Below are 57,671 nucleotides of genomic sequence, written 5' to 3'. Positions count from 1 at the left end.
CGGGGTGCCAGCCGCGCCGAACGCCGCCGGGTCCGGCAGCGTGCCGTTGAAGGCCGCGATCGTCTCCGCCCCGTACCGGTTATCCTCGTGATCGTAGCGGAAACCCGCGAGCAGCGAGAGGCGATCGGTCAACCGAAAGCGGCCGTCGCCGAACAGCGCAGCGTTGCGGATGAGCATCGGCTGGACGCCGGCATAGCGAACCGGAATCTGGGGTAGCGCGGCGGTATAGGCCGTCGCGATCTGGCTCGCCGCCGCGGCCGGGAAGCCGCCGCGCTGCAACAGTCCGGCGATGGTGCTGACGGGCGTGGCGATGTCCACCCGGCTTCTGGAGTCGAGCCCGCCCGAGCGCCGATAGGCCCAGGCCCCGAGCACGCCGCTGACCCGTTCGCCATCGTAATTGAGCCGGAGTTCCTGGGTCCAGGTCCGATAGCGGCTGTCATTGTTGATATATTGCGAATCGACCGGCGTGCCATCCGCATCGATCTGCGCCAGCGTCGTGACGCGGTTGAACGAGGTGACGCTCGACAGGCGCAGGCGCGAGCTGATGTCGTAGCCGATGTTCAGCGCCGCGATGTCGGAGCGGATATAGCCACGACTGAGCTGGCCGCCGGTGGCCTGGCGATGGTGGTAGAAATCCGGCGTGTCGAGATTGGTATATTCGTAGAGATAGCCCCCGTCGCGCCGGACGCGGTTATAGCTGGCCTTCACGTCAAGGCCGGGCAGCGCCGCCGGCGTCCAGTGGAGCTTGCCGCGAAGGTTGAGCGTGCGCAGGCTGTCGTCATAGCCGCCACGCGTGACGTTGCGGATGATGCCGCGATCGGCGCGCCGCTCCGCCGACAGGCGAATCCCCAGTTCGTCGCGGATCAGCGGGCCGCCCGCCGCGACCGAGAAGGTGCGGTCGTTGTGATCGGTCCACAGGATGCGGCCATCGGCGCTGTAGTCGGTGACCGACGCGTCGCGGGTCGTCAGCACGATCGCCCCGGCCAGCGCGTTCAGCCCCTGGATGGTCGATTGCGGCCCGCGCAGGACTTCGACCTGCTGGATGTCCCACAGGTCGGTGGGACCACCGAACAGCGCCTGACGCGGGATCGGCGCGCCATCGACATAGACCGTCGCGGTGTCCGCCGTGCCGCCGGTCCCCACCCCCTGGTTGTTGATGCCGCGAATGGTGAAGCCGGCGGACCCATAGGTCTCCGAGACATTGGCGGTACGGTTATAGACATCCTGGATCGTCAGGATGTTTTCCTGCCGGATGCGCTCGGGGGTCGTAACCGCGACGCTGGTCGGAGTCTCCTGCAGCGTGCGGTTCGATTTTTCCCCGGTGACGATGATATCGTCGGGTTGCGGTTCCTGCCCGGCGGCCGGCGATTGCTGGGCGAGACCCGGATTCGCGGCGACCAGCGCGCCGGTGCAGAGCAGATAAGCGATCAGTTTCATCATGGCCCCCTTTTTGCGCCCGGGCGCTAATCCATGATTTAATGATAATCAATAGCATATTGTCCTTGCACCGCCAACCTCCGCGCCATAACCGCTAATGCTATTGATTATCAGGACTCGGGGGTTTCACATGCTCATGACGCTTGCGGCGATCGCCGCGCTGGCCGCGGCAGCGGAGGGCGCAACTGCGGGAGCCGGGGCCGCCGCGGTCGACCAGCGGGACGTGGTGGTCACCGCCACGCGGACGCCGATCGCGGTGCAGGACGCGCCCGTCACCGTTTCGATCAAACGCGCCGACCAGATCGCCGACGAAATGGCGACCGACATCAAGGATCTGGTGCGTTTCGAACCCGGCATCAGTGTCCGCCGCGCGCCCACCCGGTTCGGCGCCGCGTTCGGATCGACCGGCCGCGCAGGGAATGAGGGCTTTGTCGTGCGCGGCATCGGCGGCAATCGCGTGCTGATCCAGGTCGATGGCGTGCGCGTCCCCTATGGCTTCAGCTTCGGCGCGCAGGATGTCGGGCGCGGCGATTATGTCGATATCGGCCTCATCAAGTCGGTCGAGTTCCTGCGCGGCCCCGCCTCGGCGCTGTATGGCAGCGACGGGCTGGCGGGCGCGGTCAGCTTCACGACCAGCGATCCGGTCGACATTCTGGGCGACCGGACCGTCGGCGGGTCGCTGCGCACCCAGTATAATTCGGCCGATGAGGAGTTCACCCAGTCGGGCGTAGTCGCGGGGAAGACCGGCGCGGTGTCGGCGATGCTGGCCTATACGCGGCGCGACTTTTCCGAATTGAAAAATCGCGGCGATGTCGGCGGCACGGGCGTCACCCGCTCGGCCCCCAATCCGCAGGACGGCCATGCCAATGCGCTGCTGGGCAAGCTGGTCTGGGACGTCGCGCCCGGGCAACGGCTGCGCGCGACGGGCGAGTATCTGGACAATCGCGTCGTCACCGATGTGCTGACCGGGATCAACACCAGCGTCGCCGGGCTGAACGCGCGCGATACGGGACAGCGCTGGCGCGCCGGGCTCGACTGGAGCCTGCAGGGCAGCGGGCTGGTCGAATTCGCGCGCGCGGCCATCTACATCCAGAATGCCGAGAACCGGCAGTTCAGCGCCGAGGATCGCCGCACCCTGCCCGACCGGACGCGGCTCAACACGCTGGAAAACCGGGTCTATGGCGCATCGGCCGAGGCCCGGCTGCGCTTTGCCACCGGCCCGGTCACCCATCGTCTGGTCACCGGCGCGGATGTCAGCGTGCTGCGCCAGCGCGGGCTGCGCGACGGCACCGTCCCGCCCTATGGCGAACGTTTCCCGACCCGCGCCTTCCCCCAGACCGATTTCACGCTCGCGGGCGCCTTTGTCGGCGATGAGATCGGCATCGGCCCGGTCACGCTGCATCCCGCGCTGCGCTATGACTGGTATCGCCTGTCGCCCGACCGCGATCCGCTGCTGCCGCAATTCAGCAGCGCGCGCCAATCGGCCGACCGGGTGAGCCCACGCATCGGCGCGGTCGTCACGCTCGCCCCCGCGCTTCGCGTCTTCGCCAGCTATGCGCGTGGTTTCCGCGCGCCCGAGCCGGGGCAGATCAACCAGTTCTTCTCCAACCTGGCCTCCGGCTACACCTCCGTCCCCAATCCCGGCCTGCGCCCCGAAACCAGCGAGGCGGTCGAGGCGGGGCTGCGGGTGAACAGCGACGCGATCGACCTGTCGGCCAGCGTCTTCCGCGCCGACTATCACGATTTCATCAGCCAGGAGGTGGTGAGCGGCGGCTTCACCCCCACCAACCCGGCCATCTATCAGTTCATCAACCTGGACCGCGCCAAGGTGAAGGGCGCCGAGGCCCGGTTCGAGGCGCGGGCGGGCCATGGGCTGACCGGCTCGCTCGCCATGTCCTATTCCGAGGGCGACCAGATCGCGCCGGACGGCACCCGCCATCCGCTGGCGACGGTCGATCCGTTCAAGCTGGTGATGGGACTGGGCTGGCGCGAACCGGGCGCGGGCCGCTTCGGCGGACAGGTCGTGATGACCCATAGCGCACGCAAGACGGCGTCGGACACGAACGGCGTGTGCAGCACCACCTGCTTTCGCCCCGCCGCCTTCACCATCCTCGACGCCACCGTCTTCGCCCGGCTGACCGACGCGCTGACGCTGCGCGCGGGCGTCTTCAACCTGACCAACGCCACCTATGCCTGGTGGTCCGACGTGCGCGGCCTGGGCGTGCCGCGCCCGCTGCCCGCCGGGGCCGCCGATGTGCCGCCCCTCGCCTTCACCCAGCCTGGCCGCAACGCCAGCGCCTCGCTCACGCTCCGTTTCTGACAGGGAGGACTCCGATGAAGACCCGCATGATGCACACCGTTGCGCTCGCGCTGCTCGCCCTGGCCCCCGCCCCCGCGCTGGCCGATGGTCCGCTCCGGCAGAGCCCAGCCGAGGCGCTGGCCGCCAAGGCCGCCGACCGGGCCGAGATCCTGGCGATGGCGGGCAATTACAAGGTGCGTTTCGACATGCAGGAAACCACCGCGTGGCAGAGCGGCTATGTCCCGCTCGACCGCAAGATCTCCGGCGGGCACGAGGTCGTCCGCGTGATCGAGGACCAGCCCGACCATATCGTCCTGCAACATCTGCTGGTGGTCGACGACCATGGCAAGACGATGGTCATCAAGCATTGGCGGCAGGACTGGGATTATCAGCCCAGCCGCGTGCTGGTCTATGCGGGCCAGGGCAAATGGGTGTGGGAGGCGGTGCCCGAGGCGATGCGCGCCGGGCGCTGGTCGCAGACCGTCTATCAGGTGGACGACAGCCCGCGCTATGCTGGATGGGGCCGGTTCGAGACGCAGGGCGGCGTGCGCCGCTGGCGCTCCAACTGGACCTGGCGGCCACTGGCGCGCCGCGATGCCGTGCGCCATCCGGTCTATGACCGCTATTACGCGATCAACCGGCACCAGCCGACGCCGACCGGCTGGATCCACTGGCAGGACAATATGAAGATGGCGCTGAAGGACGGCAAGCTCGTGCCGATCGTCCAGGAATCGGTGCTCAACACCTATGAACGCTTCGACCGCTATGACGTGAAGGCGGCCGACACCTATTGGGCCAGGACCAGGGACTATTGGGCGGCGGTGCGCGCCGCCTGGAGCCGGGTCGCCGACACCAAGGGCGGCATCGCGATCCCCGAAAAGGCCGATACCGGCACCGTCATCAGCGGCCGCCTGCTTTCCATCGCCGACGCGATCGCGGCGGGCAAGACGACCGAGGCGGCCGGGGTCGCCGAGGCGAGGACGCTGATCGACCGCAACACCGCGACGATCGGCTGAGGTCATCGACCGGCGGGGGCATTGGCGGGGGCGCGCCCCGCTAATGCTCGCCGAACAGCGCGCGCTGCGCCTTGTCGAGTTCCTCGGCATAGCGGCGTTGGACAAAGGGTTCGGACACCAGCCCCAGCACCTGCTGGTCCGGCCCGACCACCGCCAGCTCATCCGCGCCCGCCAAGTCGAGCGCGCTCATCACCGCCTTGACGTCGGCCTCGGGGGCCAGGACATGGTCGCGGTGCACGGCGAGCGTCCCGATCGGCTCGGCCGGATCGAGCCCGTCGGCATAGGCCCGCGCGGTCTGCACGATCCCGGCATAGCGGCCCTGCCCATCGGCCAGCACCACGCGACTGGTCGAGCCCAGCGGAAAGGCGCGGCGGAATTCGGCGATGCTCGTCTGCGCGGGCGTCGCGCGCTCGATCCGCCGCATCATCCGCCCGGCGGTCAGGCTGCGCATCCAGCCGACATCGCGCGCGCTCTTGATCGTCTCGCCGCGCAGATGAAGCCGCCAGGTCGAGAAGGAATAGCCGAACGTCTCGCGCACGATGGTGGTCGTGACCAGCGAGGCGGCGATGGTCGCTCCCGCCAGCGAGAAGTCGTGCGTCGCCTCCAGCACCAGCATCGCCATCGTCATCGGCCCGCCGACCACCGCCACGGCAAAGGCCGCCATGCCGACCAGCCCGGCATTTTGCGGATCGATGACCGCCGTGCCCGCGACCAGCGCGACCAGCCCGGCATAGATATGGCCCAGCAGGCTGCCCAGAAACAGCGAGGCGAAGAACAGGCCGCCGCGAAAGCCGAAGCCCAGCGACACCGCCGACGCCGCGCTCTTGACGATGAAGATCGCCGCCAGAAAGCCGAGCGGCAGGCCATATTCCAGGTCGAGATGCAGCGCGCCATGCCCCGCCGACAGCACCTGCGGGCTGAGCCAGGCCAGCGGGATCAGCAGCAGCCCGCCGATCACCGGCCGCCACGCCGCGCGCACCGGCAGGCGCCGCGCCAGCGCCTCGGTCTCGGCCACCCCGCGCATCAGCACGATGCCGAGGATCGCAGCCAGCGCGCCAAGCCCGGCATAGAGCAGATAATGATGGGTCAGCACCGGCTCGCCCGCGACCGCGTTGACCAGATAGGGCTGCGCGCCCAGCATCTGCGCGACCAGCACCCCGGTCAGCGCCGCGGCGGCCACCGGCGCGATCGCGGCGGGCGTATAGGCGCCGATCACGATCTCAAAGGCATAGAAGGCCCCGGCCAGCGGCGCGCCGAACGCCCCCGCGATCGCCGCCCCGGCCCCCGCCCCCACCAGCACGCGCAGATCGCCGCGCCGCAGCCGCAGCCAGCCGCCCGCGATCGAGGCCAGCACCGCGCCCATCTGCGCATAGGCGGCCTCCAGCCCGACGGACGCGCCGAAGCCGTTGGACAGGATCGTCTGACCCGAAATGACCAGGCTGTCGGACAGGGACATGCGCCCGCCATGCAGCGCATTGGCCTCCACCGCGTCGACCATGTGTCGCCCGCGCGCGCGCGTCGCCCAGGAAAACAGCGCCAGCATCGCCCCGCCCAGGGGCAACGCCAACAGCGCCCAGGGGGCGATCGCGGCCATCGCGCTCAGGCGCTGGTCCGCCCCCAGCGGGAACAGGACATGCTGGAGCGTCCGCGCGATCGCGCCCTGCACGACGCTGAGCAGCCCGGCCCCCGCCCCGATGGGAATCGCCAGCAGGACGAGCGCGACCTCGCTGGCGCGGACTTTGCGACGGACCCAGGCATAGGCAAGGCGAAGGATGGACACGGCACCATGCTATGTCCGCAAAAGCGGCGCTCGGCCAGCCTTTCCCCTGCCCCTGCCCCTGCCCCTGCCTGCACCCCCTTCAACATCCGTGCCCGCGCTGGCCGGTAAAGGCCTTTCTTAACCCCCCGCTGGTAATCCGGCGCGAACGCGCGGACCGGGCCGCGCCCGAACGGCGTATTCTGTTGGGAGTGAGCGATGAAGAATCTACGGATCAGTTCCAAGCTGATCGCGTGTTTCGCCACGTTGTTGATGGTCCTGCTGGTGGTCGGTGGCCTGTCGATCTATAATCAGAATGTCCTGAGCAACGGCACGAAGGACATCGCCGCGCGGCTGGCGCGGCTGCAGAAGCTGACCCATATCGTCGACACCCAGACCTCGCATCTGCGCGCCGAAGAGATGACGCATATCGTCACCACCGCGCCCGAGGCGATGGTGACGCATGAAAAGACGATGCGCGACGCCGCCGCCTCGATCGATCGGTCGCTGGCCACCATCGGTTCGATGGAGCAGGATCCCGCCGCGCGCACCGCGATGGCGGATTTCACCGCCGCCCGGCACCGCTATGCCGCGCACATCCCGCAGACCATCGCCTTTTCCGCGCGCAACGAGACCGAGGCGGCGCAGGCCAGCGCACTGCGCGAGGCCGGGGATTATGACGCGCAGCGCGCCGCGCTGGGTCGCGCCGAGGATGCCTATAGCGCCGCGATCGACGCGGCGCATGGCGAGTCGCAGGACCTGGCCACCGCCGGGCGCTGGATCACGGTGGCGATGATCCTCGGCACCTGCGCGCTGGCCGTCGCGCTGCTGGTCCTGTTGATCCGCCAGATCGCGAACCCGTTGACTACGATGACCGAGGCGATGGGCGAACTGGCGGCGGGCAACATGAATGTCGCGGTGCCCGATGCCGATCGCCGCGACGAAGTGGGGATGCTGGCGCAGGCCATGGCCCGGTTCCGCGACCAGCTCGCCTTTGCCGAGCGGGCCAAGACCGAGCAGACCGCGCTGATCGTCGACAGCATCGGGCGCGGCCTGTCCGAACTGGCCGAGGGCCGCCTGACCACGCGGGTCACGGACGAGCTGACCGGCCCCTTCGCCAAGCTGAAGGCCGATTTCAACAGCGCGGCCGAGGCGTTGCAGACCACGCTGGCGCAGGTTTCGGCCGCGGTCACCGGCATCAATGGCGGCGCGCGCGAAATCCGCATCGCCTCCGACGACCTGTCGCAGCGCACCGAGCAGCAGGCCGCCAGCCTGGAGGAAACCGCCTCCGCAATGGAGGAGATCACCGCGACGATGCGCGCCAACGCCGATCGCACGGCCAGCACCAATGCGGTGGTGCGCAGCGCGCGCGAACTGGCCGAGCAATCGGGCGGCATCGTGCGCGAGGCAGTGACCGCGATGGGCGGGATCGAGCGGCGCTCCAACGAAATCTCGGACATTATCGGCGTCATCGACGGCATCGCCTTCCAGACCAACCTGCTGGCGCTGAACGCGGGCGTCGAGGCGGCGCGGGCGGGCGATGCGGGCAAGGGCTTTGCCGTGGTGGCGAGCGAGGTGCGTGCGCTGGCCCAGCGTTCGGCCGATGCCGCCAAGGACGTGAAGGAACGGATCGGCGCCTCGACCGAACAGGTCGCGCAGGGCGTGCGGCTGGTCGGCGAGACCGGCACCGCGCTGACCGGCATCATCGAGCGTATCGTCGAGATCAGCGGGCTGGTCGGCGACATCGCCTCGGCCGCCGAACAACAGTCGGCGGGGTTGCAGCAGGTCAACATGGCGGTCAACGAGATGGACGGCGTGACCCAGCAGAACGCGGCGATGGTCGAGGAAGCCACCGCCGCCGCCCGCAGCCTGGCCTCGGAGGCCGACAGCCTGGCGCGCCAGATCACCCGGTTCGACATTGGCGAGGCGGTCACCGCCCCCGTCCTAACCTCCCCTGCCCCCGCCTCCCCCGTGCATGCGCTGCAGGATCGGGTCGCGGCCTCCGCCCCCCGCATCGCCGCGCATGCCCCCCGCCCGGCCGCACCCCGTCCGATCGCAACCCGGTCGACCGGCGGGGCCCAGAGCCATCGCGCACCGGCCGACGACGACTGGACCGAATTCTGAGCGTGCGGCACGGGCGCACGATCGCCGATCGCGATCTTTCCGTTGGTGCCGCGCGGATGGCGGGCGTAAAGATCGGCGATGGTCAGGACGGACGCGCTGAAACTCAAGGTCCAGCTCTTCTGCGGGGATGAGCCCGCGATCGGTCCGGGCAAGGCGCAATTGCTGGAAGCGATCGGCCGCGAAGGCTCGATCTCGGCGGCGGGCCGCGCGTTGGGAATGAGCTATCGCCGGACCTGGATGCTGGTCGACACCATGAACCGATCGTGGAAGGAAAAGCTGGTCGAGACGACCAGCGGCGGCGGACCGTCGAAAGGGGCGCGGCTGACCGCCTGCGGCCGGACGGTGCTCGAGGCGTACAGGTCGCTTGAGCGGCAGCTTGCAAAGGCGGCGGCCGAAGGCGGTCTCGACGCGCTCACCGCGCTGCTGCTGAACACGCCCAGAGAGACGGGGGAAGCACCGCGCGCGCCACGGGCGACGGCAGCGACCGACTGAACCTCAAAGCGTCTTGCCGCACGCCTTTGTCGGACGCGCGAAACGCCGGTCTGCGATAAAGCCGCGATCGGTCAGCGCCCCAAGAAACGCCTCCAGATCGGCCATGTCGGTGGTCGAGAGCGTTGCGACGGACGGGACGTTGCGATGGCGGCGAATGGCATCGGGCAAGGTCGGGCTTTCGCCATCATGCATATAGGGCGCGGTCAGGGCTATGGTCCGCAGGCTGGGCGTGCGGAACCTGCCATCGTCGGCGGCGAGCCCCGTCACGTCCGCCAGGCCCCGGTCGGTTCCGCGCGCCGGCGCTTCGATCGCGTGGAAGCGATGGTCGGACAGGGTCGCGCCGCCATGACAGCTCGCGCAATCGGCACGTCCGAAGAACAGCGCCGCCCCGCGTTTCGCCGCTGGCGTCATCGCGTCCGCCCGCCCCCGACGGACGCGATCAAAGGGGGTGTCGAACGCGATCATCGTGCGCTGAAAGGCCGCGAGCGCTTTCGACACCGTGGACAGGTCGATCGCCCCGCCCCTCTCGGGAAAGGCGGCGCGGAACATCTGGCCATAACAGGCATCCCGGCCGAGCCGCCGACCGATCTCGGCCTCCCGGCCCTTCATGCCCATCTCGATCGGATGCTCGCCGATGATCGGCACCATCGCCTGCGTCTCCAGGCGCGTCAGGCGCGGGTCGGCCCAGGTCAGGGGCGTCGCATAGCCGATATTCGCGAGGCCGGGAACGTTACGGCGACCGGGATCGCCATGGACGCCGGGCCGGGTGCGGTTGTCGTCGGCAAAGCCGTGCTTCTGCGTGTGACAGCTCCCGCAGGACATGGTGCCGTCGATCGAGAGGTCCGCGTCGTAGAATAGCCGCCGCCCGAGTTCGACCTTGGCGATGGTCATCGGGTTGTCGGGCGGCACCGGGGGTGGTGCGATCCCCGTCGGCAGATGCCAGCGCCATTGCGGCGGATGGGCGGCGGCCGCCATCAGCATGGCGGCCGCGACCGTCAGGGCTCCGCAGAGGGTCCGCCGCATCGCCTCAGGGCAGCCGGGCGACCATCAGCGCGATATCGGGCGTCGCGTTCGCCGCGATCTGGAGCGTGTACCGGCCCGGCGTGAGCGGGAAATCGACCATCTTGCGGATGCCCGAGCAATCGGGACCATGGCCATGAGCGGTCGATGCCACCATCGTCCTGCCCCGGAGGATGTCGATCCACGCCCCCGAGCCGAGCGCGACACGATAGGTCCCGGCGCGTTCGATCCTGAAGCTGAACAGCCCGCCATGGCTGACCGAGCCGCCCGGCTTTTCGGGCCGGATCACATAGGCGACCCGGCCGGTCGGCTGGAGCGTGGCATCCACCGCCGAACCGATGACAAGGGTCGCGGCCCCGAGACCCGAGGCGTTGCCAGCCGCCCGGACCGGGCGGCGCGCCGCCCATCCGCCCAGTTCGGGTGGCAAGGTCGTGGCACCGGCCGGGCAAGCCGGGCCCGGCTGCTGCGCGTGGATGGCGGACGCCGGCGCGATCGCCAGGATCCCGGCCCATGCTGCAACAAGAGCGTGACGCATCCCACTGTTCCTCCCGACCAACTGCTATATATCACCATATATAGCGAGTCGCCGAAGCACAATGCCGGCACTCGCCACGGGGGGACAGGAATGCGACTTTTGCCGATGCTTGCCGTCACGACCATGATCGTGGGCCATTCTCCGGCCCATGCGCAAACGGCCGACACCATGGCCAAAACCGATGACAACGCCTTCACGCTCGGCCAGATCATCGTCACCGCGCCGCGGACCGAGGGCGTCGCCATCGGGCAGACGACCTTGTCGTCCGACGCGATCTACACATTCAACCGCAACACGCTGGACGAGGCCGTCAACCTCATGCCCGGCGTATCGTCCTCGAACAGCGGCGGCTCGCGCAACGAGCGGCTGATCTTCGTGCGGGGATTCGATCGGTTTCAGGTGCCGCTCTCGCTCGATGGCATCCGCGTCTATCTGCCCGCAGACAATCGGCTCGATTATGGTCGCTTCCTCACCCCCGATGTCGCCGAGGTGCAGGTCGCCAAGGGCTATGCCTCGGTTCTGGACGGGCCCGGCGCGATGGGCGGCGCGGTCAACCTCGTCACCCGCAAGCCGACCCGGGCGATCGAGGGCGAGGCGCGCGCGACGCTGAACCTGGGTCGCGACGCGGACTATACGGGCTATAACGTCTTCACCCTGCTCGGAACGCGACAGGACCAGTGGTACGCGCAGGGCAGCTATACCCGGACCTTCCAGGATCATTGGGATCTGGCCGGCGGCTACACCCCGACCGCGACATCGCAGCAAAAGGGCGGCCGGCGCGATTTCAGCCGGACCGAGGACTGGCGCGTCAATGCCAAGGTCGGCTTCACCCCCAACGCCACCGACGAATATTCGGTCAGCTACACGCGGCAGGAAGGTTCGAAGAACGCGCCGCTCCACGTCACCGACACCAGCCTGCAACGCAACTGGTCCTGGCCCTATTGGAACCTGGAGAGCGTCTATTTCCTGTCGACCACCGCGCTGGGCGACCGGGCGACACTGAAGGCACGCGCCTATTACAACAGCTTCGACAATCTGCTGCGCGCGTTCGACGACAGGACCCAGACGACGCAGACGCGCGGCCGCGCCTTCAACAGCTATTATGCCGACAAGGCATGGGGCGGCTCGGCGCAGCTCGACGTCGACCTGACCAGCGCGGACCGGCTCAGCCTCGCCGCGCATTATCGACGCGACAAGCATGTCGAATGGCAGCAGATATTCCCCAGCGGCTTCACCGAGCCCCGGCAGACCAATATCGAGGACACCTACAGCCTCGCCGCCGAAAACCGGCTGGCCCTGTCCCCCGCCTTGTCGTTCGTCACCGGCGTCAGCTTCGACTGGCGCGACCTCAAAAAGGCGGAGGACTATGGCACGCCGCCCGGCGGTGGCGCTGCCCGGCTGTTCAGCTATCCGATCCGCAATGCCAGCGCGTTCAATGGTCAGGGCCAGCTCGTCTGGACCCCTGCCCCCGACACCAGCCTCCACGCCAGCGTCTCATCGCGCGCCCGCTTCCCGACCATCTTCGAGCGTTTCAGCTCGCGCTTCGGCGGCGCGACGTCCAGCCCGGACCTGAAGGCGGAGCGCGCCACCAATTACGAAATCGGCGGGTCGCGGCGGTTCGGCATCCTGTCGGTCGACGGCGCGGCCTTCTATTCGCACCTGAGCGATGTGATCGTCGCCTTCCCGATCCTCTTCAACGGGCAATCGGTGACGCAGAGCCGCAACCTGGGCAAGGGCGACTATTATGGCGCGGAAATCGCGCTCAACGCCCAGCTCGGCCGGACGCTCAACCTCGGCGCCAACTATAGCTGGACCCATCGCGACCTCGACGACCCGACCAATGCGGCGTTCCAGCCGACCGGCGTGCCGACGCACAAGGCCTTCGCCTGGGTCGACTGGTCGCCGCTCGCGCGGCTGAACGTCGTGCCCAATGTCGACATCGCCTCGGACCGCTGGACGGTGAACACCGCCGGTACCCGCTATTTCCGCACCGGCAGCTATGTGCAGGCGAATCTGCGCATCGACTACCGGCTGGTCGATGGTGTCGAGATCGGCGTCGGCGCGCGCAACCTGTTCGACGACAACTATATGCTGGCCGATGGCTTCCCCGAACCCGGCCGCAGCCTCTTCGCCAGTCTCCGCGCGAAATATTGAGAAGAAGCCTGGGATCGGAGGGCGGGGGCTCCCAACCGCCTCTGGGTGGCAAGGACCGGCGGAGCGATCCGGCTGGCCCCGCCCCGCCCCGCCCCGCCCAAACAGGTCGCGACGACAGAACGCAATGACAACGACGACACGCTCCGGGGCGACCTGCACGCGCTTGATCGCGGCAGGCGCCATGGCAAGCCGTCATGCCGGGCGCGGTATTCGTTCACAGGTTTAGTGAAACGTTTCACTAACTCGTCACATCCCTCTGCGATGACGCCCCCGAATCGGAAAAAGGGGTGGCAACATGTATTTGAGGAAACGATCGCGAGCAGCCGTGGTGGGTGTCGGCACGGCCGCTCTTCTGGCGGGGACGGCGATGCCGGCCATGGCGCAACAGGGCAGCAGCGACGATGCCACAGCGCGAGCGGCACCATCCCCCGGCGACACCGACATCGTCGTGACCGGGCGCCGTCTGGGCGCGGGCAAGGCGCGCGCGACATTCGCGCTCGACCGCCAGGATATCGAGGATCGGCCGTTCGGCGCGGACGTGACCCAGAGCCTCGCCAAGGTGCCGGGCGTCAAGGTTTCGACCGGCGATGCGCGCGGCGGCTCCTTCTCGTTCGAGTTGTTCCTGCGCGGGCTGAACAAGGAGCAGGTCGGCCTGACGCTGGACGGCGTGCCCACGGGCGATGCGCGGTTCAATGGCGGCTCGCCGCCGCAGCGCTTCATCGATTCCAGCAACATCGGCGGCATCGTCGTGTCGCAAAGCGCGGGCGACATCGGCGCGCCGTCGCGCTTCGCACTGGGCGGGTTCATCGATTTCCGCACCGACGACCCCGCCAGGAAAAGCGCGGTCACGGTGGAAGGCGGACTCGGCAACGACAATTTCACGCGGCAATATGTGCGGGTCGATACCGGCGACCTGCCGGGCGGCATCGCGATATATGGCAGCTACTCACACCAGTATAACGCGATCTGGGCTGGCCCGAAGGCGCGGCGCTCCTATCGCGATCATGGCGAGGTCAAGGCCGTGAAGACCTTCGCCAACGGCTCGTTCCTGAAGGCGCGGGTGTCGTACAACAGCCAGTTCGACAATGACTTCAACATCGTCACGCTGCCGCAATTCCTGGCCAATCCGAAAAGCGACAATCTGAACGACACGCTGACGGGCATTCCCCGGCAGGACCTCAATTATGGGGGTACGTTCGGCGGGGCACGACGCGACCTCCTGGCCTATCTCAACGCCCGGCTGGTGGCGGGCGAGCATGTGACGATCAGCGTCAATCCCTATTACCAGACGCTGGATGGCTATTCGACCAGCTATCAGAACCGCCATCGTCAGCTCGCGGGCAACGACCCGGCCGCCGTGCTGGGCTATAATGCGGCGGGCGGGGCCGTTCGACCGGCGCTTTCGACCCTGTCGAACCCCAATGTCTTCGGCGGTCCCGCCGACATGCGCGTGACCCCCCGCAAGCGAGAGCGGTACGGCACGACGGCGGAGGTCAGGGTGCAGGACCTCCTGCCCCGCAACACGATCCGCGCGGGCCTGTGGTATGATGGCGGCACGTCGAGCGAGACGCGCAACTTCTATCCCATCATCCCCTCGACGACCGACCTGGCCTGGCAGCGGGGGCGACCATCCTATGTGCTGTACGATCGCTCGACATCGATCACGACGCTGGAGCTGTACGGACAGGATTCGATCGAGATCATTCCCGACATGCTGCGGCTCGACGCGGGCCTGACATGGTACACGATCCGCTACAAGGCGCGGTCGCCGCTGGAATATGCGGCGCGGCTCGACTTCCGGCAGAATGCGCCGGTCCAGCCCAAGGTGGCGCTGAGCCTCAAGCCCGTCGATCATGTCGAGATCTTCGGCGGCTATGCGCGCAACTTCTCCGGCATCCCGGAGGACGCCTTTCTCGGGTCGACCGCCGTCATCCAGCCCGGCGACCTCAAGCCGCTCCAGTCGGTCAATTTCGATGCGGGCCTGCGCTACACCGCGGCCCATTATGCCTTTTCGGTCCAGGGCTTCCATGTGCATCTGAAGAACGGGGTCGGCATCGTCCCCAATGATCCGACCGTGACCGATCCCGTCGACATCCAGCGCGGGAACGTCGCCACCCGCGCGGCCACGATCCTGGGCCAGACCACCGATGGCCTGGAACTGACCGGCCTTGCGACCTATCCATGGGTCGACCTCTACGCCACCTATTCCTACCAGCGCGCCCGCTATGACGATGCGGTGGCGGGATCGCGGGACCGGCTCAACCTCGCCTCGGTCGGGATCATCGCGGGCAGCGATGTGCGCGATGATCCACGGCACAGCGTCTATGGCGAGATCGGGTTGAAGCCCTTTGCCGGTGTCCGCGTGCAGGGCAACGTCAAATATATCAGCAGCCGTGTCGGCGGCGACATCATCGCGCCGACCAGCTTGCGCGAGGTCGCGATCGAACGGATTCCCGGCTATACGCTCGTCGGGCTGTCGGCGCGCTACGCGTTGCCGCCGCTCGGCGCCCTGCGCGACGCGGTGATTCAGCTCAACGTCGATAACCTGTTCGACAAGGGCTATATCGCGGCGGTGAGCAGCGCGACGGCGACCGCGACGGAGCCGGGTTTGCCGGGCCGGTCGCTGGGGCGCTATTTCCTCGGCGCACCACGCACGGTCACGGCCTCGTTCCGCGTCCGGTTCTGATCGTGCGACGACACGGGATGATGGCCGTGGCGCTGGCGAGCCTGTCGCTCGTCGGCGCCTCCGCCGCGCCTTCGCAACAGGGCCGGATACTCGCTGCGATCGACCTGCCGACGCGCATGGCGGGGAGCGCCGTCGGCGGGATTTCGGGACTGGACCACGATCGACGCCGCGACGCGTGGCTGCTCATCAGCGACGACAAATCGGACCATGGCGCGGCCCGTCTCTACAGCTTGCGCCTTTCCTTCGATCCCCGGTCGGGCCTGACGCTGCGCGGCATGGCGCCGGTCATCCTGCGGGATAGCGCCGGTCGCCCCTTCCCTCCACCGGGCACGGGCAGGGAGGCCGTGGACGGCGAAGCGATCCGGTTCGCCCCCGATGGCCGGCACATCCTCTGGGCGAGTGAGGGCGATGCCCGCGACGGCTTCGGCCCGGCCTTGCGGATCGGCGATCGCCACGGCCGCACCCGCGCGATCATGCGGCTCCCCCCGCCGCTGCGCGACGATGGCCGCCCGAACAGGACGATCGAGGGGTTGAGCTACGCCCCGGATGGCCCCGTCTGGGCCGCAATGGAAGGGCCGCTGCTGCATGACGGTCCGCCGTCGACGGCAACGCGGTCGGCCGTCGTCCGCTTCGCCCGGTTCCAACGGGGCACGCCGCCACGGCAATATGGCTATCCGATCGATCCGATCATCCACCAGCGGCCGGGGCGACTGGCCGACAATGGCGTCAGCGACATCCTGGCGGTCGGCGACACCCGGCTGCTGGTTCTGGAGCGGTCGGGCGAACAGCAGGGCGATGGCCGGTTCGCCTTCCATTGCCGCCTTTACCTCGCGGATTTTCGCCATGCACGCGACGTCACCGCATCGGGATTGCCGGACGGGTCCGATGGCATCGCGACAAAGCGGCTGCTGATCGACTTCGACCGGTTGATGCCGGAAGGGTCGGGCAATCTGGAGGCGATGGGCTGGTGGCCGGGGCGACGTGGGCGCTGGCTGCTGCTCGCCAACGACAATAATTTTGCCGACGGCACCGCCAGCCGGCTCATGCTCGTCGCGCTGCCGGAGACGCTTTCCCCGCGCCGATAGATCTTGGCAGGTCCGGCTGGCGAACCTAACCCGGCGGCCGACCGTCAAGACGAGCGACATGTGAACGACACCAGCAGACCCAAGGCAGCGACGTTGAAGGATCTGGCCCGGGAAGCGGGGGTTTCGCTGACCAGCGCATCCTATGCGATCAACGGCACCGGCTCGGTCGGCCCCAAGACCCGCGCGCATATTCTGGACGTCGCCAAGCGGATCGGGTTTCGGCTCAACCTGAATGCCAGGGCGATGAAGGCGGGCCGTTCGGGGATGCTGGCGCTCATCATTCCCGATCTGGGGAATCCGTTCTTCGCCGCGCTCGTCCAGGCCGTGTTCCGCGAGGCACGCGGGGCGGGCTATCAGATCTATATGATGAACACCGAGGGCTCGGAGGCGCTGGAGGCCGAGGCGCTGGCGACGGCGGCGGGCCTGCGCGTGGATGGGGTCGTCTGGTTCTCGATCCGGGACAAGGACACATCGGCCGGCGTCCTCGCAAATATCCCGACCGTCGTGCTCGACCGGGCCATTCCCGGCTATGATACCGTCACGATCGACTATGTCGCCGCCGGCCGGATGGCGGGGCAGTATCTCTGGGACCATGGCCACCGGCGTATCGGCATCATCGCGGGGCCCCTCGACATCACGGCCATGCGCGACCGCTGCGCCGGGGTCGAAAGCATCTTTGCCGGGCGCGGCGAGATCGTCTTCAACCTCGAAAACGCTTTCTCCACGGACCTGGAACCGGGCGTCAAGGCGGCGTTGGCCGCGCGGCGGGCAACCGCCATTTTCGCGGCCGCCGATCTCATCGCGATCGGGGCGATGCGCCATGTCCAGGACCAGGGGATGGTCGTGCCGCGCGAACTTTCGATCATCGGCTTCGACGATATCGATCTTGCCGGTCTCACCCAGCCGCCGCTCACCACGATCGAACTGCCGATCGAGGAGATCGCCCGGAACGCCGTGTCCACCCTCGTCGCCCGGATCGGCGGCAAGGATCGTGACACGGTCAAAACGGTCCTTGGCACGACGGTGATCCGCCGGGCGTCCGTCACGGACCTGCGGGCATAGGCACAAGGCCGCGCCGCATTGCCATCCGGGTCATGGGCATCGCGCTGGCGCGGCGGGGACAGGGCTCGCGGCGAACGTGCCCTGCCCCGGATGGATCAGGCCGCCACGACACGCACCGGAATGGACTTGGCCGCCGGCGTGCCGCTGACGCGATCATAATAATCGAGCGGCAGCAGCGGGTTGAGTTCGGGATAATATCCGGCGATCGCCCCGCGCGGCATCGGATAGTCGATGATGGTGAGCGCATCGACACGCCGCTGGACACCATCGCCGCTGATCGTCTCGAGCGCGACCTTCGACCGCTCCTCAAGGCCGCGCGCGATCCGGTCCTCCCTGTTCATGAACAGGACCATGCGATCATTGTAAACGCCGCGATACCGATCGTTATAGCTGTAGATCGTGGTATTGAACTGATCGTGCGACCGCACCGTCGCCAGCCTCAGCATCGCGGGATCGTCGACCGGCGTGTTGACGTCGAGGCCGGGCAGCAGCAGGAAATTCGCCTTGCCATTGGGGGTCGGCCAGACGCGCCGCCGCGGCGCGATGTCCAGGTGGAAGCCCTTGGGGTCCTTGATCCGGTCCGCAAAGCCTTCATAGATATCGGGATAGACCTCCGCGATCTTGTCGCGGATCAGGTCGTAATCGTGGATATAGGATTCCCACGGGATCCGGCTTTCCGGCAGCGCGGCCATCGCCATGCGGCAGACGATCTCGACCTCGGGCTTCAGATGCTCGCTCGCGGGCGGCAGCACGCCGCGCGACGGCGTGACGTTCGACATCGAATCCTCGATCGTCACGAACTGCTCGCCCGCCGAGGTCTCGATCCGTTCGGAGCGCGCGACCACCGGCAGGATGAGCGCATCCCGGCCATGGACGAGATGGCCCCGATTCAATTTGGTGGCGATGCCCACGGTCAGCGCCAGCTTGCGCATCGCCGCATAGGCGATGTCGGTATCCGGCACGGCGCGCACGAAATTGCCGCCCATGCCGATGAACACCTTGGCCGTCCCGTCGAGCATCGCCTCCACCGATTCGACGGTGTGATGGCCGTGCGCGCGCGGCGGCTCGAAGCCGAAGACGTCGCGCACCCGATCGAGATAATGCTGGCTCGGCTTTTCATCGATGCCGACCGTCCGGTCGCCCTGCACGTTGGAATGGCCGCGAATGGGCGAGATCCCCGCGCCGGGCTTGCCGAAATTGCCCTTCAGGAGAAGCAGGTTCGCGACCTGCTGCAGCAATTGGGACCCCCGTTGATGCTGGGTCAGGCCCATGCCGTAGCAGATGATGCTGGCCCTTGAGCGGATGTAGATCTCCGCGCAGCGCCGGATCTGCGCTTCCTCGATCCCCGAATGCGCGACAAGGTCGGCCCAGTCGAGGGTCATCACCTCGTCGCGGACCGCCTCCATCCCCGCCGTATGCTCGGCGAGGAACGCGTGATCGAGGATCGTCTCGCCCTTCGCCTCGCGCTCGAACATCACCTTCATCATGCCCTTGATGAGCGCGAGGTCGCCACCGATCCGGATGTGCACGAATTCGCTGGCGATCGGCGTCGAGCCGAAGGTCGCCATCTGGACGATGTCCTGCGGCTCGGTGAACTTGATGAGCGCCCGCTCGGGCATCGGATTGACCGCGACGATCGGCACGCCGCGTTTGCGCGCCTCGACCAGGTTGGTCATCATGCGCGGCGAGTTGGTGCCGGTATTCTGGCCGATGACGAAGATCGCCTCGGCATGCTCGAAATCCTCGAGCACCACCGTGCCCTTCCCCACCCCGATCGCCGGCGGCAGGCCGCGGCTGGTCGGTTCGTGACACATGTTCGAACAGTCGGGGAAATTGTTGGTGCCGAACTGGCGGACCATGATGGAATAGAGGAACGCCGCCTCGTTCGGCGTGCGGCCCGAGGTGTAGAATTCCGCCTCATGCGGACTGTCGAGCGCCGACAGATGCTGGCCGATCAGCGCGAAGGCGTCGTCCCATGAACAGGGGACATATTTGTCGCTGGCGCTGTCATAGCGCATCGGCTCGGTCAGCCGGCCCTGCATTTCCAGCCAATAGTCGGATTTCTCCATCAGCGCGCCGACCGTATGCCGGGCGAAGAAATCGCGCGTCACCCGGAACCTGGTCGCTTCATGGGCCAGCGCCTTCGCGCCATTCTCACAGAATTCCAGCGTCTTCTTGCAACCGGAATCGGGAAAAGCGCAGCTCGGGCATTTGAAACCGCCGGGCTGGTTCATGGACAGCAGCGCGCGCGAGCCCTTGGTGACGACGCTTTGCTCAAGCAGGACTTTCGCGGTCGCCGCCGCGGCCCCCCAGCCGCCTGCAGGATGGTCATAGGGCTTGTAGCGAAGGGTCTCGTCGGCCATGATCCACCACTCCCCTGTGCCTCAAAACATCCCATCCATCGACCCGTCAGGCATTTGATTTCGACCGACATTGCGGTCTTCGCCCGTGGGACAAGCGTCTGAACGCCGGGGATCGGGAAATCGCCTCAAAATATCGGCCGCCGCGTCGATTCGGCCCATGTCGCGGCGAACGCGATGGGGATCAGTCCGGGGGGATCAGTCCGGGGCCGCGTCGGTTGCCGGCACGGAATCGCGCGCCAGATACCGGCTCGGCCGGGGGCGACCAAATAGATATCCCTGCCCCAGGTCGCAGCCCAGCGCGCGCAGCGCCTCGGCCTGCGCCTCCGTCTCGATCCCCTCGGCGACGACGACCTTGCCCAGGCCACCGCCCAGGCCGACAATGGCACGGACGATCGCGATCGACCCTTCGTCACCCTGGTCCAGCCCCGCGACGAAGGACCCGTCGATCTTGAGCCGGTCGACCGGCAGGCGGCGCAGATGCACCAGCGAGGCATAGCCCGTGCCGAAATCGTCGAGCGCGATGCACACCCCGGCGTCGTGCAGCGTGCGCAGATTGGCCAGGATGCTGTCGGCCGCGCGGTCCAGCATCACGCCCTCGGTCACCTCGACGCACAGCCGCCGGGGGTCCACGCCATGATGCGCCAGCCGGTCCAGCACCTGGCGCGCGGCGCGCGGCCCCACCAGTTGCGCGGCGGTGAAATTGACCGCCACCACGCCCAGCCGCTCGCCCTCGGAACATAATTCGCGCAGCGCCAGGTCCAGCACATGCTCCTGGATGCGCGGTCCGATCCGTTCGGCCACCAGCACCTCGGCAAAGCGGCCGGGCGCCATCAGCCCGTGGCGCGGATGATACCAGCGCAGCAGCGCTTCATGCCCGGTCACCGCCAGGGTCGCCAGCGAGACGATGGGTTGCAGATGAAGCAGGAACTCGCCGCGTTGCAACGCCTCCTCGGCATCGGCGGTGAGTTCGAGCTGAAGATCGCGCAGGCTGCGTTGCAGCGAATCATAACGGGTATAGCGCGCCCGGCCCAACCGCTTGGCGGTATAGAGCGCCAGATCGGCATTCTGGTACAGCAGGTCGGGCATCCCCGCATCTTCGGGAAAACGCGCGCAGCCGATGCTGAGCGACAGCGCGCCGTTCGGATCGGTCGGATGCCACGCCTCGCCCTGCAACGCGCTCATCGCCTCGGCCAGCCCCGCTTCGTCGGACGGCGCGCAGGGGCAGAGAATGGCGAATTCGTCGCCCCCGATCCGGGCGATGCGAACGTCCGGGAAAGAGTCCAGCGCGCCGGACAGCGCCGACCCGACCCGGCGCAACAGCATGTCGCCACCGGCATGGCCCAGCCGGTCGTTGACGTCCTTCAGATAATCGACATCGATCAGGAACAGGCTGAAGCTCGTATCCGCCTCGATCAGGTCATGCGTCCATTCCTGAAACGCCGCGCGATTGCCGAGCCCGGTCAGGAAATCGGTATGCGCCGCCTGCCGCAGCGCCTTTGCCTCGGCCTGATCGATCTCACGCCGCTGGCCCGCGCGGTACAATTCCTGGCGGATGCCGCGAAATCGGTCGGCGATGGCCAGCGACAGGATCAACGCCTCGAACGCCAGCGCGGCGAAGGTCGCCATGTCCACCACGTCATGCTGCCGCACGAACCCCAGGTTGCGCGCGACCCGTGCGAGGAAGACGATGATCGCCAGGCTCCATCCGGCCATGTAGAACCAGATCACCCGGCTGCCCCGCCGCACCGCGACGATACAGGTCATCGCCATCAGGATGGAGGTGATGGTGATGACATAGTTGAGCAGCCGGTCGGTCAGCACGGCGGGCAGCCACTGGTCCGCCGCCGCCACGAAGCCCAGTACCGCGCCCAGGACGGCCAGCACGCGCCCCGCCAGGATGAAGCCGCGCGGCAGCACGCCGTCCTCGATCACCGTGAACAGGAACATATTGCCCGCCGCGATCAACAGGCCGACCAGCACGAAGTCGAGCCGCACGGCGGTCGGCCCGACCAGTCCAGGCACGACGAAGGCGGCGGTGTTGGTCCACACCAGCCCATAGGCGAAGGACACCCCGACCCACAGGACATACCAGCGCTGGAACGCGTGGCGCCGCCCGGTATGGATGACCACATTGTAGAGCAGCGCGGACAGCAAGGTGCCCGCGAACACCCCCATCAGCAGCAACCACCGGACATCGTCCGACGCCATGTTCGTTCCCGGGACCGCCACCACCTTGCGCATCAGCGACAGGTCGTCGATCCGGCGAAAGCCCAGATACAGGCCGCGAATATCGCTGCCCGGCGGATCGACGGTGAATTTCAACAGGCCACCCGGCGCCCAATGCCCGTCCAGTTCGGACGCGGCACGGTCGAACCGGTGAAGCCCCGTGCGATCGGCGACGAGCAGGGCGATGCGATCGAACCGGGTCTGGTCGACCATCAGGCTCCAATGCGGGCCGAGCGGCGTCAGCCCGGACGGATCGAGCCGCAGCCAGAGCCAGTCCCGCCCCGCGGTCGGAGCCTGCGCATCGCACCGGTAGCGGGCGGCGGCCACCGCCGCATCGTCCGCATCATCGGCCAGCGTCGCGGTGCACAGGGCATGGCGCAGATCGACCCTTTGCCCCCGCACCGTGCCCGGCAGCAGGCCCATCGATACCAGGAAGAATGCGAACCAACATGATCTGAAATATGATGCCACTAGCGCGGCCCCCAACCGCCGCGCGGCCTCTATCGCGTGCGAACGGCTTTGTCCCCAGAAAGTGGCGATTTTCTACGATCGGGAACGGAGGATCGGCGCGCGGCGCGCGATGCCAAAGCCGCCCCGTCTTTCCTTGCGTGAAAGGCGGGGCAACCTTGCTGTCCGCCCGGCCGGATGGCCGGACGCCGCGCTCTTTAGCGCGGATAGATTGCCCGATGGTGAATGAAACCCGCCGCTTATCGCCCGCTAATATGTCGCCGCGCGACAATCCTTGTCGAATTGAATGAAATCTGCCATCCTCGCAAAACAATTGCTTCAAGGGGCGAAGGCGTGGCCGAAGATCATGCAGTGCTGAGTCAAATCGGCGATCTGGCGCAGGCGGGGGAGCGGATGATCGAGCGTCTTCGGCGCAAGGCGTTCCTGCCCGAAAGCCGCAAGGGACTCCATGTCCGATTCGGCATTGCCGAGGCGGCGCAGCTTTTGGGCTGTTCGACCAATCGCATCCGCATGGCCGAGGAGGATGGCCGCCTGCCCCCCGCCCCGGCGTCGGAAACCGGGCGGCGGCTGGGCTATACGGTCGAGGAGATGCTGCGGATGCGCGAGGTGCTGGGCGCCTCGCCCGTGCGTGCGCCGCTCGACATTCCAGCCGTCATCGCCGTGCAGAATTTCAAGGGCGGCGTCGGCAAGTCGACCGTCACCACCCATCTGGCGCATTATTTCGCGGTCCAGGGCTACCGCGTGCTGGTCGTCGATTGCGACAGCCAGGCGACGACGACGACGCTGTTCGGCTTCAACCCGCATTTCAACGTCACGCGCGAGGAAACGCTCTACCCCTATCTGTCGATCGACCCGACGCAGAGCGACCTGGCCTATGCGGTCAAGCCGACGCCCTGGCCCAATGTCGACCTGATCCCGTCCAACCTCGAACTGTTCGACGTGGAATATGAACTGGCCGCAGCGGGCAGCGATGGCGGGTCGGTACTGGCCGCGCGATTCCGCAAGCTGAAGCGCGGGCTGGCCGACCTTGCGCGCAATTACGATATCGTGCTGCTCGATCCGCCGCCCGCGCTGGGCACGATCAGCCTGGCGGTGATGCAGGCGGCCAACGCGCTGCTGGTGCCGCTGGCCGCGACCACGCCCGATTTCTGCTCGACGGTGCAGTTCCTGTCGATGATGGACCAGGTGCTGCACCAGCTGACCGGCGCGGGGATCGAGGTGGATTACCAGTTCGTCCGCCTGATCTGTTCCAAGTTCGACGGTAACGACCCCAGCCATGCGATGGTCCGCGCGATCATGGAACAGAGCTTCGGCCCCGCGCTGCTGCCCGTGCCGATCCTGGAATCGGCGGAGATCAGCCATGCCGCGATGCGGATGATGACCGTCTATGAGCTGGAAAAGCCGATCGGCACGCCCAAGACGCACAAACGCTGCCGCGCCAATCTGGACGAGGCGATGCGCCAGGTCGAGCAGTTGGTCCGCCAGAGCTGGGGCCGGGTCGAACCCGCGAGCGAAGAGGCGGTCGTCCATGCCGCGGCGTAAGGAGATGACCGCCGCGGCGAGCGTCATCGGGGCCATGGCTTGCGACAGGCATCCATTCCCCCTTTCCTACACAACAATGTTCCGCTTATGTTCCAAGCGGGAGGTACGATATGGCGCGTAAACAGTCCGATTATCTCGCAGCCCTTCTGGCCGAGGAGGCGGAGACCCCGGCCCCCGCCATCGTGCGCGAAACCCCGCCCGAGCGGACGCGCAACACCACCTTGCTCGGCCGCGAATCGGCGCTGGCCCGCGTTGCCAGCGGCGAAGTGCGACAGGTCACGCAATTGCTGCTCGACCCGGCACGCGTCCGCATCTGGCCGGGCAATGCGCGTAGCTATACGCATCTGACCGAAGAGAATTGCCGCGAGCTGATCGACTCGATCATCGCCGAGGGGGGGCAGAAGGTGCCCGCCGTGGTCCGCCGGGTCGAGGGCGATCCCGAGCATGATTATGAGGTGATCGCGGGCACCCGCCGCCACTGGTCGATCCGCTGGCTTCGCGCCAACAGCTATCCCGACATGCAGTTCGTGGCGCAGGTCGTGCAGCTGGACGACGAGGCCGCCTTCCGCCTCGCCGATCTGGAGAACCGGGCGCGCGCCGACGTGTCGGACCTGGAGCGCGCGCGCAATTACCTGGCCGCGCTGAAGACCCATTATGGCAACCACCAGACGCGGATGGCGGAACGGTTGAAGCTGTCCAAGGGCTGGCTGTCCAAGATGCTGAAGGTCGCGGCGATCCCGGACGCCATCATCGCCGCCTTCCCCTCCCCCGCCGAGGTGCAGCTCAAGCCAGCCTATGCGCTGGCGCAGGCGCTCGACCAGGCAGGCGATGCACCGGCCATCCAGCGCGAGGCGACAAAAATCGCACGCGAACAGCGCGAGCGGCGCGGTGCCGATCTGCCCCTTTATCCGGCCGCCGACGTGCTGCGCCGCCTGCTCGACGCCCCCAAGGCCGACCGGGAGCGGCAGGCAGACGAACCCTATCGCTATGTCACCGATCTGGGGCGAACGCTCGTGACCGTCCAGTCGAGCAACCGGCAGGGGGTGACGCTGCGTGTCCACTCCGGCACCGGCGTCGATCTGGACCATGTCGTCGAGGCGCTGCGCGAAACGCTGCTTCAACTGGAGCGGACCGGCCGGGGCCTGCAACGCTGATGGCATGGCTGTTTCCCCGGGGAAACACGCCGTCAGAATTGGGGGACGGCGGCATCGTCCGTCGCGCGGACAGCCTGTTTGCCTGGGATGATCCCTGCGGGGGGATTGGCCGCTCCCCTGCCCTATCCCCCGCCCCATTCATCGCCCGTTCGCACGGTTCTCCCGCGCGGCGGGCTTTTGCGCCCGTCCCACGGGCGCGATCGCACGGCCTGTTTCCCCGGGGAAACGCCGCAGGACATCGTCGATGACCCCACCCGCCCAGGATACGCCGACCGAGCAGTTCGAACTGTTCCTCCCCTATCTCGCCGACCTGCCGCTCCGCGATCAGCGCGAGATGATGGAGCGCCCCTTTTTCAGCCTGGCCAAGACCAAGCGGATCAAGCCGATCGATTATCGCTCGCCCGACGGCAAGCTTTGGGTCCATGTCTCGGGCAATCCCGATTATGGCATGGCGACGATCTGGGACGCTGACATCCTGATCTATTGTGCGTCGATGCTGGCCGACATGGCCCGGCGCGGGATCAACGACGTACCGCGCAAGCTGCACCTGATGCCCTATGACCTGCTGCGCGCGATCGGGCGACAGCCGACCGGCCGCGCCTATGAGCTTATGGGGCAGGCGCTCGACCGGCTGGTATCGACCACGGTCAAGACCAATATCCGCGCCGAGAATCGCCGCGAAGCGACCTTCAGCTGGCTCGACGGCTGGACCCAATTGGTCGATGAAAAGACCGAACGGTCGCGCGGCATGACGATCGAACTGTCCAACTGGTTCTACGAAGGCGTGATGATGACCGGCGGCGTGCTGTCGATCGACCGCGCCTATTTCGACATTTCGGGCGGCCGCGAGCGCTGGCTATACAAGGTCGCGCGCAAACATGCGGGCGGCGCGGGCGAGACGGGTTTTGCGATCTCGATGCCGACGCTGTTCGAGAAATCCGGCGCGGAGGGCCAGTATCGCCGCTTCAAGTTCGAGATCGCCAAGATCGCCGAACGCAACGAATTGCCCGGCTTCGCGCTCTCGCTCGAACAGGCCGAGGGCAAGCGCGAGCCCAGCCTGAGGATGCGACGCCGACTCGACGCCAGAGCCCCCTCCCCCGTTGTCGCCCCCTCCCCCGCTATCGCCCCGGTCATCGCACCCGCCCCCGTACCGGTCAAAGCGCCCGCCCAACGCGCATCGGGCAAGACCTCGGCCCCCTCGCCTTCCCCCGCGCCAACCGCACAGGAGCCCGCGCTCGACGCCGGTTCGCTGATCCGGCGCAGCGTCAAGAGCCTGTCGACCCGCGCGACCTTTGGCGAGATCACCGACGCGACCCTGGCATTGCTGCGCGCCGAATGTCCGGGCTGGGATTACCAGACGCTTCACGCCGAATTTCGCGCCTGGGTCGAAGGCGATCCGAGCCGCACGCCGGTCAGCTATCAGAATGCCTTTATCGGTTATGTCCGCCGCTTCGATGCGAAGAACCGGCATCTGCTGCGATAGGATCGGGGTGCGTGCGAAAGCCACACCCCTCCCCATCCGGGTTACATCCGTTCAAGCCAGCGGATGGACCTTGGAGCTTACGGCCGAGCGCGGCAGCCGCCAGCCCGCCTGAAATCCAGCCCCCTCCCCCAAAGGCGAAGACTCCACGTCCTCCATCGCAATAACGGCATGGGGTGCTGCCCAAGCGATGGCTTGCCCCGATCGTCGGCACCATCCAGTGAAGCGAGGCCCCTTCCCTGACGCGATACGCAGATCCCGCAAGTTCGCATCGATCATGAGGCTGCGCGCGGCCCCCCAGCCCCACCGATGTGCGCGCCAGCCCCGGTCATTTCGACCGCACATTTCGCGCTGATCAGCCAGGCATCGAAAATGCTCGCGGCGATCGCGCCCCACCCCGCTCCTTTACAATTGGTCGATTAGCGCCGCGCTTGTTCCTTTGGCTCCCTGCGAAAGGACCCATGCTTGCATCGCCCCGCTACCTGCCTGTCCTTAATCACACGGGTCGTTCTCACCACAATCACGCCGTCGCGAAATCCCGCCCGGGCCTCGCGCGAGAACCCCAACTTCCTCGACCCGGATTTAGAGCTCGGTGGAGCCGCGCATCGGCAGTTGATCGCCGTTCCCAGCCATCGGTCCCGCTGCGTCATCCGATCGATGATCGCTACGGATGGAGCAAGTCTTTCGGCGGGGAGAAACCCATCCGCCGCAGCTCCGCTGCATGATCCAGGGCAGGCGCGGCGACAGCCACCACGGAGCCACCAGCCGAAGCGAAGGCGGTGCATAGTCCTGCCGCCAGGCTCAACGCATTCCTGTTCCTATGGCCGTGGGCAACAGGGAGCGATCCGACACCTCATCGCGCAAAAGCATCGTCCACGCGATGCCCCCGCAGGTGCGCCTCCGTCGCGCTTGACAAGCCATCCTCGCGCCAGGCTCGATTTGTCGCCAAGGTGGGGCCGGGCCCCACTCGTCCCGCGCGATCGGGAAGGACCACAGCACTTGGCGTCCACCACCCGCTATCAGGCAAAAAAGCAGGGAAGGGGAGGGGGCTCGACAAAGCGTTCCTGAAGTATCGGTTCTCACGATGAGGGCGACAGCCTGTCCGGTGCGCAGCGCGGTTCCGCGCGGCAATTTGAACATCTCCAGCGAAAGCACCGCCCAAAGTGATTCAATCATAGTGGTCAAAAACCACCCGGATCGGGGCTTTCGATATATCAGGAACACCCATCCGATATATCAGGAACGGGGGGCACGTCACTTCGGGAACGCATGCTCGATATATCAGGAACGGCCCATTCCATGCGAATCACGGGAAAACCGGGCTTTGAGATGCTATCCGCACCGCTTAACCCTTTAACTCTTCCTATAACCCTCTAACCGCTTCGAGATTCTTTCTTGATTCTGAAGAGATGGAGGAATGCCGGATTCCAACTCCGATCCTTACGCACCATGCTCAGCGGCCTGAGGAATAGACAGCTCACGCCTGTGGAGAGCATCGCCTTCGCTATCATCCACCTGACCTGCGCCATCAGCCCACCTCCATCTGCGACCAATGGCTGACTACAACCTGCTCTCACCGAGCCCTCATCGCATGAACTCGGGAATGCCAGGGAGGGGGCGGCGACAAACGTCACGACGCCGTGATACGGCCTGGCAGAAAGACCGCCGGCACGAGTGCGTCAACGATACCGACAACAGGCCAAGCAACACGCCCACTACGGGATGCATCGCTTGGAGGATGGTCTGCCGAGCCGGTCGCTCATCAAGGGCGAATGACGGACGAACCAGTCTTGGCGCGATGACCTGCCAGACCGCCACATTCCTCCGTGCATGGGAAACGTTGGGCGAGCCGGTCACGATATTCCAGCCGCCACGACAACAGGAGGGCAGGGGGATGGCCATCATGCCCAGCATGCTGGCGATTTTGCTTTTGGCAGGGCCGATACCTGGATCAGCGGCCAAAGCAGGGCCACCCGAACACGGATTTCCACCAACCTCTTGATAACATTAGTATATTCTAATATTTAACCATCTGGGAAGCGGGAGTCTGCACGATTGGGTGCCAATGGGACGCCACGGCCACCCGATAGCAGGGAAGGGGGGCGCGAATGGAGCATGCCCCCGGTCGAGGACAAATAATCCCGTTAAACCCCGGATCAACAGCCATGAGACGGACCGATCCTGGTCCCGCGCACCCTGATCGCGCAGCAAGGATGGATATCGCCCGTCAGTCGAGCGAACGCCCTTGCGCCGCACTCGCCGCCTTGGCCGGTGCTGCGGGGCGTTCCCCCCGTACCACGACGATGCTGCCGATCACGATCGCCAGCCCGCCGATCAGCATCGGCAGGCCCACGGGATCATGGAACAGGGTGATGCCGATCAGCGCGCCGAACAGCGGTTCGATATTGATGAAGACCCCCGCGCTGGCGCTGTCGACCCGTGCCGCGCCATATTGCCATGCCGCAGTGGCGGCGAAGGTCGCCAACAGGCCCTGGCCGATGATCCCGGACCAGGCGATCGCGCTGAGGCGGAGGGGAGGGAGGCCGTGCAGACCGATCGCGAGCGGCGCTACGGTCAGGCCCGCGACGATCATCATCACCGCTGGAACCGCCAGCGCGGACCGGGTCTCCGGCGCGCGCCGCGATACCATCAGCCAGGCGAGGAAGACGAGCAGCGACAGAAGCGACAGCGCGATCCCCATCGCCGTTCCCGCGCCACCGGGCTTGCCGGCGATCAGCGCGGCCCCGGCGGTGGCGGCGGCCACCCCGATCCATGACGTGCGCGTGACCTTTTCCCCGGTCAGATGCGCCGCGATCGCGACCAGCGCGGGCATCGCCCCGACGAGCAGCGCGGCCAGCGTCACCGTGACCCCCGCCAGCCCCTCGAACTGGATGAGGAAGCCGATGCCATAGAAGACCCCGGCCCACAGGACGGCCGGGGAGAGGAACAGCGCGCGCGCCTCCGCGCTGCCCAGCGCAAAGGGGAGCGAGGCGAGGGAGGCCACGACGAAGCGCAGCAGGACCATATGGGCGGGCAGAACCTCGCGCAGGGCCAGCTTGCCGAGCGGGAAACCCAGGCCCCAGCACAGGCCGGCCGTGGCGAGCGAAAGAAAGGCTAGACGACGCATGCCCTCCCTCTATCGGGATCGGTCACCATGCCAAAGGCCAATCGCCGCACGGCGCGTCCCCCGCCGACGGGCCAGCCGATCCCCGGGCCGGACTTGCCGCGAACCGGAGCGCTCTGTTCCGCGATGCCCCGTAAAAGGCCTGGGAACGGGCTCTGGGCGGCATTCCACCCGTAAGCCTACCCAGACCTAAGGTCCCCCTGGATCACAGCGGACAGGGCGGTCGCCGGCTCTTGATCGATCCGGCCTCGACCCGATAGTCTCGCCATCGTCCCGGCAATGCACCCGCTTCGGTCGAGGTCGAGTTGCAGCGTCGTTCGGGCACGACCATGCCGTTGGCGGGAAGCGGGCTTGCCGATAGCATCACTGCAATCCGCATGTTGGAGGTTTGAATGGCGCACCTGTTCGAGATCTACAAGGACAAGGCGGGCGAGTTCCGGGTCCGGTTCAAATATAACAACGAGATCATGTTCTCGACCGAGGGCTACAAGTCCAAGGCGTCGGCGCAGAAAGCCGTCGAATCGATCAAGAAAAATGGACCGGACGCACCCGTCGAAGACAATAGCTGACCGATCCGGCGATTCTGACGGGCCGGGGCTTGCTCCGGCCCGTCGTCATGTCTTCTCTCGAAGGTCGCCAGCGGGCGAACGGCGTCCCAGCCGTGCCGGTGGGATAGATCTGCGCGACCGCCTGGCAAAGGCTCGCGCGAGGGTTGTGCGGGATCGGCGCATCCTCCAGCTCATGAGCAACGGGGCAGGGGCCTTTGTCCCTGTCGGGCGCCCTTCCGCGGTCCTTCCGTATCGGCATGGACTCAGACTGGGGGAGGGGGGCTTCCTCCCCCCAGTCGTCGATTATGCGGGATCGTCCAGGCTGAACCGGTCCTCGTCATCGTCGAACGCGAACAATTCGGCATAGCGGCCCCATTCGGTGACGGCGCGCAGCGTGGTGTCGGCGAAGTCGGGGGACATATGGTCCTCCAACTCGTCGCGGAAGCGGCGGGCGGGGGCCTGGTGCGTCGATCGTTCGTCCAGCACGGTGCGGATATGCCGCGCCAGCGGTACGTGCAGCTCCAACGTGCGGCGGAAATTGGCCTTGCGCTGGTCGACATCCTCCTGCGCGAAGGCCGCGCCGCGCGGCGTCAGCACCGCATTGCCGTCATCGACGTCGAGGAACTGGAGCAGTTGCAGGCTCTCGACGATCGGGAACAGGTCGTCGATCTCCAGTTGCAGCGTGTCGGCCAGTTCGGACAGCGGCGCGCGGCCCGAAAAGGGCGCGGCCTCGACCTCTTCGATCAGGCCGGCCAGGCTGTTGATCGACACCGGCGGCAGCGGCCGGGCCAGGTCGTGCGTCGGCAGCGCCGCGGCGGTCGGCGCGGCGCGCTGCGTCATGCGGGCATAGATCTGCTCGACCAGCTCGCGGAAGCGCGGGTCGAGCCGGTCGCGCGGCTGGGCCAGGTCGACGCGGAACTCGGCCGCGATCCGGCCCGGATTGGACGACAGCACCAGGATGCGGTCGCACATCAGCACCGCCTCCTCGATATTATGCGTGACGATCAGGATCGAGGAGATGCCCAGCTTGCCGTCGCCCCACAGGTCGATCAGGTCGGAGCGCAGCGTCTCGGCGGTCAGCACGTCGAGCGCGGAGAAGGGCTCGTCCATCAGCAGCAGCGACGGCTCGACGACCAGCGCGCGGGCCAGCCCGACGCGCTGGCGCATCCCGCCCGACAATTCCTTGGGGAAGGCGTTCTCGAACCCGTCGAGCCCGATCAGGTCGATCGCGGCGAGTGCGCGACGCCGCCGTTCCTCGACCGGCACGCGCTGCGCCTCCAGCCCCAGCTCGACATTCTGCTGCACGGTCAGCCAGGGCATCAGGGCAAAGGACTGGAACACCATCGCGACCGATCGCGGGTTGCCCGCGGCATCGGGGATGAAGCGCAATTCGCCCTCGCTGGGCGTCACCAGCCCGGCGATCGAGCGCAGCAGGGTCGACTTGCCCGAGCCCGAGCGGCCGAGCAGGCCGACGACCTCGCCCTCGTTCACGACGAGTTCGACATTGTCCAGGATGGGCGCGCCGCCCTCGGCATTGCCATAGCTGTGGCTCAGCCGCTCGACGGAGAGGACGGGGTGGGGGGCGGCAATATGGTGCGGGGTGCGGGACATGATCGTGTCTCCCTCAGGACAGGCGCAGACGGCGCTCGGAGAGTCGGTAGAGCGGGCGGAAAAGCAGGCGGTTGATGGCGATGACGAACATCGACATCACCATGATGCCCAGCAGGACGCGCGCGCTGTCGCCCGAGGCGGTGGCATCGGCGATATAACTGCCCAGCCCCGCCGCGCGCAGATGGGTGGAGCCCCAGGACACCGCCTCGGCGACGATGCTGGCGTTCCACGATCCCCCCGACGCGGTCAGCGCGCCGGTGACATAATAGGGGAAGATGCCCGGCAGGATCAGGCGTCGCCACCATTGCCAGCCGCGCACGCCGAACATGCGGTTCGCCTCGATCAGGTCGTTGGGGATCGCGCTGGCCCCGGCGATGACGTTGAACAGGATGTACCACTGGGTGCCCAGCACCATCAGCGGCGACAGCCACAGGTCGGGATCGGCGTGGAAATGCACGATCGCCACCACCGCGATGGGGAACAGCACATTGGCGGGAAAGGCGGCCAGGAACTGCGCCACCGGCTGCACCCGCGCGGTCCAGACCGGGCGCAGGCCGATCCACACGCCGATCGGCACCCAGAACAGGCTGGCGACGGCGATCAGCACGATCACCCGCACCAGCGTCAGCACGCCGTAGTGCAGCGCCCGCCCGGCATCGGTCCAGCTCAGCGTCGTTTGCAGGAAGCGCACCGCATAGACCGTGGCCGCCAGCGCGGCGATGACGATCATCCCGGTCCACAGGCGCAGGCCCAGGGTCCGCGCCGCATCGGGCCGCCGCGCGGCGAACCGCCGCTGCTGCTCCATCGGCCGGGCCCTGGGCTCGACGACATAGATGAGCGCGGCCGCCGCGCGAAACGGCGCGGTCAGCGAGGGGAGGAGGCGCGCACGCCGGAACAGGTCATAGACCCAGGACTGCGGCGGATTGGCGCTGGCGGTCTGTTCGACGCGGAAACGGTCGGCCCAGGCGATCACCGGCCGGAACACCAGCTGGTCGTAGAGCAGGATGACCACCGCCATCGCCGCGACCGCGCCGGCGACCGCCTGCAGGTCGCTGCGCGCGATCGCCAGCGCCAGCCACGATCCGATGCCGGGCAGCATGATCTGGGTGTGGCCCACGCTGATCGCCTCGGACGCGACGACGAAGAACCAGCCGCCCGACATCGACATCATCGCGTTCCACACCAGCCCCGGCGCGGCGAAGGGCAGCTCGACGCGCAGCAGCTTGCGCAGCGGCGACAGGCCGAACCCTTCGGCCACCTCGTTCAGGTCGTCGGGCACCTGGCGCAGCGACTGGTACAGGCTGAACGCCATGTTCCACGCCTGGCTGGTGAAGATGGCGAAGATCGCGGCGCATTCGACGCCCATCCGGCTGCCCGGGAACAGCCCCATGAAGGCGGTGACGGTGAAGGTCATGAAGCCCAGCACCGGCACCGATTGCAGGATGTCGAGCGCGGGGATGATGACCAGCTCGGCCCGACGGCTCTTGGCCGCCGCGGTCGCCGCGACGATGGTGAAGACGAAGGACGCGGCCAGCGCCGCGAACAGCCGCAGCGTGGTGAGCAGCGCGTAATGGGGCAGGGCGGCCCAGTCGAGCGTGATCGGCTCGACGCGCAGGCGGGCCAGCGGCTCGACCGCGTCGTGCACGCCATTGGCCACCCCGGCACCCGCGGCGATCAGGATCGCGAACAGCGCAAGGTCGGGCCAGCCCATGCGGACGTTGAGGCGGCGCGGCGAAAAGCCCAGGAAACCGGTGCGCTGCATCTCAGAGCGCTCCACGGCCGGGGCATGGGGCGACGCGGGACGCGGGGATCGCGCCGTGCGGGGAGGAAACGGTGCCGCGCGCAAGGGCGTGGGGGAACGGCAGGACCATGGAAGGGCTCCATCGGGTTCGTGATCGAGCCCGACAAAGCCGTTACAGGTCAGCGATGACGCTGCCGATCACGGCTCGATCGGACCCGGGCATGACGATCGGATACAGGGAAGCCGAAGCTTCTACTGTCTCCGTCGCCGGCTGGGGGGATAGATCGGGGCATTGGATTCCTGTTTGCAGGGACCGGCCGCATCGACGACCGATATCCGCCCGATACACGCCTGCCATAATTGCTCAAGGCCGATATGGCCGGATGCGGCGATTCCGATGCAAAAATGTCGTGTTTTTCATAAAGGCGGATGCCTCGAACGACCTCTGGCGATTAACTCAGCATCGTGATTCACTTGCTTTCGCGATGAGCGGAGGCGGTGCTGGCGCGGCAGGCAGGGTTTTGGGATTATGAGGAACATCACGCCCGGTTGACCAATGGCGGCGATCCGCTGGTGACATTGGCCGAGGTGGTCGACTTCGCGCCGTTCCGCTACCGCCTGGAGAAGGCGCTGAAGCACTCGGAAGGGGCATAGGGCGGCAGGCCGCCCTATGATCCCGTTATGATGTTCAAGGTCCTGGTGCTTCAGGCTCTGTACAATTTGTCGGACGATCAGGCGGAGTTCCAGATCAGGGACCGGCTCTCGTTTCTGCGGTTCCTGGGCCTCACGCCCAATGTGCCGAGCCCCGACGCCAAGACGATCTGGTTATTCCGCGAGCACCTGGCACAAGCTGGGGCGATCGAGAAGTTGTTCGCGCGGTTCGATGCGCGACTGAAGGCTGGTGGCTACCTGGCGCAAGGCGGTCAGATCATCGATGCGACGGTGATTGCCGCGCCGCGCCAGCACCTGACCGACGAGGCAAAGGCCCTGATCAAGGAGGGCAAGGCGGCGGACGAGATCTGGCTTGATAAACCCGCCAAGGCGGCACAGAAAGGCATTGATACGCGCTGGACGATGAAGCGCGGGAGCCTGAAACGGAGCGAGGCCGGCGAGCCGCGCGTGCCGGCTCCGGCGCAGATCATGGTGCCGATGTTCGGGTACAAAAACCATGCCGGGATCGACCGCACCTTCGGGTTCAGCCGCAAGTGGGCGGTGATCCACGCGGCCCGGCACGACAGCGGCGCATTCGCAGACGTGCTCGACTCGGAAGACATCGCCCGGTCGGTCGGGCCGATACCGCCTATCGTTCGGCGAAGAACGAGGCCGCGATCCGCCGCGCCAGGCTCAAATCGATGATCCATTTCCGCAAACCCAAGAGCAAGCCGATGAACCGTCGGCACCAGCGTGCCAACGCCGCCCGCTCGAAGGTCCGCTCAGCGGTCGAGAATGTCTTTGCCGTGCAGAAATCGCGGATGGCCCTGTTTGTCCGCACTGTCGGCATTGAGCGTGCCAGGATGAAAATCGGCATGGCAAACCTGGCCTACAACTTCAAACGCCTCGTATGGCACGAAGGGAGAACCGCGCCCGCCTGATCCTGAAACCGCGAGGAAACCCCCTGGAAAGGCTGTAAAGTCACCCCGAAAACAGGCCGTCGGCCCGATCCATTGCGCCCGTTATCACCACCCCTATCCCGTCACGCCAAATTCGAACGGTTCTTCGAGGTGTCCAGGCGACGAAATCCCGGCCATCGCGTTGGCCCGGAAGGGGTGGGGGACGGCGGGTGGGGGTTGGGGCCGCTGCGGCGGGCGCGTCACTGGGATTGGGGCTTTCCGCCATTCGGCCTGCTTCTACCCTCCGGTCGGGGACAAACAGGCCGAACGGTGGCGATCGGGTTTCAGCGGGTGGTCGCCGCCGCCAGCTATGTCCGGGCGGCGAGCTTTCCCAGATTATTGGCGGCGGCGGGGCTGGCCCCGATGAGGAGCTTGCGGTGCTGATGGGTCGATGCGTCGGGCTCGCTATTGGCGAGCGTCACGCCCAACGCCTTAAGCTTCTCGCCGAACGACCAAGTCAGATCACTGGGCATATAGCCGATTTCGGGGATCATCCGGTCCACCGCATCAGGGAAAGCGGTAATCCGGTGGACAAAATTCGGTGACGCTCGAAACTAATGAGTTCTTCGATCCATCCAAGTGAATGAAAGGCGGATGACAATTTTGCCATTACGCCTTTCATAATTGTAAACAGATTATCGGCCAATTGGCTTCAAATGGATTCCTAGCCATCCTGGAACTGGTCGTGATCTACCGTCCGGTTGTGTGATGGGGGAACACCAAGCGCCGGTATTGGGACATGATGTAGGCTGGGGTGAAGCACCACCCCAAGTTCCGACACCTTCTCTGATAACGACTGCGGCCGACCCTCCACCATCAATTTCAAACGCCTGTGTAACGTTCAAAGATCTAAATATGCCAGCAAGCTGCCGACGATCGATACCCATGCGATAAGGGCCGGCCCTTATGATGAAAATCCTATCATCCGTTCCGCGATAACCGATACCAATACGAGACGTATCTTTATTTTCCTCATCGGGGCCAGCAGAAGACCCGATATGCTGAGGTATTAACGAGGTTCCAGAGAAAGCTACGAAGCTTGTATTGCTTGCGTCAAGTCGTTGCGCTTCATTCAGGGCAGCGCTAGCAGTTGTATTATTTCCCAAGATGATGGACAAATTACTAGCAGAAGGGGAGGCACCATTACTCGAAAACTGCCAAAAATATGTATCAAGTGGTACTCGTAATCCATTGCTCATGATGTAAAAAGGAGGTCCAGCAAGAAATTTAGAACCCATGTAACCATTATGGGTTCCGGCAGTAGGGCCGCCACTATTGTTATCATAATAAATCCCTAGGGGTACAGAGCAATTAGTGTCTTGCCAAGACCCAGCAGTTTGCTGTCTGGTGTCAAAATAGTTCGTATTTATCGCGAAATCAGGCGTTCCCAATCTACCCCATGCGATTGACGGAGTATATAATTCTGCTTCCTGTGGTACGCTGTCGACTTGAGTTTGTGTTCCAAGCATTTCACAACGCGACGAGGGTCCTTGGTGATTGTCTCCCAAGACGTAAGGATATGGCCTCTCTCCCTGGGAGCCGCTTGTCGCATTGGGGATTGATATTAACACTCCATCCATGCCTGCGGAGTAGGTGAAACCGCCTTCCTGAATTGGTATTGGATGCGTAGGGCCAAAATAATAAATTCTATTACCTTGCCCAGATAAGAAATTATCTCGTAGAATCCTAGATGTTGTATAATCAAGTCCTTTAAATAATCCCGTCATCATTCTCGGGACTGGAATATTACTAGCTGGATAATTGTGCCAATACATCCCGCGGATCACGGAATTAGATGATGAATTTACTGGCCTGTTTGGAGTGCGATATTCATGATTGCCATTAAGATTTGATGTCATTATTACAGGGAATGCAACAGATGTCCCTCGCATTGTCTGGTTAAAGGTTTTGTTGCGTTCTCTGTTGGCAATACTGTCAGTAATTAAACAGTCGCAAATAACGTCTCTATTTTTATTTGTATACCAAGCCAAACCCCAGAAATACATGATTCTATTTAATCTCAGGGTGACGGCAACATCGTTTGAATTCGAATCCGTAACGCAAAGTTGGAATGTGGCCCACTGCCAGCGATCGAAGGAATATGATTCCTGTTCGGCACTACATATTTGCGTTCGTCCATCACTCAATTTTGTCTCAGACCTCCCTCTCAACTTGTAGCTTTGTGGGGGCAGAGCCTTGTCATCTGCGTTGGGTGGCGATTGCCCCTCTGGGAGGGGTCTTTCCAATGCGCCTGGCGGCCTGTTGGCTATGCGCTCTCTTCCTGATGCAGGAACGACAGGATAAAGATTGTTTGCCACTAAAAGAAAAATTGCCATGGATTGGAATAAAGGAACTCTACGCATAGAAAACCTCCTGTATTTTTAAATATCATCTATCTTTTATGAAAAAACAAACTGTAATTTGTACGGATAATGTCTATGGTTACTAAGTAAACTATCTATCGGGAACAACCAAGATAGCATCACCGACAGCCCGTTCTCCGCTTGAGTCGGAGGGATGCGTAATAAGCTTCCCGCGCACCACCATTGCGCTCGATCCACCACCATCAAGATTGATTGCGTCGCGCGCACCGATGTGGACCATAACCCGCCGCAGTTCTTCAATCGACAATCCCGCACTAGCTGGAACCGATACAGAACTTGCTTCAGAGTACTCGCGGCCCTCGACGACGAGCAGCCAAACGTGCCGTTTGGCGTCGATGCCGACGGCGGTGCGTGGATTTCGCAGGACTGACCAGGAATGGACATAGTTCCAACGGGCGAGAGGCATGCCGTGTGTGGCCCAGCCCTCTTTGTCATCCGCGTGAATCATCTCGCCGCCGCGAACCAGCGTCGGTGCCCCATTCACGGCGTAGAGCGCACTGGATGCCGCTTTGTCGCTGCGCGTGTCGTACGTCAAATCCATCCGTGCTCGTACATGACGAGCAAGTCGCGAGCGCAGGAAATCGGCCTTCCGACCGATCCCCACCAGCACTGTTCCGCCGAGTTCTGCGCCACTGCCGGTCTTCAATCGGCCATCGGGCCCGACAGTGACCGCCAACCCATGTGAGGCATCTGCAACGAAACCGGCATCGTCGGTGATAGCAACGATTTCATCGCGGACGGCGCAGGTCACATCCTGGGCAGGCAGGCGATTGGCTGGTGCTCCTGTCGTTCCACAATCGCGCACTTGCCCAGGTTGGCGGTTGATGCCGCCGAGCAAAGAGACGGTACCGTCGCTCCAGACGATGCGTGGTGACGGCGGTCGCGCGGAAAGAATCGCCGCGCTTATAGGATAGCGATCGCGGAGAAGCAGGTAGGGTCGCCCCAGCGTCGCTTCGCTGCGCCAGCGTCCTTGCATAACCGATATACCGGCGGGTTCACCGACCACGCCCTCCTCCGGCGTCATCGCGAAGAAGCCGCCATTGATCGCGACCTGAGCACCGAACCGGTGGGCGATATCCGACGTCTTGATGCGTCCCGCTACCGTGTCGTTCCCGCCGGCAGAAAATATGTGACCTTTGAAATGGGCTGGATCAATCTCGATCAGGTTCAGCCGCCACGGACCGGCCTCATAATACGGCGAGGCCGCGGCGGCGCGAACTTCGACCTTGCACGTTGTGGCAGGGCGTATCGCCACCCGCGCGGCTGCCTCCGTGGTAAAATCGCCACCGATAATCTCGACATAGCGGGTCGGTATCAGCCCCGGAGTCTGGTAGCTTTCCCGGCGTGGTTCAAGATGGAGCGCGCGCAAGCACATCTCGAGGCGGGATCTTTCCTTAACGGTGCGAGCGACGCCTGCTGTTATCAGCCATTGGGTTGGCACGTTGTTCGCCGTTGCCCGTCTGACGGAATAATAGGTTACGCCATCTGCCAATGATTCTTCAGTTCGAGTCTCTACCAAATTGGTGTTGCCCAGCGGGAAAGGTGCGACCGGCAGCGATGCGTAAACTGGGCGCACCGAAAGAGGAATCGCCACGCTGGCGAGAATCATGTGACGCGCAAGGCTACGGGTGTCCATCATCCTTTAATATCGCGACAGTATTTAAAATCCAAGACACGGCTCGACCCGCGTTGCCGCCGTCGCGTGTCCGTGCAAGAGGGTGGGAATGGGCGACGTAACAAGACAGACGACGGACACACATGACGCAGGATAAGACAGGCTGGCACGCGGGCCACCTCGCTGTCTTACATGCACTCAATATCGCCAAGCACGCGAGCCGGGCAGAGATCGCGCAAACGACCGGCCTGTCTCCCCAATCCATGACGCGCATCGGGCAGGAACTGATCGCATCGGGCCACATTGTTGAGGTCAGGCGGCGGCACACCGGCGGCATGGGGCAACCCGCGATCGAACTGGGGTTGGTGCCGGGTCGGATATTGTCGCTGGGGCTGGTGCTCGAACATGATCGCATCACCTGCGTGCTAAGCGATCTGGTGGATGGCGTAATTCGCCGCATCGAGCAGGAAGGTGATTTTCTTCTCGCTGCGCGTTCGGCTGACGCGAGTGAAGCGCTGGTGGCGGAGGCGTTGCGTCATATCCCCATCGATGCCACACTATTGGGGCTGGGCGTTTCGCAATCGGGGTTTTTCTTCGATAAGACGGCGCGAAGGGTGGTGCGTCGCGGCGATATCGAAGGCTGGATGCAACTCGATCTCGATGTTCGCCTGTCAGAGCGCTTCGGGCTCGACGTGATCGTCGAGAATGACGGGCGGGCAGCGGCGGCGGGACACCTCGTTCACGGGGTGGGATCAGAATATGGCAGTTTCTTCGTCGTGCTGATGACGCGCGGGGTGGGTGGCGGCGCGGTCATCGATCGGCAACTGCTACGCGGGCGGATGGGTAATGCAGGCGAGTTCGCCATGCTGCTCCCCCGCAGCGGCAATGTCCGGCCCTCGACCGAGAGTTTGGCCGATTGTCTCGGTCTGTCAGTGGATTCCGAATTGGCGGAAGCGGCCATTCGTAGCAGGGCGCCGGGCATGAATGCGTGGCTCAACGAGAACGCGGCCTATCTCGAACGGGCTTTGCTGTCGGTCTGTGCGCTGATCGACCCTGAGGCGATCGTGTTCGCCGGGCGATTGCCGCTCTCGATCCGCGCTGCGCTGGCCGAGCGTATCCGGCTTTCGGGCGTGTCGATCGGGAACATCTCCGCCCCACTCCCCCCGATCATTGTCGATACGGCAGCCGATTGTCTCGAAATCGGCGCAGCCTCGTTGCCTGTGGCCCGCCTCTTTGCGGGGCTAGGCCGCCGACGTTAATCGGGTAGTGCGTATGCCCCGAAGGAGCAAGACAAGGCTAATCGTCGCCAGAGCCAAGAGCATGGCCGCCTGATTGATCGAACCCGCGAGCAACCGGGCGATCGCGAACATCGCAGCGAACAACGTGGTATTGGCCAGCAACCAAGCTAGTGCGGATCGCGATATCGCGCCCGTCGCGCTGCGACTCCAGCCAGGCCCGCCCGGACGAACGCGGCGCCGAAACGTCTCTACAGCATCGCCGTCCGCCTTTGGCCCGAGCAGCGCCGTTACAAGGGTCATGACTGCGCCGATCACGAAGTTGGCGCCGAGCGCCAGAGCATAGTCGATTGGTCGGGCGATATCGGTCCAGAAAAGTGTCATGCAGGCAACGATGAGCGCACTGGCCAAAGAGCAGATCTCGCTCCATATCGTCGTGCGTGACCAGTACCAGCGCGCAATTGCGACGAAGCCGGTTCCGGCCAGCATCATGGTCAGAAACTGGTAAAGCCCCCGAATTCCCGGGCCGGCGCCAAGCAGGGCGGTTGCAAGGCAGCCCACACAAAGCGTCGCAATCGTCACGCGTTCGACCATGCGCAGCATCTTTGTCGATGCTTCGGGACGCAGTACCAAGGCGACGTCATTGACGATCAGCGAGGCTCCGAAATTGAGCCGGCTGTTGGCGCTCGCCATGAACGACAATGCCATGGCCGCGACAAGCAAGCCGAACAGGCCCGGCGCGAGCAGTCGCGCTCCCATCGCGGGCAGCACGGTTTCGGGCTGGGCCAGATGAGGGAGATAGATCAATCCAGCGGCGCCGATCAGATACCATGCCCATGGACGGACCAGATAATGCAGGCCAGCGAACGTCAGGACGGTCAGAATGGCCGAATGCTCGTCGCGCGAAGCGGCGATACGCTGCACCATCATTCCCTTGCCCGGTGCGTTATACCACCAACTGCATAGCAGCATCAGCACCGGCGCGAAGCTGTCCCGCGTCGGCCAGAGCGTGAAAACACTGTCCTGACCGTGTTCGGTGTGCTGGCGGGCTAGGTCCGAGAGGCCATGCGGCAAGCCTCTAATCGCTATGACAGCTAGCAGGGTGCCGACAGATACCGCTATCAGGAACTCCACTGCATCCGATTTTACCAGCCCACGGAAGCCGACGAACAGCGCATAGCCTGCTGTCAGAAACAGGCAAAGGCCGACCAGCGCGCCGGCAAGAGCAGGCTGATGACTGATCTGCCATCGATTGAGCAGCGCGTTCAGGATGAGGCCGAAGGCAAAGGCGTTGGAGGCCAGCACCAGTCCGTTGACCAGTAATCCCTCGAACAAACCGTTGAGCATCCTGTAGCGACGCGCGATCTCGCCTTGCCCATAGCGCAGCGTGATCACCTCGACTTCGGTGACGACACCCGCGCGACGCCACAGCCGGGCGAAAAAGAACAGAGTTGCGAGCACCCCGGGCGCGCCTGCCCACCAATACCAGTTTCCTGCCAGTCCATCGGCATAGACAAGACCCGCGATCAGCAACGGCGTGTCGGCCGATGTCGAAGTGGCCGCCATCGAGGCGCCGAGCGCCAGCCAGGAGAGTTGCCGCCCTGCGACGAAACGCTCCATGAGATTATTACGCGCCCGCGCGAAGCTGAAACCTGTGACCATCACCAATATCAACGTCACGCTGGCAAAGATGATGTCTGGCACCATGGCGGTGCCTTAGCAGTGTTAGATGACAAAAACTCTGCCGGCCGGGCGAGAGTGATATGCATGCCCGGCCGGATTATGGTTCAGAACGTCACGCGTGCGCCGAATAGGATACGACGATCGAGCTGATTGACCCCGTAAGGCAGATAGGCGGCACTCGACACATCCACTTCCTGATTGCGGGTCAGGTTGAGGCCCTGGAGTTGGAAGGAGATATGGCTGTTGAGATTATAGTTGGCGCTGAAATCGAGCTGCCCGTAAGCGTTGACGAAACGCGGAATGGCGAAATCATCTGAGAATTGCGCGAGATAGCGGCTGCGCCAGGCATAGGAAAAGCGCACGTCGAGCGTGGGCGTGCTGTAATAGAGCGTCGCGTTCCAGCTCCGCTTCGACAACCCCGGCAAGCCACGGCTGCGAACGTCGTTCGCCATCGAGAAATTGGCGCTGCTGTCGGTCAGCGTCAGATTGGCCTGCACGCCAAGATTCGAGAACATACCGGGCAGGAACCACAGGCGGCTTTGCGCGGCGAGTTCAAGACCCTTGACGCTTGCCGACACGCTGTTGACCGGCTGAGTGAAGGTAATGGGCCCGGTTGCGAGTACGCCGTCGGCCTGTCTGGGATAGGTGCGCGTCTCGACGAAGGTGGTGGTGTCGATGAACCCGTCCATCTTCTTGTAGAAGACGTTCGCCGCAATCAGACCGTCCTTGCCGAAATAATATTCGGCGCCGAGATCGATATTGTCCGACAGATAGGGATTGAGGTTGGGATTGCCCTTGGTGCCGGTGCCCCCACCCGCGTCGATGCCGGAGACCGTTTCCGACGGCGCGAGGCTGTCATAGTCAGGCCGTGTCAACGTCCGTGAATAGGCTGCGCGAACGATCGCGCCAGGGACGACGTCCCATTTCGCGGTCAGGCTCGGCAGGAACGCTGTATAGGTCTTGTTATATGACACAGGCGTGATCGTCTGGGTCTCGAGATTGATGTTGGCGACGGTGGAACCGCTTGACGTCTGCTTGGTGCTGACGAACCGCACGCCGCCGATAACCTGCACGTCGCTAACGTCGAATTCGGCGGAGGCGTAGCCGCTCAGCGTCTTCTCGCCGATCGTATAGGTCTGCTGCGCGGCATAGCCGGTATAGTCCCGCAAGGCGGTACCCGTAACGGCGACGCTGTTCGGGAAATAGACCCCGTTGATCAGGCTTTCGTTGATTCCAAGGATCGATGACGGGCCGGTCGATCCGCTGACGTTGTAACCGACCAGACCCGCCACCGACCCAAGATTGGGCACAGCCGCATTGGCGATGCCGCTGCTGACATTGAGACGGGATTGCGATGCCGTCCGGGTCTTGCTGCTATCCGCATAGCGGAATCCAGCCCGCACATTCTTGAGCGGTCCGTCGAAGGTCTTTTCAAGGTCGATCTTGCCCTGAAGCTCATCGGTAACGTCAGCGGTCGGACGGAAGACGAAGACGTTGAAAAGGAAATTCTGCGCGTCGGAGGAGAAATCGGTCGCGGTCGAGGAGAAGTCGATGAAGTTCCCCCGCATCTTGTAAGACACGATGCCGGGATCGAACTTGCCGCTCGAATCCGCCAGTCGATACGAATAGAGGTTCCACGTCCGGTTGGCCTTGCGGCGCGCATAGCCGATCGATGGACGGATCAACCAGCCATCGGCAGGATGCCAGTCCACCCGGGCGATGATCTGTCCCATGGTCTCGTCGGTGGTGTAATGATTGTCACCCACTCGCTGTTGGACACCGGTGAATTGGCCGGCAGTAATCACGCCACTGTCGATCGTGGTGCTGATCGGATTGTTGATCCCGCTTTCAAGCGCCATGTCATCACGCAGCGCGCGCGAATTGCTCTTGAGCTTTGCAAAAATGCCGTCGACCGACACTTCCAATTTGTCCGAGGGCCGGTATTGGGTGCTCAGCGTCGCCCCGAGCGAGTTCCGGTTCTCGTTGAAATGATAATAGCGCGGTCCGTTGGCTATCAGCGCTGTCCGAACCGCGTCGGAGGCGCGTGTGCCGGTGTTGACGTTGGAAAAGGCACGCCAGCTCCCGCCCTCAGCGGTATCGGTCACGAAATGCGAGCGCGACCAGGCGATCGATGCAGCGATGCCGAACGTGTCGTTCCAGTTCTGGCTGACCAGCAGCGACAGGCGCGGGTCGACCCGGCCGGTATTCTGCCCATAGTTGCCGAGCGCGCCGGCCGACAACTTGAACCCCTTGTGATCGAGTGGTTTCGGTATCTCGAGCTGCACCAGCCCGGCAAGGCCGCCTTCGGTTTGGTCGGGCGTCGCGGTCTTGTAGATTTCCGCCTTCGAGAAAAGCTCGGAGGGCAGGATCTCGAAGTTGAAGGCGCGGCCGCTCTGATTGACGCCGAACCGGCCGCCGGTTCCGTTGGCAAGACCGGACATGCCGTCAAGCTCGACGCGGGTGAAGGTTGCGCCCAGTCCCCTCAGGTTGATCGAGCGACCCTCGCCATTGGCGTTGCGGTCGATCGTCACGCCCGGCACGCGCTGGAGCGATTCCGACAGGTTGAGGTCGGGCATCTTGCCCATATCCTCGGCAGTGATCGCATCCACGATCCCGGCCGCCTTGCGCTTGATCGAGATCGAGCGCTCGACGCTGGCGCGATAGCCGGTGACGATAATGTCAGACTGGCTCTGTTCCTCTCCAGCGGGCTTCGGAGGTGTGGGCATGACGTCTTGCGCAAACACGGCTGTCGAGCAGGACGATGCTAGGATGCCAGCGGTCGCGGCAGATACCAACAGCCTGAAACGCATAGTGGATAGGTGCATGATTCCCCCTGAATCTATTAATACCTCCACAGTATATAGTTCTCAAATTAGTCGTGCGTGTTACAGTCGCTTCCGGCGTCGATGGCAGCATCAGATTAACACCGCTGTCGATCACTCGCATATTTCGTGGATAGCATACAATCTATTGATAATACGTGATAAGTTTAATATCCTACATTCGCGATCGGGCGCATTTCTGCACGCTATCTGTAGCTTTCCCGTGGCGCGACATGCTTCATCCGAAACGGTGGAATGATGACTGAGGCGATTGATTCTGTAAGATCGGTTGGGATCGCTAGCTTTCATATTTTTTCAATATGACTTTCCTGAGCAGTTACATGCTAAAATAATACATTGATATAGATAGAGAAATATAGCCAAAGCAACCATTACATTTTATCGCAGTATGTTGTTGCGCGACGCAAGCGATCGCATCGGTTTGAAGACGTAATGGGAAGGCGGCATTGACCCGCGCCTGTTAGCAAGGAAAGGCCTGCGGAATCCGGCGGGCGCTTATTCTATTGCGATGCCGAATCTACCCTATGAACAGTCACGAGCGCCGGGCCGAGATCGTCCAAACTGCCTTGCAGGTGGGCAAGGTTGGCAGGCTGGAGCTAGCGCGCTGGTTTTCGGTGTCTGGCGTGACAATCCGCACTCATCTGAACCAACTTGTTCGGCAGGGGCTGTTGGTGTGTGCGAGTACATCGCCAAGATCTGGACGTCAGAACCAAATTGGTTCATCTCCAACCCGATCCACCAGATGCCGGGACTGAACAGGCACGGGCCGGCTATTCCGGCGCGCGCGCCTGTCGCCACAGGAAGACCGGCAGGTACAGCGCGATCAGCCCGGCCAGCACCAGCAGCGGACCGGTAACCTCGTCCAGCGTCGCGCCCATCTGGTTCAACCGGGTGAACAGATGCATGGCCGAGGTCGCCGGCGATGCCCAGACCAGCGTCGCCAGCCAGCGCGGCATGGCGTCGAGAGGCCATGCGAAGCCCGCCAGGAACACCAGCGGGACCGAGGTCGGCAGCAGGATCTTGAGCGCATCGTCGCCGTTGCGGAACAGCGTTCCCGCGGCCAGGCCGAGCGCCGCCACCGCGCCCGCGAACAGCGGCACCGCGATCAGCAGCGCCGGGATGTTGCCGGCGCGCGGCATATCCTGCACCCAATAGACGAAGCCGAAATAGAAGAAGGCGGCGAGAATGCCGATCGTCGCGCACGCCGCCCAGGTGCCCAGCGCGGCGGCGAGCCCGAGCCGGGGATCGCGCCGTCGTCGGCGCTCCGCCATCAGCCGGGCGCTGGCGAACAACAGCGTCTGTTGCAGGATGATGTTGGCGACCGCCGGGAAGATATAGTCGCGATAGCCCCCGATGGTGTTGAACAGCGGATGGACCAGGATCGGCGATGGCGTCCCGCCGGGCCGTCGGCCCATCGCCTCGCGGCGTTCGGCCACGGCGTCCTCGACCACCTCGACCATCCCGCTGCCGATGCTTTCCGCGCGCAGCAGATAGGTGCCGTTGAGCCACAGCCCGATCCCGGCCCCCGGCCGCCCGGTCAGCAGGTCCGCGCCCAGATGGGAGGAGAGCAGCAGGATACCCTCCGCCTCGCGCGCGCGCACCGCCGCGCGGGCGGCGGCCATGTCGGGCACCTCGGCGATGACCCGCACCGCGCGGGTGTCGCCCAGATGCGCGACGATGCTTCGCGACATCGCGCTGTGATCGTCGTCGACCACGACCAGCGGCATCGCCTGCGCAGTCTGATGCGCATAGGGCGCGGGATAGTAGAAGGCGTAGAGAATGACCGACAGGATCGCGACCGCCATCAGGTCGCGGGTCGTCAGGATGGTCCAGAGCGTGGACTCGAACGCCGACCGCATCGTCATGGCCTTGCCCCTGCCCCCGGCGCCGCCTCTGCCGTTACCCGATCGCGCAGCATCAGCCCCAGCCCCGCACCCCCCGCCACGATCGGATAGAGCAGCAGCGCTCCGGCGGCGTGCAGCATGGGCGCGGGCGCGACGCCCAGTACCTGGTCCATCTGCAACGTCACATAATGGGTCAGCGGCAGGATCGCGCTCCACACCCGCGCGAACAGGCTCGCCCCGGCCAGCGGCAGCGAGGCGCCCGAATAGGCGAGCGCCGAGCCCGCCAGGATCACCGCGCCGGACAGGGAAGTCGATACCGTGCGCGTCGCCGCGACCAGCAGCAGCGCGACCGAGACCGTCGCGGCGAACAACAGGATCAGGCCCAGCACGATCAACAACAGGCTGCCCTCCACGCGATAGCCGCGCGCCAGCGTCAGCCACAGGAGCCAGAGCGTGCCCCAGATGCTGCCCGCCACCACATGCACCGCCAGCCGTCCCGCCAGCGCGGTGCCCGGCGCGGCGCTGGCGGTGACATAGCGCGCGAAGGACCGCTCGCGCATCAACGCGCCGACACTGCTGACCGCCGTCACCGCGATCAGCAGGTGCAGCACGCCGGGGCCAAGCAGCAGCCCGAGATACCATTCCAGGCTGAATGTCGGGTTGCCCAGCAGCGTCACCGTCACGCCGGGCAATGGCAGGCGGGTCGCGGCCACGCCGCGCAGCCCCGCCTGATCCGGTGCCGCCTGCGCCAGCGCGGCCAGCACGGCGACGCGCAGATGCGTCGCGGCCAGCGCGCCGGTGGACAGGAACAGCGCCTGGTGGAAAATCTCGACCGGCGCGCCCTGTGCGACGCGGGTGCCGACGCCGTGCGGGATGACCACCGCCGCGACCGCGTCCTCGCGACGGATCATGGCCATGGCCGCGCCCAGATCGGGCGTCTCGGCGACGATGCGCAGGTCGGGGGAGGCGGCGATGTCGCGCGTGATCGCCCGGGCCAGCACGCCGCCGTCATGATCGACGATCACCGTTTTCAACCCGCGCGGGCTTCCCGCGAAGATCATCGCGGCCATCGCCGCCAACAAGAGCAAAGGCATCGCGGTCAGCAGGAACAGGTCGACCCGCGTTGCCCCGATCCGACGGATCTCCGCGCCAAAGCCGTGGGCGAAGCCGCTCATCGCGGCCAGTCGAACAGCACGCTCATGCCCGGGCGCAACCCGGCGGCCCCGGCCGTCGGGGTCAGGGTGATGGCGAAGGCGCGCACGTCATAGCCGCGCGACTGGCGCGTCGCGCGCCAGGTCGCAAAGCTGCCCTGCGGCGCGATCCGCGTGACCCGGAAGGCGAGGTCGCGGCCCAGCGCGGGGACATGGCCGGTCAGCGTGCGGCCCATCGCCATGCCGCGATAATCATCCTCGCGGATGTTCAGCGTCACATGCGGATGGTCGATATCGATGACCTGAAAGGCGGGCAGGATCGGGCTGACGATCTCGCCGGGATTGAGCAGGCGGCGCGACACCTCGCCACCGATCGGGGATACCAGCCGCGTCTCGCGGACCAGCGCGTCGGCGGTTGCGGTGGCGGCGGACGCCGCGCGCACCTGGGCCGCCGCGATCGCGCGATTCTGGGGCCGTAGCCCGGCCAGCGCCTTGTCATATTGCGCCTTGGCGGCCTGCGCCGCGCGGGCGGTGCTGTCGCGCGCGGCATGGGCCTCGTCGCGCCGCTGCTCGGCGATCACGCCTTCGGCATAGAGGCGGTCGGCGCGCCGGCTCGACACCTGGGCGAGGTCCGCCGTCGCCTGCGCCGCCAGCCAGACGGAGCGCAGCGATTCCCGATCCTCGGGCCGCGCGCCCTCGACCGCGAGCGATTCCAGCGCCCGCGCGCTGTCGAGCGCGGCGACCGCCTGTTGTCGGCCATTGACGATCTCCGGCGCGCTCAGTGTCGCGAGGACCTGCCCCGCGCGGACCCGGTCGCCCTCGTTCACCAGCAGCGTGTCGACCCGCGCCAGCGTCTTGGTCGCGACGTTGATCTCATCCGCTTCGACCTGTCCCTGCAACTGCTCGGCCGGGGGGCGGGAGGCGAGCCACAGGCCGACCCCGATCGCGATCGCCACGACGAGCAGCCCGATCCAGAGCAGCGCGCGCGCGCGGGCCGTCGGGCCGGGCGGCGGCGCCTCCTGCCGGGCATCCTCCCGTGGCGCGACGGTTTCGGTATCGGTCATGGACGGTCCCCCAGCGGCAGGCGGATATCGGCGCGGGCCAGATAGTCGGGAAAGCGGTCGAGCTGTCCCGCCGCGGCCAGCAATCCCGCCAGCGCGAGATCATATTCATAGGCGGTCGCGGCGCGCTGCGTCCGCGCGTTCGCCAGCACCGCCTCGGCGGCGAGCACGGTGGTCAACGTGCCTTCGCCCTCGCGAAAGGCGACGCGCTGGACGCGCCAATTCTCCTGCGCGGCGGCCAGCGAGCTGTCGAGCAAAAGGAAGGAGCGGCGCGCCCCTTCCACCAGATCCCAGGCGCGCAGCGTCGCGCTGGTCGCGGCCTTGCGCGTCTCGCGCGCGGCATCGGCGGCGGCCGCCGCATTCTCGCGCGCGGCATTGAGCGCATGGCCCCGGTCGACATTGGACAACAGGGTGTAGCGTACGCCGACGCCCGCTATCCAATCGGGTTCGGTTGGCAGCGCGGCGTTGCGGTTGAGATTATATTCGCCAAATGCGAACGCCTGGGGCCGGTATCGCGCGCGCGCCAGATCGACCCCCGCATCGGCCACCTGCCGTGTCGCCTCCGCCTGTCGCGACTGGGGCAGGTCCGCCTCGCCGCCCAGAAAGGTCGCGGCGGGAGGCAGGGGGCGGCTGACGACGAACAACCCGGTTGACGGATGGACCGCGTCCATCTCCAGCAGCCGGGCCAGTTCGTCGCGCGCGCCATCCTGCGCGATGACCGCGCGTTCCCAGACGCGGGCGGCGCTGTCGCGCGCCACCTGCGCCTCCAGCGTGCGGGCGCGGGGGGTGACGCCCTCCGCCTCCAATTTGCGTGCGTCGGACAGGAGCTGGTCGAGCGCGTCGAGCGTCTCCCGGGCAGATCGGGCGAGCTCGGCGGCGGCCAGCTGGCCGAAATAGACGCGGACCAGGTTGATCCGCGACAGCTCGCGGGCCTGACCGGCGCGGGCGACGGCCATGTCCGCGCCCGCTCGTGCTCCGCGCTGGATCGCGGGGATGGCGCCCCCCGAATAGAGCGGCAGTACACCCTGCACGGTCGGCCGGAACAGCTGGTCGCGATAGCGATAGCTCAGGCTGTCGGGGATCGCGGCGAACAGTCCGGGCAGCGCCTGTGAGATCCGGCCGACGATATCGCCCGCGATCTGCTGGAAGGCCGGGGGCACGGTGGCGGGCAGGCCTGCCAGGAAATCCTGCGTACCGCTCTCCGCCGATTGCTTCGATCCGGTCAGGTCGACCGACAGCGTCTTCTGATAGGCCAGATATTGCGCGGAGGCGGTCACCAGCGGGCGGCGCAGCGTCGCCACCGCCGCCTGTGTTTCGCGTGCGGCGGCCTCGGCATGGCTGGCGGCGGACAGCGCGGGGGAAACGCTGTCCAGCCGGTGACTGGCGGCATCGAAGCTGATCGCGACCCCTTCATTCTGCGCCGCGACCGGGCGGGACAGGATCGGAAAGGACAGCACGGCGCACAGGATCAGGGTGGCGGCCGAACCATGGCGCGCCCGTCGGATCGATCGCAGCGCGCGGCTTTTCCGCCGCCCGCGTCGCACCCCATTGCCCCTGTCCAATCCTTATGCCCCCGCCGAATCGTTCGATATGGAAACGGAATGACCGCACAAGCTGTTCCGGCCGATCCGGCTTTTTGTTGGCGGGGCGGGGCCGCGAGGCAGGGGAGGGGGGCTTTTCGCGCGGCGCATGGTCGCCATATCGGCGTGACACGTGATGGAGACCGACCATGCGGGCGGACGAGGTGTTGGCGGAGGATGCGAACCGGGCCGAATTTGGTGGCCTGTCGGTGCGCAAGGGCACGATTGCAGCGTTCCTGATGAACGCCCGGGTCTGGAGCGATCCGACGACCGGCGACGAGGCGCGGCGGCAGGCGGAGGCGGACATACGCGATGCCGCCCCGGCATTGCGCGCGGTCGGGCTGTTCGAGGTGCTGGCGGTCAAGGATGCGGCGCTGGCGAAACTGCTGGCGGAGGCATAGCGGCGGACGGGCGCCCGCGCTGGCGGGCCGCTGGACGGCTGAGCCAGCCCGATCCTGTCCTGCCAGAAGCGTTCGGGCCGTCGCCCGAATATTTCAGGCCCGCCATGGCATGTCGTCGTCGGCCTGCTGGCGATGGGTGCCCGGGCTTTCGGCGCGATCGCCTTCCTTCGGGCGACCGCGCCGGTATGGGCGCATTCGAGCGGGGTGCGCCCGGGGTTCGCTCAGGCCAGATCGCGGACCTTGGGTTCGCGCGCCCAGTGCCGCTTGGTCCCGACGGTCATGAAATCCTCGATCGGGACGACGCCCTCGTCCGGCTCGACATGCGCCTTGTCCAGCAGGACTTGCGTGCCCTTGCAATGGGCGATGGTCTTGCAATGGCCATAGGCGTCCATGAACCATTGCACCGCCGCGCCGTCCTTGGCCAGCGTTTCGGCGGCATCCGGCATGAGGATGGAGGCCACCGCGTCGAACAGCACCGAGGGCGACCCGGCCAACTGGCCATCGGCCTTGAGCGTGCCACCCTTCACCTTGATGCCGCCGACCTTCGGGGCCACCAGGAACGCGGTGCCGCCCGCTTTCTCGATCTCGCCCTTCAGCCTGTCGATCGACGCCTTGTCCGACCCTTCGGCAAAGAGGATGCCGACCTTGCGGCCCTGCAGCAGCTCTTTGGCCTGTTTCTGGATCGAGAGCGCGTTGGACGGGGCCATGTCGACCGGGCGTCTGGCCGCCTTGGCCTCCTCGGGCAGGTCGATGGCCAGGCCGTCCGCGACGCGCTTCGCCAGATCGTCGTCGATGGTGCGCAGCCGGGCGACGACGCGGGTGCGCACATGGTCGAGTTGCACCTTCGACAATTCGAACACCAGCGCCGAGGCGATATGCGCCTGCTCATTCTCCGTCTGGGAGCGGTAGAAAAGCCGCGCCTGGCTGTAATGATCGGCGAACAGGTCGGCGCGGATGCGCAGCTTGTGCGCGGGATCGTTGCGCTCGTCGTTCAGCGGGAAGCTGGTGAAGCCGGTTTCGGGGCAGGCTCGCGGCCCGCCATCCTCGCCCGCCTCGACTAGGCTGTTGGGCTCGTAATTGGCGCGCCCGGTGGGGACCAGCGTCTGCATCATCCCGTCGCGCTGGAAATTGTGGAACGGGCATTTCGGCGCGTTGATCGGGATCTGGTGGAAATTGGTGGTGCCGAGCCGCGATTTCTGCGTGTCGAGATAGGAGAAGAGCCGGCCCTGGAGCAGCGGATCGTTGGTGAAGTCGATGCCCGGGATGATGTTGGTCGGCAGGAAGGCGACCTGCTCCGTCTCGGCGAAGAAATTGTCGACATTGCGGTTGAGCGTCATGCGGCCGATGATCTCGACCGGGATATCCTCCTCGGGGATCAGCTTGGTCGCGTCGAGCACGTCATAGGGCTGTTTCGCCGCCCACTCCTCGTCGAACGTCTGGATGCCCAGATCCCATTGCGGATAATCGCCCGCGTCGATCGCCTCGAACAGGTCGCGGCGATGAAAGTCGGGATCGGCCCCGGCGATCTTGACCGCCTCGTCCCAGGTGATCGATTCGATGCCGAGCACCGGCTTCCAGTGGAATTTGACGAAGCGGCCCTCGCCCTTGGCGTTGACGAAGCGGAAGCTGTGGACGCCGAACCCTTCCATCATCCGGAGCGAACGCGGGATCGCGCGGTCGGACATCGCCCACATGATCATGTGCATCGCCTCGGGCATCAGGCTGATGAAATCCCAGAAGGTGTCATGCGCCGAGGCGGCCTGCGGATAGCCGCGATCCGCCTCCATCTTCACGCTGTGGACGAGATCGGGGAATTTCATCGCGTCCTGGATGAAGAAGACCGGGATGTTGTTGCCCACGAGGTCCCAGTTGCCGCTGTCGGTATAGAGCTTGACCGCGAAGCCGCGCACGTCGCGCGGCGTGTCGATCGATCCCGCGCCGCCCGCCACGGTCGAGAAGCGCACAAAGACCGGGCAGCTTTGGCCCTTTTTCTGGAAGAGCGACGCCTTGGTCAGCTCGGGGATGGCCCTGGTGCATTCGAACACGCCATGCGCGCCCGATCCGCGCGCATGGACGATGCGTTCCGGGATGCGTTCGTGGTCGAAATGGAAGATCTTCTCGCGAAGGACGAAATCCTCCAGCAGCGTCGGCCCGCGCGCGCCCGCGCGCAGGCTGTTCTGGTTGTCCGATATCCGGTGGCCGAAATTATCGGTCAGATGGGCTGTGCCGTCGCCATGGTCGCCATCCGCCGCGATGCGCTGCTGGGTTTCGCCACCCGCGCCGACATCGCGGTCCATGACGGTCTGTCCGGCACCTGGGGCATGATCGTGGAGCGAATGCGAAAGGCTCGGCGAAAGGTCCGATTTCGGCATGAAGGGTCTCCCAATCCCATGATTTTGCGAGAACCCGGGTCGCACGCATGGACGGCAGCCAGACCCCGGCTCTTCGTGGGATGAAACGTCGCGAATATTGGCCGGGTTCCCAATGCTCTTGACCTTGACCGCATGACCGTCCATATTGAGGCCACTGACGTCCTCTGCGAAAGGCAGACCGGCGCGGTATTTCCAGATGCGTGTCTTCACCTCCGTCCGATGGCGAAGGATCGCGCGCCGGTCGCAACGACCGCTCCGGATCTCATCCCCCCAGGATTTCGCCAACGCGCCTGTCGACTTTCATGACCGCCCGCCCGGACAGGGCGGCGGTCCGCATCGGCAGGCACAGCGTCGGCGTCCATCCTTACTCACTCAAAAATCAGCGCGACCATCATTGCGCGTCAAGGAAACCATGTACCTCCATACCGATCCCGTAAGACCCATTGTTCCTTCTCTTCGCGGCGTTCCACGGCCCCCTCTGCCCAGGCTGGCCGGTGCATTGTCGCGTCAGGACTTCAAGCGCATCGTCGCCGAAATGCTCGGCTGACCGGAGCCGATAAGACGGCCGCTATCGCCTACCGTCCCACCTTGCGCGCGCCTGAAACCGATCCGTCCCGTGTTTGGGCATGGTGGCGGCGTGCCGAAGCGGACGTGGCGACCCCTCTCTCCAAAGCGGGGCCTGCCCGTCACGCGTCCCCGCACAAGGCCTGGGCCAGGGCGTCCCGCGCCAGCGCGACGCGCGGATGGCGAAGCGATGCGCGGGCCCAGACCAGATAGAAGGTGTTGCGCGGGACCATGACGGGCGCGGGAATCTCCACCAGGGTGCGCGCCGCGCGTTCCGATCGGGTGAGATAGCCCGGCAGGACGGACCACCCCAATCCCGCGCACAGGCCCGATCGCAGGACGCGCAGGTCCGGAGCGGTCACGCTGGGGAGCCGGGTGACATGGATATGGTTCGCCTCGAGCCAGTGGCGCACCAGAGGCCGGTCGAGATCATAGGCAAGATGGGGAATGGTGTTCAGCGCCTCGCCAAGCGGCATCTGGGCGATCCGTTCGGCCATGATCGGCGCCGCGACCGCGCGCAGATCTTCTCCGCCCAGAACCTTGAAGGCGAGCCGCCCGTCCTCGGGTTGCGAGGCGGTGATGCCGAGATGCACCTTGTCGTCGAGAAGCATGGCATAGAGCATGTCGCGCCCGCCGATATGCAGGCGAAGGTCGAGCCCCGTTTCGAGCAGCGGACCGAGCCGAGGCGCGATCATCTCACCCAGCAGGTCGGACGGGGCCGCGATATGCACCGTGCCCGATATCCGCGCGGATCGCGCGCGGGCGGATGACAGCGCGGCCTGCGCGACATCCAGGCTGTCGCCGATCGCGGCGGCCAGATCGTCGGCCATGGCGGTGGGCCGCACCCCGCGCGAATGGCGATCGAACAGCGGATGGCCGACCTGCGCCTCGAGCGAGGCGACATGTTGCGAGGCGGCGGGCTGGGTGATCCCCAGCGCGCGGGCCGCGTCGCTCAGCGAACGCCGCCGATAGACCTCGATAAATGTCCGCATCTGCACCAATGACATCGCGGTTCCATAAAAGAATTTATGGCAAAGGGCCAATTCCCTTGGATTTGATAATGCGCCGGACGGCGTATCTATCGTGCATCGACAAAGCGAAACGACGCGGGATCGCCGGACCGGCGTGACACGCCCAATGGCGTTGGCGTCCGGTGGACGGATGTTCCGTTGCCCGATGCGCGACCCGCCAATCCCTATCCGACTGGAGAAACCGACATGACCCGCATTCTCATGGTGACGACGTCCGCCGACCGCATGATCCCCGGCACCGAGCCGACGGGCGTCTGGCTGGAAGAGCTGACCACCCCTTATTACGCGTTTCGCGACGCAGGGGCCGAGGTAACGCTCGCCTCGATCAAGGGCGGCGCGGTCCCGATCGACCAGCGCAGCGTCAATGCGGATGGCGAGAATGACGCCTCGGTCGAACGCTATCTCAAGGACGAGGCGCTGAAGGCCGAGGTCGCGGCCACGCCCGTCTTCACCGCCATCGATCCGTCGGGCTATGACGCGCTGTTCCTGCCCGGCGGGCACGGCACCATGTTCGACTATCCTGTCAGCGAGGAGCTGGCACGGCTGGTCGAGCGGTTCGACCGCGCGGGCAAGATCGTCGCGGCGGTGTGCCATGGCCCGGCGGGCCTGGTCTCGGCGAAAAAGGCCGATGGCACGCCGCTGGTCGCCGGGCGCCGGGTCGCCGGTTTCACCGATAGCGAGGAACATGCGGTCGGCCTGGCCGAGGCGGTGCCCTTCCTGCTCGAAGCCCGCCTGAAGGCGCTGGGTGCCGACCATGAGGGCGGTCCCGACTTCATGCCTTTCGCGCTGCGCGACGGCAATCTGGTGACCGGGCAGAACCCCGCCTCGGCCACCCGGACGGCCGAGCTGGTCATGGAAGCGCTCCAGGCCGAGGCGTCCTGACCATGCGCTATCTGCACAGCATGTTGCGGGTCGCCGATCCCGATGCCACCATCCGCTTCTTCGCGCTGCTGGGTCTCAAGGAGACCCGGCGGGTGGAGAATGTGGCAGGCCGCTTCACGCTCATTTTCCTTGCGGCCGATGAGGATCATCGCGGCGAGGGCGAGCGGGGCGATGCCGAGGTCGAGCTGACCTATAACTGGCCGCCCGAAGACGGGCGCGCGCCCGAAACCTATAGCGGCGGCCGCAATTTCGGGCATCTCGCCTATCGGGTCGACGATATCTACGCCACCTGCGCGCGGCTGCAGGCCGGTGGCGTCATCATCAATCGTCCCCCGCGCGACGGCTATATGGCGTTCGTCCGCACGCCCGACGGCATTTCGATCGAGCTGCTCCAGCAGGGCGAGCGCAAGGCCCCGGCGGAGCCCTGGATCTCGATGCCCAACACGGGGGAATGGTGATGGCGCGGCTGTTCGAACCGCTGATGCTGGGCGGCCTTCGGCTCGCCAACCGCATCGTGATCGCCCCGATGTGTCAATATTCGGCCGAACAAGGTGCGATGACCGACTGGCACCTGATCCATCTGGGCCAGCTCGCCCTGTCGGGGGCGGGGGCGCTCACCATCGAGGCGACGGCGGTCACGCCGGAAGGCCGGATCACCTATGCCGATGTGGGGCTTTACGACGATCATAGCGAGGCGGCAATGCGGCGCGTGGTCGACGGCGTGCGGCGCTGGTCGGACATGCCGCTGCTGATCCAGCTGGCTCATGCGGGCCGCAAGGCCAGCACCGCCAAGCCGTGGCACGGCGGGGCCCAGATCGCGCCGGGCGAAGACCTTGGCTGGCAAGCCCTGGCGCCCAGCGCGGTTCCGTTCGAACCGGCGGAGCACGCCCCCGCCGCGCTGGACCGGGCGGGGATGGAGCGTATTCGCGATGCCTTTGCCGATGCGGCGGCGCGGGCCGCGCGGATCGGTCTGGACGGCATCCAGATCCATGCCGCCCATGGCTATCTGCTGCACGAATTCCTCTCGCCGCTGGCCAATCGCCGCGAGGATGATTTCGGCGGCAGCCTGGCCAACCGGATGCGCTTCCCGCTCGAGGTGTTCGATGCGGTGCGGGCGGCGTTCCCCGCCGACAAGCCGGTGACGGTCCGCGTTTCGGGAACCGACTGGGTCGATGGCGGCTGGACGATCGAAGAGACGGCCATCTTCGCGACCGAACTCGAGGCGCGGGGCTGCGCCGCGATCCACATCTCCAGCGGCGGTCTCGATCCGCGCCAGCAGATCCCTGTCGGCCCCGGCTATCAGGTGCCGCTGGCGCGCGTGGTCAAGGACGCGGTGGCGATGCCGGTCATCGCTGTCGGTCTGATTAGGGTCAGGACTCATTGGTCATAGCCAGAAGATGACGGTGGCCGCGAGGGCGACGGCAGAGAAGAAGACGGTTGGGCAGCGGTCGTAGCGAGTTGCGACGCGGCGCCAATCCTTCAGACGGCCGAA

Annotated in this window: 39 protein-coding genes and 2 pseudogenes (1 of these 41 running past the window's edge); 19 read left to right on the top strand and 22 right to left on the bottom strand. The window is 65.6% G+C overall.

Annotated features, from left to right (window positions below):
- On the bottom strand, positions 1 to 1,437 hold the 5' portion of the coding sequence (locus RN629_RS11970) for a TonB-dependent receptor (protein WP_407035427.1). The gene continues 861 nt to the left of window position 1, outside the view; the window shows 1,437 of its 2,298 coding nt (coding positions 1-1,437); the start codon lies at positions 1,435 to 1,437; its stop codon lies off the left edge, out of view.
- Positions 1,438 to 1,567: 130 nt separating this feature from the next.
- On the opposite strand from RN629_RS11970, the gene RN629_RS11965 reads away from it, so the two are divergent.
- Positions 1,568 to 3,757, top strand: coding sequence for a TonB-dependent hemoglobin/transferrin/lactoferrin family receptor (locus RN629_RS11965; RefSeq protein WP_407035426.1), 2,190 nt, complete (start codon positions 1,568 to 1,570; stop codon positions 3,755 to 3,757).
- Positions 3,758 to 3,771: 14 nt separating this feature from the next.
- Complete coding sequence (locus RN629_RS11960; protein ID WP_407035425.1) at positions 3,772 to 4,752, top strand: DUF6607 family protein; 981 nt, start codon at positions 3,772 to 3,774, stop codon at positions 4,750 to 4,752.
- A 40-nt stretch (positions 4,753 to 4,792) separates the two neighbouring features.
- On the opposite strand, the gene RN629_RS11955 is transcribed toward RN629_RS11960, so the two are convergent.
- The gene (locus tag RN629_RS11955) at positions 4,793 to 6,532 is read right to left on the bottom strand and encodes a chloride channel protein (RefSeq protein ID WP_407035424.1); all 1,740 of its coding nucleotides are present in this window, start codon (positions 6,530 to 6,532) and stop codon (positions 4,793 to 4,795) included.
- A gap of 195 nt (positions 6,533 to 6,727) precedes the next feature.
- On the opposite strand from RN629_RS11955, the gene RN629_RS11950 reads away from it, so the two are divergent.
- Both RN629_RS11950 and RN629_RS11945 read left to right on the top strand, forming a co-directional pair.
- Positions 6,728 to 8,632, top strand: coding sequence for a HAMP domain-containing methyl-accepting chemotaxis protein (locus RN629_RS11950; RefSeq protein WP_407035423.1), 1,905 nt, complete (start codon positions 6,728 to 6,730; stop codon positions 8,630 to 8,632).
- 78 nt (positions 8,633 to 8,710) lie between these two features.
- Positions 8,711 to 9,124, top strand: coding sequence for a winged helix-turn-helix domain-containing protein (locus RN629_RS11945; RefSeq protein ID WP_407035422.1), 414 nt, complete (start codon positions 8,711 to 8,713; stop codon positions 9,122 to 9,124).
- Positions 9,125 to 9,127: 3 nt separating this feature from the next.
- Here the strand turns inward: RN629_RS11945 and RN629_RS11940 are convergent, their stop codons facing one another.
- Positions 9,128 to 10,147, bottom strand: coding sequence for a cytochrome-c peroxidase (locus RN629_RS11940; RefSeq protein ID WP_407035421.1), 1,020 nt, complete (start codon positions 10,145 to 10,147; stop codon positions 9,128 to 9,130).
- Between the two features lie 4 nt (positions 10,148 to 10,151).
- Entirely contained in the window at positions 10,152 to 10,679 is a 528-nt protein-coding gene (locus tag RN629_RS11935; protein WP_407035420.1) for a homogentisate 1,2-dioxygenase, read from the bottom strand.
- Between the two features lie 168 nt (positions 10,680 to 10,847).
- Between RN629_RS11935 and RN629_RS11930 the strand changes: the two genes are divergently transcribed.
- The 4 genes from RN629_RS11930 to RN629_RS11915 all read left to right on the top strand — a co-directional run bounded on the left by RN629_RS11930 (position 10,848) and on the right by RN629_RS11915 (position 17,666).
- On the top strand, positions 10,848 to 12,833 hold the full coding sequence (locus tag RN629_RS11930; RefSeq protein ID WP_407035419.1) for a TonB-dependent receptor plug domain-containing protein: 1,986 nt from the start codon (positions 10,848 to 10,850) through the stop codon (positions 12,831 to 12,833).
- A 295-nt stretch (positions 12,834 to 13,128) separates the two neighbouring features.
- Entirely contained in the window at positions 13,129 to 15,519 is a 2,391-nt protein-coding gene (locus RN629_RS11925; RefSeq protein ID WP_407035418.1) for a TonB-dependent receptor, read from the top strand.
- Positions 15,520 to 15,545: 26 nt separating this feature from the next.
- A complete protein-coding gene (locus RN629_RS11920; protein WP_407035417.1) occupies positions 15,546 to 16,604 on the top strand; it encodes an esterase-like activity of phytase family protein in 1,059 nt (352 codons plus the stop codon).
- 60 nt (positions 16,605 to 16,664) lie between these two features.
- Positions 16,665 to 17,666 (top strand): LacI family DNA-binding transcriptional regulator, encoded by a 1,002-nt coding sequence (locus tag RN629_RS11915; protein ID WP_407035416.1) that lies wholly within the window; start codon positions 16,665 to 16,667, stop codon positions 17,664 to 17,666.
- A 95-nt stretch (positions 17,667 to 17,761) separates the two neighbouring features.
- Here RN629_RS11915 and RN629_RS11910 read toward each other — a convergent pair whose 3' ends face one another.
- Both RN629_RS11910 and RN629_RS11905 read right to left on the bottom strand, forming a co-directional pair.
- Complete coding sequence (locus RN629_RS11910) at positions 17,762 to 20,029, bottom strand: FdhF/YdeP family oxidoreductase (RefSeq protein ID WP_407035415.1); 2,268 nt, start codon at positions 20,027 to 20,029, stop codon at positions 17,762 to 17,764.
- 195 nt (positions 20,030 to 20,224) lie between these two features.
- Positions 20,225 to 22,678 (bottom strand): putative bifunctional diguanylate cyclase/phosphodiesterase, encoded by a 2,454-nt coding sequence (locus RN629_RS11905; protein ID WP_407035414.1) that lies wholly within the window; start codon positions 22,676 to 22,678, stop codon positions 20,225 to 20,227.
- A 438-nt stretch (positions 22,679 to 23,116) separates the two neighbouring features.
- Here RN629_RS11905 and RN629_RS11900 point away from each other — a divergent pair, with 438 nt between their 5' ends.
- The 3 genes from RN629_RS11900 to RN629_RS11890 all read left to right on the top strand — a co-directional run bounded on the left by RN629_RS11900 (position 23,117) and on the right by RN629_RS11890 (position 26,902).
- Positions 23,117 to 24,265 carry an AAA family ATPase gene (locus RN629_RS11900; protein WP_407035433.1) on the top strand — a complete coding sequence of 383 codons (1,149 nt, stop codon included), beginning with the start codon at positions 23,117 to 23,119 and terminating at the stop codon, positions 24,263 to 24,265.
- Positions 24,266 to 24,375: 110 nt separating this feature from the next.
- A complete protein-coding gene (locus tag RN629_RS11895) occupies positions 24,376 to 25,419 on the top strand; it encodes a ParB/RepB/Spo0J family partition protein (protein WP_407035413.1) in 1,044 nt (347 codons plus the stop codon).
- A 244-nt stretch (positions 25,420 to 25,663) separates the two neighbouring features.
- Positions 25,664 to 26,902 (top strand): replication initiator protein A, encoded by a 1,239-nt coding sequence (locus RN629_RS11890; RefSeq protein ID WP_407035412.1) that lies wholly within the window; start codon positions 25,664 to 25,666, stop codon positions 26,900 to 26,902.
- Positions 26,903 to 29,126: 2,224 nt separating this feature from the next.
- Here RN629_RS11890 and RN629_RS11885 read toward each other — a convergent pair.
- Together RN629_RS11885 and RN629_RS11880 are read right to left on the bottom strand one after the other, a co-directional pair.
- Entirely contained in the window at positions 29,127 to 30,026 is a 900-nt protein-coding gene (locus tag RN629_RS11885) for a DMT family transporter (RefSeq protein ID WP_407035411.1), read from the bottom strand.
- 202 nt (positions 30,027 to 30,228) lie between these two features.
- The gene (locus RN629_RS11880) at positions 30,229 to 30,387 is read right to left on the bottom strand and encodes a hypothetical protein (RefSeq protein WP_407035410.1); all 159 of its coding nucleotides are present in this window, start codon (positions 30,385 to 30,387) and stop codon (positions 30,229 to 30,231) included.
- 28 nt (positions 30,388 to 30,415) lie between these two features.
- On the opposite strand from RN629_RS11880, the gene RN629_RS11875 reads away from it, so the two are divergent.
- The gene (locus RN629_RS11875) at positions 30,416 to 30,592 is read left to right on the top strand and encodes a YegP family protein (RefSeq protein ID WP_407035409.1); all 177 of its coding nucleotides are present in this window, start codon (positions 30,416 to 30,418) and stop codon (positions 30,590 to 30,592) included.
- 282 nt (positions 30,593 to 30,874) lie between these two features.
- On the opposite strand, the gene RN629_RS11870 is transcribed toward RN629_RS11875, so the two are convergent.
- Both RN629_RS11870 and RN629_RS11865 read right to left on the bottom strand, forming a co-directional pair.
- Positions 30,875 to 32,182 carry an ABC transporter ATP-binding protein gene (locus RN629_RS11870; RefSeq protein WP_407035408.1) on the bottom strand — a complete coding sequence of 436 codons (1,308 nt, stop codon included), beginning with the start codon at positions 32,180 to 32,182 and terminating at the stop codon, positions 30,875 to 30,877.
- A 13-nt stretch (positions 32,183 to 32,195) separates the two neighbouring features.
- Entirely contained in the window at positions 32,196 to 33,944 is a 1,749-nt protein-coding gene (locus RN629_RS11865) for an ABC transporter permease (RefSeq protein ID WP_407035407.1), read from the bottom strand.
- 480 nt (positions 33,945 to 34,424) lie between these two features.
- On the opposite strand from RN629_RS11865, the pseudogene RN629_RS11860 reads away from it, so the two are divergent.
- A pseudogene (locus tag RN629_RS11860) lies at positions 34,425 to 35,515 on the top strand (IS5 family transposase).
- 326 nt (positions 35,516 to 35,841) lie between these two features.
- On the opposite strand, the gene RN629_RS11855 reads toward RN629_RS11860, so the two are convergent.
- The 3 genes from RN629_RS11855 to RN629_RS11845 all read right to left on the bottom strand — a co-directional run bounded on the left by RN629_RS11855 (position 35,842) and on the right by RN629_RS11845 (position 39,556).
- Complete coding sequence (locus RN629_RS11855) at positions 35,842 to 36,027, bottom strand: type 1 glutamine amidotransferase family protein (RefSeq protein ID WP_407035406.1); 186 nt, start codon at positions 36,025 to 36,027, stop codon at positions 35,842 to 35,844.
- A 141-nt stretch (positions 36,028 to 36,168) separates the two neighbouring features.
- On the bottom strand, positions 36,169 to 37,896 hold the full coding sequence (locus RN629_RS11850) for a phosphodiester glycosidase family protein (protein ID WP_407035405.1): 1,728 nt from the start codon (positions 37,894 to 37,896) through the stop codon (positions 36,169 to 36,171).
- A gap of 91 nt (positions 37,897 to 37,987) precedes the next feature.
- Positions 37,988 to 39,556, bottom strand: a complete 1,569-nt coding sequence (locus RN629_RS11845) for a phosphodiester glycosidase family protein (RefSeq protein WP_407035404.1) — start codon at positions 39,554 to 39,556, stop codon at positions 37,988 to 37,990.
- Positions 39,557 to 39,675: 119 nt separating this feature from the next.
- On the opposite strand from RN629_RS11845, the gene RN629_RS11840 reads away from it, so the two are divergent.
- The gene (locus RN629_RS11840) at positions 39,676 to 40,791 is read left to right on the top strand and encodes an ROK family transcriptional regulator (RefSeq protein ID WP_407035403.1); all 1,116 of its coding nucleotides are present in this window, start codon (positions 39,676 to 39,678) and stop codon (positions 40,789 to 40,791) included.
- Here the strand turns inward: RN629_RS11840 and RN629_RS11835 are convergent.
- Positions 40,774 to 42,474, bottom strand: a complete 1,701-nt coding sequence (locus RN629_RS11835; RefSeq protein ID WP_407035402.1) for a sodium:solute symporter family transporter — start codon at positions 42,472 to 42,474, stop codon at positions 40,774 to 40,776. The genes RN629_RS11840 and RN629_RS11835 overlap by 18 nt on opposite strands.
- Positions 42,475 to 42,554: 80 nt before the next feature.
- A complete protein-coding gene (locus RN629_RS11830) occupies positions 42,555 to 45,176 on the bottom strand; it encodes a TonB-dependent receptor (protein WP_407035401.1) in 2,622 nt (873 codons plus the stop codon).
- 641 nt (positions 45,177 to 45,817) lie between these two features.
- Between RN629_RS11830 and RN629_RS11825 the strand changes: the two genes are divergently transcribed.
- The gene (locus RN629_RS11825) at positions 45,818 to 46,048 is read left to right on the top strand and encodes a DeoR family transcriptional regulator (RefSeq protein ID WP_407035400.1); all 231 of its coding nucleotides are present in this window, start codon (positions 45,818 to 45,820) and stop codon (positions 46,046 to 46,048) included.
- A 15-nt stretch (positions 46,049 to 46,063) separates the two neighbouring features.
- Here the strand turns inward: RN629_RS11825 and RN629_RS11820 are convergent, their stop codons facing one another.
- The 4 genes from RN629_RS11820 to RN629_RS11805 are packed head-to-tail and all read right to left on the bottom strand — an operon-like array spanning position 46,064 to position 50,911.
- Entirely contained in the window at positions 46,064 to 47,158 is a 1,095-nt protein-coding gene (locus RN629_RS11820; protein WP_407035399.1) for an ABC transporter permease, read from the bottom strand.
- Complete coding sequence (locus RN629_RS11815; RefSeq protein ID WP_407035398.1) at positions 47,155 to 48,312, bottom strand: ABC transporter permease; 1,158 nt, start codon at positions 48,310 to 48,312, stop codon at positions 47,155 to 47,157. The genes RN629_RS11820 and RN629_RS11815 overlap by 4 nt, the downstream gene beginning before the upstream one ends.
- The gene (locus tag RN629_RS11810) at positions 48,309 to 49,352 is read right to left on the bottom strand and encodes an HlyD family secretion protein (RefSeq protein ID WP_407035397.1); all 1,044 of its coding nucleotides are present in this window, start codon (positions 49,350 to 49,352) and stop codon (positions 48,309 to 48,311) included. The genes RN629_RS11815 and RN629_RS11810 overlap by 4 nt, the downstream gene beginning before the upstream one ends.
- Positions 49,349 to 50,911: a TolC family protein gene (locus RN629_RS11805; protein ID WP_407035396.1), complete on the bottom strand. Its 1,563-nt coding sequence runs from the start codon at positions 50,909 to 50,911 to the stop codon at positions 49,349 to 49,351. The genes RN629_RS11810 and RN629_RS11805 overlap by 4 nt, the downstream gene beginning before the upstream one ends.
- Positions 50,912 to 51,078: 167 nt before the next feature.
- On the opposite strand from RN629_RS11805, the gene RN629_RS11800 reads away from it, so the two are divergent.
- Positions 51,079 to 51,330, top strand: coding sequence for a hypothetical protein (locus RN629_RS11800; protein WP_407035395.1), 252 nt, complete (start codon positions 51,079 to 51,081; stop codon positions 51,328 to 51,330).
- 221 nt (positions 51,331 to 51,551) lie between these two features.
- Here RN629_RS11800 and RN629_RS11795 read toward each other — a convergent pair whose 3' ends face one another.
- Positions 51,552 to 53,627 carry a catalase gene (locus RN629_RS11795; RefSeq protein WP_407035394.1) on the bottom strand — a complete coding sequence of 692 codons (2,076 nt, stop codon included), beginning with the start codon at positions 53,625 to 53,627 and terminating at the stop codon, positions 51,552 to 51,554.
- 761 nt (positions 53,628 to 54,388) lie between these two features.
- The gene (locus tag RN629_RS11790) at positions 54,389 to 55,273 is read right to left on the bottom strand and encodes a LysR family transcriptional regulator (RefSeq protein ID WP_407035393.1); all 885 of its coding nucleotides are present in this window, start codon (positions 55,271 to 55,273) and stop codon (positions 54,389 to 54,391) included.
- A 210-nt stretch (positions 55,274 to 55,483) separates the two neighbouring features.
- Between RN629_RS11790 and RN629_RS11785 the strand changes: the two genes are divergently transcribed.
- From RN629_RS11785 to RN629_RS11775, 3 genes are read left to right on the top strand one after another with little or no spacing between them, the layout of a single operon-like run.
- On the top strand, positions 55,484 to 56,179 hold the full coding sequence (locus RN629_RS11785; protein ID WP_407035392.1) for a type 1 glutamine amidotransferase domain-containing protein: 696 nt from the start codon (positions 55,484 to 55,486) through the stop codon (positions 56,177 to 56,179).
- A 2-nt stretch (positions 56,180 to 56,181) separates the two neighbouring features.
- Complete coding sequence (locus RN629_RS11780; protein WP_407035391.1) at positions 56,182 to 56,637, top strand: VOC family protein; 456 nt, start codon at positions 56,182 to 56,184, stop codon at positions 56,635 to 56,637.
- The gene (locus tag RN629_RS11775) at positions 56,637 to 57,569 is read left to right on the top strand and encodes an NADH:flavin oxidoreductase/NADH oxidase (RefSeq protein ID WP_407035390.1); all 933 of its coding nucleotides are present in this window, start codon (positions 56,637 to 56,639) and stop codon (positions 57,567 to 57,569) included. The genes RN629_RS11780 and RN629_RS11775 overlap by 1 nt, the downstream gene beginning before the upstream one ends.
- Here the strand turns inward: RN629_RS11775 and RN629_RS11770 are convergent.
- Positions 57,564 to 57,671 (bottom strand): annotated as a pseudogene (locus tag RN629_RS11770) (IS5 family transposase); the annotation flags it as partial. The gene RN629_RS11775 and the pseudogene RN629_RS11770 overlap by 6 nt on opposite strands.

The organism is Facivitalis istanbulensis (assembly GCF_040560405.1).
Lineage (GTDB): Bacteria > Pseudomonadota > Alphaproteobacteria > Sphingomonadales > Sphingomonadaceae > Sphingomonas > Sphingomonas istanbulensis.
Note: the sequence above shows the minus strand (reverse complement) of the source record. Positions and strands in the feature narration are given on the sequence as shown.

Bases quoted from the DNA above. Each gene is read 5' to 3' on its own strand.
- RN629_RS11910 (WP_407035415.1), bottom strand. From the start codon at position 20,029: ATGGCCGACGAGACCCTTCGCTACAAGCCCTATGACCATCCTGCAGGC.
- RN629_RS11800 (WP_407035395.1), top strand. From the start codon at position 51,079: ATGCGGGCGGACGAGGTGTTGGCGGAGGATGCGAACCGGGCCGAATTT.
- RN629_RS11840 (WP_407035403.1), top strand. From the start codon at position 39,676: ATGACGCAGGATAAGACAGGCTGGCACGCGGGCCACCTCGCTGTCTTA.
- RN629_RS11885 (WP_407035411.1), bottom strand. From the start codon at position 30,026: ATGCGTCGTCTAGCCTTTCTTTCGCTCGCCACGGCCGGCCTGTGCTGG.
- RN629_RS11865 (WP_407035407.1), bottom strand. From the start codon at position 33,944: ATGCAGCGCACCGGTTTCCTGGGCTTTTCGCCGCGCCGCCTCAACGTC.
- RN629_RS11825 (WP_407035400.1), top strand. From the start codon at position 45,818: ATGAACAGTCACGAGCGCCGGGCCGAGATCGTCCAAACTGCCTTGCAG.
- RN629_RS11890 (WP_407035412.1), top strand. From the start codon at position 25,664: ATGACCCCACCCGCCCAGGATACGCCGACCGAGCAGTTCGAACTGTTC.
- RN629_RS11870 (WP_407035408.1), bottom strand. From the start codon at position 32,182: ATGTCCCGCACCCCGCACCATATTGCCGCCCCCCACCCCGTCCTCTCC.
- RN629_RS11835 (WP_407035402.1), bottom strand. From the start codon at position 42,474: ATGGTGCCAGACATCATCTTTGCCAGCGTGACGTTGATATTGGTGATG.
- RN629_RS11905 (WP_407035414.1), bottom strand. From the start codon at position 22,678: ATGGGCCTGCTGCCGGGCACGGTGCGGGGGCAAAGGGTCGATCTGCGC.
- RN629_RS11810 (WP_407035397.1), bottom strand. From the start codon at position 49,352: ATGACCGATACCGAAACCGTCGCGCCACGGGAGGATGCCCGGCAGGAG.
- RN629_RS11785 (WP_407035392.1), top strand. From the start codon at position 55,484: ATGACCCGCATTCTCATGGTGACGACGTCCGCCGACCGCATGATCCCC.
- RN629_RS11775 (WP_407035390.1), top strand. From the start codon at position 56,637: ATGGCGCGGCTGTTCGAACCGCTGATGCTGGGCGGCCTTCGGCTCGCC.
- RN629_RS11815 (WP_407035398.1), bottom strand. From the start codon at position 48,312: ATGAGCGGCTTCGCCCACGGCTTTGGCGCGGAGATCCGTCGGATCGGG.
- RN629_RS11965 (WP_407035426.1), top strand. From the start codon at position 1,568: ATGCTCATGACGCTTGCGGCGATCGCCGCGCTGGCCGCGGCAGCGGAG.
- RN629_RS11790 (WP_407035393.1), bottom strand. From the start codon at position 55,273: ATGTCATTGGTGCAGATGCGGACATTTATCGAGGTCTATCGGCGGCGT.
- RN629_RS11900 (WP_407035433.1), top strand. From the start codon at position 23,117: ATGATCGAGCGTCTTCGGCGCAAGGCGTTCCTGCCCGAAAGCCGCAAG.
- RN629_RS11820 (WP_407035399.1), bottom strand. From the start codon at position 47,158: ATGACGATGCGGTCGGCGTTCGAGTCCACGCTCTGGACCATCCTGACG.
- RN629_RS11855 (WP_407035406.1), bottom strand. From the start codon at position 36,027: ATGATCCCCGAAATCGGCTATATGCCCAGTGATCTGACTTGGTCGTTC.
- RN629_RS11845 (WP_407035404.1), bottom strand. From the start codon at position 39,556: ATGATGGACACCCGTAGCCTTGCGCGTCACATGATTCTCGCCAGCGTG.
- RN629_RS11945 (WP_407035422.1), top strand. From the start codon at position 8,711: ATGGTCAGGACGGACGCGCTGAAACTCAAGGTCCAGCTCTTCTGCGGG.
- RN629_RS11780 (WP_407035391.1), top strand. From the start codon at position 56,182: ATGCGCTATCTGCACAGCATGTTGCGGGTCGCCGATCCCGATGCCACC.
- RN629_RS11850 (WP_407035405.1), bottom strand. From the start codon at position 37,896: ATGCGTAGAGTTCCTTTATTCCAATCCATGGCAATTTTTCTTTTAGTG.
- RN629_RS11935 (WP_407035420.1), bottom strand. From the start codon at position 10,679: ATGCGTCACGCTCTTGTTGCAGCATGGGCCGGGATCCTGGCGATCGCG.
- RN629_RS11895 (WP_407035413.1), top strand. From the start codon at position 24,376: ATGGCGCGTAAACAGTCCGATTATCTCGCAGCCCTTCTGGCCGAGGAG.
- RN629_RS11950 (WP_407035423.1), top strand. From the start codon at position 6,728: ATGAAGAATCTACGGATCAGTTCCAAGCTGATCGCGTGTTTCGCCACG.
- RN629_RS11795 (WP_407035394.1), bottom strand. From the start codon at position 53,627: ATGGACCGCGATGTCGGCGCGGGTGGCGAAACCCAGCAGCGCATCGCG.
- RN629_RS11940 (WP_407035421.1), bottom strand. From the start codon at position 10,147: ATGCGGCGGACCCTCTGCGGAGCCCTGACGGTCGCGGCCGCCATGCTG.
- RN629_RS11930 (WP_407035419.1), top strand. From the start codon at position 10,848: ATGGCCAAAACCGATGACAACGCCTTCACGCTCGGCCAGATCATCGTC.
- RN629_RS11830 (WP_407035401.1), bottom strand. From the start codon at position 45,176: ATGCCCACACCTCCGAAGCCCGCTGGAGAGGAACAGAGCCAGTCTGAC.
- RN629_RS11880 (WP_407035410.1), bottom strand. From the start codon at position 30,387: ATGCTATCGGCAAGCCCGCTTCCCGCCAACGGCATGGTCGTGCCCGAA.
- RN629_RS11875 (WP_407035409.1), top strand. From the start codon at position 30,416: ATGGCGCACCTGTTCGAGATCTACAAGGACAAGGCGGGCGAGTTCCGG.
- RN629_RS11925 (WP_407035418.1), top strand. From the start codon at position 13,129: ATGTATTTGAGGAAACGATCGCGAGCAGCCGTGGTGGGTGTCGGCACG.
- RN629_RS11960 (WP_407035425.1), top strand. From the start codon at position 3,772: ATGAAGACCCGCATGATGCACACCGTTGCGCTCGCGCTGCTCGCCCTG.